At 73.5% G+C, this 56696-nt stretch carries 53 protein-coding genes and 1 pseudogene (1 of these 54 running past the window's edge); 32 read left to right on the forward strand and 22 right to left on the reverse strand.

What is annotated here, in order from left to right:
- Positions 1–154: 154 nt before the first annotated feature.
- A pseudogene (locus AB0M03_RS29470) lies at positions 155–562 on the forward strand (long-chain fatty acid--CoA ligase); the annotation flags it as partial.
- Between the two features lie 40 nt (positions 563–602).
- Here AB0M03_RS29470 and AB0M03_RS29475 read toward each other — a convergent pair.
- The 3 genes from AB0M03_RS29475 to AB0M03_RS29485 all read right to left on the reverse strand — a co-directional run bounded on the left by AB0M03_RS29475 (position 603) and on the right by AB0M03_RS29485 (position 5284).
- Entirely contained in the window at positions 603–2462 is a 1860-nt protein-coding gene (locus AB0M03_RS29475) for a BTAD domain-containing putative transcriptional regulator (RefSeq protein WP_363496608.1), read from the reverse strand.
- A 220-nt stretch (positions 2463–2682) separates the two neighbouring features.
- On the reverse strand, positions 2683–3705 hold the full coding sequence (locus tag AB0M03_RS29480) for a CHAP domain-containing protein (RefSeq protein WP_363496611.1): 1023 nt from the start codon (positions 3703–3705) through the stop codon (positions 2683–2685).
- Positions 3706–3910: 205 nt separating this feature from the next.
- The gene (locus tag AB0M03_RS29485; RefSeq protein ID WP_363496613.1) at positions 3911–5284 is read right to left on the reverse strand and encodes a helix-turn-helix transcriptional regulator; all 1374 of its coding nucleotides are present in this window, start codon (positions 5282–5284) and stop codon (positions 3911–3913) included.
- Positions 5285–5563: 279 nt separating this feature from the next.
- Between AB0M03_RS29485 and AB0M03_RS29490 the strand changes: the two genes are divergently transcribed.
- Together AB0M03_RS29490 and AB0M03_RS29495 are read left to right on the forward strand one after the other, a co-directional pair.
- Positions 5564–6601: a transposase domain-containing protein gene (locus tag AB0M03_RS29490; RefSeq protein WP_363496616.1), complete on the forward strand. Its 1038-nt coding sequence runs from the start codon at positions 5564–5566 to the stop codon at positions 6599–6601.
- 50 nt (positions 6602–6651) lie between these two features.
- A complete protein-coding gene (locus AB0M03_RS29495; RefSeq protein ID WP_363496619.1) occupies positions 6652–7059 on the forward strand; it encodes a hypothetical protein in 408 nt (135 codons plus the stop codon).
- Between the two features lie 18 nt (positions 7060–7077).
- On the opposite strand, the gene AB0M03_RS29500 is transcribed toward AB0M03_RS29495, so the two are convergent.
- Entirely contained in the window at positions 7078–7500 is a 423-nt protein-coding gene (locus AB0M03_RS29500) for a hypothetical protein (RefSeq protein ID WP_363496622.1), read from the reverse strand.
- A 124-nt stretch (positions 7501–7624) separates the two neighbouring features.
- On the opposite strand from AB0M03_RS29500, the gene AB0M03_RS29505 reads away from it, so the two are divergent.
- Positions 7625–8143 (forward strand): hypothetical protein, encoded by a 519-nt coding sequence (locus AB0M03_RS29505; RefSeq protein WP_363496624.1) that lies wholly within the window; start codon positions 7625–7627, stop codon positions 8141–8143.
- A gap of 4 nt (positions 8144–8147) precedes the next feature.
- On the opposite strand, the gene AB0M03_RS29510 is transcribed toward AB0M03_RS29505, so the two are convergent.
- Positions 8148–8738: a TIGR03086 family metal-binding protein gene (locus AB0M03_RS29510; RefSeq protein WP_363496627.1), complete on the reverse strand. Its 591-nt coding sequence runs from the start codon at positions 8736–8738 to the stop codon at positions 8148–8150.
- 80 nt (positions 8739–8818) lie between these two features.
- On the opposite strand from AB0M03_RS29510, the gene AB0M03_RS29515 reads away from it, so the two are divergent.
- Positions 8819–9631, forward strand: a complete 813-nt coding sequence (locus AB0M03_RS29515) for a helix-turn-helix domain-containing protein (RefSeq protein ID WP_363496630.1) — start codon at positions 8819–8821, stop codon at positions 9629–9631.
- Positions 9632–9757: 126 nt separating this feature from the next.
- Complete coding sequence (locus AB0M03_RS29520; RefSeq protein ID WP_363496633.1) at positions 9758–10675, forward strand: hypothetical protein; 918 nt, start codon at positions 9758–9760, stop codon at positions 10673–10675.
- 69 nt (positions 10676–10744) lie between these two features.
- On the opposite strand, the gene AB0M03_RS29525 is transcribed toward AB0M03_RS29520, so the two are convergent.
- A complete protein-coding gene (locus AB0M03_RS29525; protein WP_363496636.1) occupies positions 10745–12028 on the reverse strand; it encodes an MFS transporter in 1284 nt (427 codons plus the stop codon).
- 101 nt (positions 12029–12129) lie between these two features.
- On the opposite strand from AB0M03_RS29525, the gene AB0M03_RS29530 reads away from it, so the two are divergent.
- The 4 genes from AB0M03_RS29530 (at position 12130) to AB0M03_RS29545 (ending at position 16319) form a co-directional block, all read left to right on the forward strand.
- A complete protein-coding gene (locus AB0M03_RS29530; protein WP_363496638.1) occupies positions 12130–13230 on the forward strand; it encodes a DUF5937 family protein in 1101 nt (366 codons plus the stop codon).
- 75 nt (positions 13231–13305) lie between these two features.
- Positions 13306–13875, forward strand: a complete 570-nt coding sequence (locus AB0M03_RS29535; RefSeq protein ID WP_363496641.1) for a helix-turn-helix domain-containing protein — start codon at positions 13306–13308, stop codon at positions 13873–13875.
- A gap of 96 nt (positions 13876–13971) precedes the next feature.
- The gene (locus tag AB0M03_RS29540; protein ID WP_363496644.1) at positions 13972–14859 is read left to right on the forward strand and encodes a MoxR family ATPase; all 888 of its coding nucleotides are present in this window, start codon (positions 13972–13974) and stop codon (positions 14857–14859) included.
- Complete coding sequence (locus tag AB0M03_RS29545) at positions 14856–16319, forward strand: VWA domain-containing protein (protein ID WP_363496647.1); 1464 nt, start codon at positions 14856–14858, stop codon at positions 16317–16319. Before AB0M03_RS29540 ends, AB0M03_RS29545 begins: the two co-directional genes overlap by 4 nt.
- A gap of 17 nt (positions 16320–16336) precedes the next feature.
- On the opposite strand, the gene AB0M03_RS29550 is transcribed toward AB0M03_RS29545, so the two are convergent.
- Positions 16337–17038, reverse strand: coding sequence for an SDR family oxidoreductase (locus tag AB0M03_RS29550; protein WP_363496650.1), 702 nt, complete (start codon positions 17036–17038; stop codon positions 16337–16339).
- 132 nt (positions 17039–17170) lie between these two features.
- Here AB0M03_RS29550 and AB0M03_RS29555 point away from each other — a divergent pair, with 132 nt between their 5' ends.
- On the forward strand, positions 17171–17479 hold the full coding sequence (locus AB0M03_RS29555) for an antibiotic biosynthesis monooxygenase family protein (protein WP_363496653.1): 309 nt from the start codon (positions 17171–17173) through the stop codon (positions 17477–17479).
- A 47-nt stretch (positions 17480–17526) separates the two neighbouring features.
- On the opposite strand, the gene AB0M03_RS29560 is transcribed toward AB0M03_RS29555, so the two are convergent.
- Both AB0M03_RS29560 and AB0M03_RS29565 read right to left on the reverse strand, forming a co-directional pair.
- Positions 17527–18798, reverse strand: a complete 1272-nt coding sequence (locus tag AB0M03_RS29560) for an ArgE/DapE family deacylase (RefSeq protein WP_363496656.1) — start codon at positions 18796–18798, stop codon at positions 17527–17529.
- Positions 18799–18863: 65 nt separating this feature from the next.
- Positions 18864–19403, reverse strand: a complete 540-nt coding sequence (locus tag AB0M03_RS29565; RefSeq protein WP_363496659.1) for a DM13 domain-containing protein — start codon at positions 19401–19403, stop codon at positions 18864–18866.
- Positions 19404–19795: 392 nt separating this feature from the next.
- On the opposite strand from AB0M03_RS29565, the gene AB0M03_RS29570 reads away from it, so the two are divergent.
- Positions 19796–21670: a protein kinase gene (locus AB0M03_RS29570; RefSeq protein ID WP_363496662.1), complete on the forward strand. Its 1875-nt coding sequence runs from the start codon at positions 19796–19798 to the stop codon at positions 21668–21670.
- A 72-nt stretch (positions 21671–21742) separates the two neighbouring features.
- On the opposite strand, the gene AB0M03_RS29575 is transcribed toward AB0M03_RS29570, so the two are convergent.
- Positions 21743–23455 carry a proline--tRNA ligase gene (locus AB0M03_RS29575; RefSeq protein WP_363496665.1) on the reverse strand — a complete coding sequence of 571 codons (1713 nt, stop codon included), beginning with the start codon at positions 23453–23455 and terminating at the stop codon, positions 21743–21745.
- A 544-nt stretch (positions 23456–23999) separates the two neighbouring features.
- Between AB0M03_RS29575 and AB0M03_RS29580 the strand changes: the two genes are divergently transcribed.
- The 3 genes from AB0M03_RS29580 (at position 24000) to AB0M03_RS29590 (ending at position 27137) form a co-directional block, all read left to right on the forward strand.
- Entirely contained in the window at positions 24000–24209 is a 210-nt protein-coding gene (locus tag AB0M03_RS29580) for a hypothetical protein (RefSeq protein WP_363496668.1), read from the forward strand.
- A 219-nt stretch (positions 24210–24428) separates the two neighbouring features.
- The gene (locus AB0M03_RS29585; RefSeq protein WP_363496671.1) at positions 24429–26414 is read left to right on the forward strand and encodes a hypothetical protein; all 1986 of its coding nucleotides are present in this window, start codon (positions 24429–24431) and stop codon (positions 26412–26414) included.
- A gap of 21 nt (positions 26415–26435) precedes the next feature.
- On the forward strand, positions 26436–27137 hold the full coding sequence (locus AB0M03_RS29590) for a hypothetical protein (RefSeq protein ID WP_363496674.1): 702 nt from the start codon (positions 26436–26438) through the stop codon (positions 27135–27137).
- A 75-nt stretch (positions 27138–27212) separates the two neighbouring features.
- On the opposite strand, the gene AB0M03_RS29595 is transcribed toward AB0M03_RS29590, so the two are convergent.
- Positions 27213–27839, reverse strand: a complete 627-nt coding sequence (locus AB0M03_RS29595; RefSeq protein ID WP_363496677.1) for a LacI family DNA-binding transcriptional regulator — start codon at positions 27837–27839, stop codon at positions 27213–27215.
- 95 nt (positions 27840–27934) lie between these two features.
- Positions 27935–28783 (reverse strand): LysR family transcriptional regulator substrate-binding protein, encoded by an 849-nt coding sequence (locus tag AB0M03_RS29600; RefSeq protein WP_363496679.1) that lies wholly within the window; start codon positions 28781–28783, stop codon positions 27935–27937.
- Between the two features lie 58 nt (positions 28784–28841).
- Here AB0M03_RS29600 and AB0M03_RS29605 point away from each other — a divergent pair, with 58 nt between their 5' ends.
- Positions 28842–29246, forward strand: coding sequence for a DUF5997 family protein (locus tag AB0M03_RS29605; protein ID WP_363496682.1), 405 nt, complete (start codon positions 28842–28844; stop codon positions 29244–29246).
- Between the two features lie 143 nt (positions 29247–29389).
- Here the strand turns inward: AB0M03_RS29605 and AB0M03_RS29610 are convergent, their stop codons facing one another.
- The gene (locus AB0M03_RS29610; protein ID WP_363496686.1) at positions 29390–30286 is read right to left on the reverse strand and encodes a cysteine/serine endopeptidase inhibitor; all 897 of its coding nucleotides are present in this window, start codon (positions 30284–30286) and stop codon (positions 29390–29392) included.
- A 739-nt stretch (positions 30287–31025) separates the two neighbouring features.
- Between AB0M03_RS29610 and AB0M03_RS29615 the strand changes: the two genes are divergently transcribed.
- The 3 genes from AB0M03_RS29615 (at position 31026) to AB0M03_RS29625 (ending at position 35907) form a co-directional block, all read left to right on the forward strand.
- On the forward strand, positions 31026–32012 hold the full coding sequence (locus AB0M03_RS29615; RefSeq protein ID WP_363496688.1) for a heparin lyase I family protein: 987 nt from the start codon (positions 31026–31028) through the stop codon (positions 32010–32012).
- A 26-nt stretch (positions 32013–32038) separates the two neighbouring features.
- Complete coding sequence (locus AB0M03_RS29620; protein ID WP_363496691.1) at positions 32039–32920, forward strand: carbohydrate-binding protein; 882 nt, start codon at positions 32039–32041, stop codon at positions 32918–32920.
- Between the two features lie 107 nt (positions 32921–33027).
- Entirely contained in the window at positions 33028–35907 is a 2880-nt protein-coding gene (locus AB0M03_RS29625) for a BTAD domain-containing putative transcriptional regulator (RefSeq protein WP_363496694.1), read from the forward strand.
- A gap of 235 nt (positions 35908–36142) precedes the next feature.
- Here AB0M03_RS29625 and AB0M03_RS29630 read toward each other — a convergent pair whose 3' ends face one another.
- From AB0M03_RS29630 to AB0M03_RS29640, 3 genes are all read right to left on the reverse strand, one after another.
- Positions 36143–37588 (reverse strand): glyceraldehyde-3-phosphate dehydrogenase, encoded by a 1446-nt coding sequence (locus tag AB0M03_RS29630; protein ID WP_363496697.1) that lies wholly within the window; start codon positions 37586–37588, stop codon positions 36143–36145.
- Between the two features lie 453 nt (positions 37589–38041).
- Complete coding sequence (locus AB0M03_RS29635) at positions 38042–39028, reverse strand: hypothetical protein (protein WP_363496700.1); 987 nt, start codon at positions 39026–39028, stop codon at positions 38042–38044.
- Positions 39029–39176: 148 nt separating this feature from the next.
- Positions 39177–39593 (reverse strand): hypothetical protein, encoded by a 417-nt coding sequence (locus AB0M03_RS29640; RefSeq protein ID WP_363496703.1) that lies wholly within the window; start codon positions 39591–39593, stop codon positions 39177–39179.
- A 311-nt stretch (positions 39594–39904) separates the two neighbouring features.
- On the opposite strand from AB0M03_RS29640, the gene AB0M03_RS29645 reads away from it, so the two are divergent.
- A complete protein-coding gene (locus AB0M03_RS29645; protein ID WP_363496706.1) occupies positions 39905–40315 on the forward strand; it encodes a spore-associated protein A in 411 nt (136 codons plus the stop codon).
- A 240-nt stretch (positions 40316–40555) separates the two neighbouring features.
- Here the strand turns inward: AB0M03_RS29645 and AB0M03_RS29650 are convergent, their stop codons facing one another.
- Together AB0M03_RS29650 and AB0M03_RS29655 are read right to left on the reverse strand one after the other, a co-directional pair.
- Positions 40556–40801 carry an NlpC/P60 family protein gene (locus AB0M03_RS29650; protein ID WP_363496770.1) on the reverse strand — a complete coding sequence of 82 codons (246 nt, stop codon included), beginning with the start codon at positions 40799–40801 and terminating at the stop codon, positions 40556–40558.
- Positions 40708–41487 (reverse strand): hypothetical protein, encoded by a 780-nt coding sequence (locus AB0M03_RS29655; protein WP_363496709.1) that lies wholly within the window; start codon positions 41485–41487, stop codon positions 40708–40710. The genes AB0M03_RS29650 and AB0M03_RS29655 overlap by 94 nt, the downstream gene beginning before the upstream one ends.
- A gap of 357 nt (positions 41488–41844) precedes the next feature.
- Between AB0M03_RS29655 and AB0M03_RS29660 the strand changes: the two genes are divergently transcribed.
- The 3 genes from AB0M03_RS29660 (at position 41845) to AB0M03_RS29670 (ending at position 44692) form a co-directional block, all read left to right on the forward strand.
- On the forward strand, positions 41845–42735 hold the full coding sequence (locus AB0M03_RS29660) for a peptidoglycan-binding domain-containing protein (RefSeq protein WP_363496712.1): 891 nt from the start codon (positions 41845–41847) through the stop codon (positions 42733–42735).
- A gap of 69 nt (positions 42736–42804) precedes the next feature.
- Entirely contained in the window at positions 42805–43632 is an 828-nt protein-coding gene (locus AB0M03_RS29665) for a CHAP domain-containing protein (RefSeq protein ID WP_363496715.1), read from the forward strand.
- A 589-nt stretch (positions 43633–44221) separates the two neighbouring features.
- Positions 44222–44692 (forward strand): hypothetical protein, encoded by a 471-nt coding sequence (locus AB0M03_RS29670; RefSeq protein ID WP_363496718.1) that lies wholly within the window; start codon positions 44222–44224, stop codon positions 44690–44692.
- 51 nt (positions 44693–44743) lie between these two features.
- Here the strand turns inward: AB0M03_RS29670 and AB0M03_RS29675 are convergent, their stop codons facing one another.
- The 4 genes from AB0M03_RS29675 to AB0M03_RS29690 all read right to left on the reverse strand — a co-directional run bounded on the left by AB0M03_RS29675 (position 44744) and on the right by AB0M03_RS29690 (position 49135).
- Positions 44744–45367, reverse strand: coding sequence for a TetR family transcriptional regulator (locus AB0M03_RS29675; protein WP_363496721.1), 624 nt, complete (start codon positions 45365–45367; stop codon positions 44744–44746).
- Positions 45360–46145, reverse strand: a complete 786-nt coding sequence (locus tag AB0M03_RS29680; protein ID WP_363496724.1) for a fatty acid desaturase — start codon at positions 46143–46145, stop codon at positions 45360–45362. Before AB0M03_RS29680 ends, AB0M03_RS29675 begins: the two co-directional genes overlap by 8 nt.
- Positions 46142–47659 (reverse strand): NAD(P)/FAD-dependent oxidoreductase, encoded by a 1518-nt coding sequence (locus AB0M03_RS29685; RefSeq protein ID WP_363496727.1) that lies wholly within the window; start codon positions 47657–47659, stop codon positions 46142–46144. Before AB0M03_RS29685 ends, AB0M03_RS29680 begins: the two co-directional genes overlap by 4 nt.
- A gap of 261 nt (positions 47660–47920) precedes the next feature.
- Positions 47921–49135: a helix-turn-helix domain-containing protein gene (locus tag AB0M03_RS29690; protein WP_363496730.1), complete on the reverse strand. Its 1215-nt coding sequence runs from the start codon at positions 49133–49135 to the stop codon at positions 47921–47923.
- Positions 49136–49282: 147 nt separating this feature from the next.
- Between AB0M03_RS29690 and AB0M03_RS29695 the strand changes: the two genes are divergently transcribed.
- The 9 genes from AB0M03_RS29695 to AB0M03_RS29735 form a co-directional block, all read left to right on the forward strand.
- Positions 49283–49486, forward strand: coding sequence for a hypothetical protein (locus AB0M03_RS29695; protein WP_363496733.1), 204 nt, complete (start codon positions 49283–49285; stop codon positions 49484–49486).
- Positions 49487–49993: 507 nt separating this feature from the next.
- Positions 49994–51322, forward strand: coding sequence for a Rieske 2Fe-2S domain-containing protein (locus AB0M03_RS29700; RefSeq protein ID WP_363496736.1), 1329 nt, complete (start codon positions 49994–49996; stop codon positions 51320–51322).
- 57 nt (positions 51323–51379) lie between these two features.
- On the forward strand, positions 51380–52615 hold the full coding sequence (locus AB0M03_RS29705) for an ATP-grasp domain-containing protein (RefSeq protein ID WP_363496739.1): 1236 nt from the start codon (positions 51380–51382) through the stop codon (positions 52613–52615).
- 35 nt (positions 52616–52650) lie between these two features.
- Positions 52651–53910, forward strand: a complete 1260-nt coding sequence (locus AB0M03_RS29710; protein ID WP_363496742.1) for an ATP-grasp domain-containing protein — start codon at positions 52651–52653, stop codon at positions 53908–53910.
- Positions 53911–53944: 34 nt separating this feature from the next.
- Complete coding sequence (locus tag AB0M03_RS29715) at positions 53945–54625, forward strand: 7-cyano-7-deazaguanine synthase (RefSeq protein ID WP_363496745.1); 681 nt, start codon at positions 53945–53947, stop codon at positions 54623–54625.
- A complete protein-coding gene (locus AB0M03_RS29720; RefSeq protein ID WP_363496748.1) occupies positions 54622–54987 on the forward strand; it encodes a 6-carboxytetrahydropterin synthase in 366 nt (121 codons plus the stop codon). The genes AB0M03_RS29715 and AB0M03_RS29720 overlap by 4 nt, the downstream gene beginning before the upstream one ends.
- A gap of 51 nt (positions 54988–55038) precedes the next feature.
- Positions 55039–55767 carry a 7-carboxy-7-deazaguanine synthase QueE gene (locus AB0M03_RS29725; RefSeq protein ID WP_363496751.1) on the forward strand — a complete coding sequence of 243 codons (729 nt, stop codon included), beginning with the start codon at positions 55039–55041 and terminating at the stop codon, positions 55765–55767.
- A gap of 3 nt (positions 55768–55770) precedes the next feature.
- Positions 55771–56364: a GTP cyclohydrolase I gene (gene folE / locus AB0M03_RS29730; RefSeq protein WP_363496754.1), complete on the forward strand. Its 594-nt coding sequence runs from the start codon at positions 55771–55773 to the stop codon at positions 56362–56364.
- 14 nt (positions 56365–56378) lie between these two features.
- Positions 56379–56696, forward strand: partial view of a 2-oxoglutarate and iron-dependent oxygenase domain-containing protein gene (locus AB0M03_RS29735; RefSeq protein WP_363496757.1) — the 5' portion only. The gene runs 696 nt beyond the window's last position; the window shows 318 of its 1014 coding nt (coding positions 1–318); its start codon is at positions 56379–56381; the stop codon falls past the right edge of the window.

The raw sequence follows: 56696 nt of genomic DNA on the forward strand, positions 1-56696 counted from the left end.
GGGGGGGCCCCCCCCCCCGCCCCCCCGGGCCGCCCCGCCCCCCCCCTCCCCGCCCCCCCGGGGCCGCGCGGCGGGGGGGCGCGCCCCCGCCCCCCCCCCCCCCCCGACTCCGACGAAAGAGCCCGCACGTGTCGCTCTCCCTCGCCTGCGTCCCGCCGAGGCGACGGTCGACGGCTGGTTCCGCACCGGCGACCTCGGCACCCTCGACGAGGGCGGCTTCCTCACCGTCGTCGACCGCACCAAGGACATGGTCATCCGCGGCGGCTCCAACGCCTACCCCAGCGAGGTCGAGGACGTGCTGATGCGGCACCCGGCCGTCGCCCGGGTCGCGGTGATCGGGCTGCCGCACCCGCTGCACGGCGAGGAGGTCTGTGCGGTGGTCGTCCCGGCGGACCCGGCTGCGCCGCCCTCCCCGGAGGAGATCGTCGCGTGGGCGGCGGAGCGGCTCGGCCGCCACAAGTACCCGCGCCAGGTCGAGATCGTCGCCGAACTCCCCCTCGGCCCCGGCATGAAGGTCCTCAAGCGCGAACTCCGCCGGGCCTTCGCCCCGGCCGCACGCTGAAGGCAAGCCGATAGGGGCGCCCCCAGTGCGAGCAGTGCCGTCAGCCGACCAGGGCGGCTCGGCGGTTCGTGTGGGCGGCGGGGTGGTGGAAGGCGGCCGGTGCGGTGGGGAGGGGCGGGCGGCACTGGGCGAGTTCCCGGGCCCAGGCCCGCAGGAGCGGCTCGTAGCGGTAGCGGCCGGGCTCACGCGCCGTCAGCAGTCCTGCGTCGGCGAGGCGTTCGAGGGTCCGTTCGGTGCAGGCCGGGGGCTCGCCCAGCATCCGGGACGCGACGGCGAGCCCGACGGTCGGGCTCGGGGCGAGTGCGAGCAGCCGGAAGGCGCGGGCGGCGGGTGCGTCGAGCGTCTCGATGCCGGCGGCGAAGGCGGCCCGTACGTCGAGGCTGCCGAGGCTGAGCTCGTCGAGGGCGCGTTCCTCGTCGGCGAGCCGGTCGGCGAGGTGTCCGACCGTCCAGGAGGGCCGGGCGGCGAGCCGGACCCCGCAGATCCGCAGGGCCAGCGGCAGCCCCCCGCAGGCGGCGGCGAGTTCGGCGAGGGCCTGTGGTTCGGTGGCCGCCCTGGCCGGGCCCACGAGCCTGGCGAGGAACTGCCGGGCCTCGTCCTCGGGCAGCGGCCCGAGGTGGACGGGGTGCGCGCCGTCCAGGTCGGGGAGGCGGTTGCGTGCGGTGACCAGGGCGGCGTTCTGCGGGTCGGCCGGCAGCAGCGGGCGGACCTGGAGGCTGTCCCGGGCGTCGTCCAGGACCACGAGCATCCGGCGGCCGGCGAGCAGCGAGCGGTAGAGCGCGGTCCGCTCCTCGGTGCCGGCCGGGACGGCCGCGGCCGGGACGCCCAGGGTGAGCAGGAAGCTGCCCAGGACGGCGCGCGGGTCGGCGGGCCGGTGCCGGCCGCCCCGCAGGTCGGCGTAGAGGGTGCCGTCCGGGTGGGCACCGCGGGCGGCGTGCGCGGTGTGCTGGACGAGGGCGCTCTTGCCCACGCCGGGCTGCCCGGACACCACTGCGATCAGCGGCGAGTGCCGGTGGGCGGAGAGCCGTCCGGCGAGGTCGGCGGTGTGCGCGGCGCGTCCGGTGAAGTCGGTCAGGCCGGGCGGAAGTTGGAAGGGCGTCACCAGGGCGGTGCGGGCCGCCATCACCGTACGGGTCCGGGCGGGCCGCTCGGGCCCGTCCAGGGCCGGGTCGGCGCGCAGGATGCTGCGGTGCACGGTGCGCAGTTCGGCGCCCGGGTCGATGCCGAGTTCGGCGGCGAGGATGCGGCGGACCTCGCCGTAGACGGCGAGCGCCTCGGACTGTCGGCCGCCGCGGTACAGGGCGGTCATCAACTGGGCCCAGAACCGTTCGCGTTCGGGGTGGGCAGCGGTCAGCCTGCGCAGTTCCCCCAGGAGTTCGGTGTGCCGGCCGAGGGCGAGCCCGGCGTCGAGCCGGGCCTCCAGGACGTCCAGCCGGGCCTCGGCGAGCCGGTCGGACTCCGCGCGCCGCAGGACGTCGGAGGGAACGTCGACCAGGGCCGGGCCGCGCCACAGGCTCAGTGCCTCGTCGTACCGGGCGGCGGCCTCCTCGGCCTCGCCCCGGCGCAGGGCCTGGTGTCCGAGGTCGCGCAGCGCGGTGAAGCGGTCGGCGTCGAACTCCTCGGCGGCCACGTCGATGCAGTAGCCGCCGGCCTCGGTGCCGATCCGCGGCCCGGCCTCGCCGAGCGCCTTGCGCAGGCGCATCACGTAGGTGCGCAGGGTGGTGGGCGCGGAGCGCGGCGGCCGGCCGTCCCAGACGGTGTCCGCCAGCACCTCGGCCGGCACCACCTGCCCCCGCCGGACGAGCAGTGCCGCCAGCAGGACGCGCTGCTTGGCTGCCGGGACGGTGCGGTTGCCCGCACCGTCCCGCACCGTCAGCGGCCCCAGGATCCCGAACTCCATCGCCCACTCCCCACACCACGGCGTTGCGGCGCCCCCCGGCGCCGCACTCCGATTTCTATGCGGGAAGCGGTTGGCCGGGGAGTCCGTTCGGTGACGGCCAATCAACTCCGTTCACCGGCTGCTCCTCCGCTGTTCGGGCGGCGGGCTGCGGGGGAATTGACCGGAGCGTTGTCCGGGTTCGTCCGGGGCGGCGGTCAATCAATTCCGGTGACGGCGGCGGTCAGCCGCAGTGGCTCCAACCGCTGGTCCAGGCGGTGCCGTTGTACGAGCCGCCCCAGTCGACGCAGCTCGCGGCCGCCGGGAGGGTCACCGGCCCGGCGTAGTAGGTGAAGTCGCCCGGATTGGACGCCGAGCTCCCGCCCTGCACCTTGAGGGTGGCGTTCATCGGCACCGCCCCGGTGGGGGAGGTCGCCAGGGTCACCACGCAGTTGCGGCCGCTCGCGGCCTCGTACAGCAGGTAGGCGGTCGCGCCGCCGAGCGAGTGCGAATCGATCACGCCGAAGCCCGGGCCGCAGACCTGGGTCGGGGTGTACGGGTTGGCCGTGGACGCCGCCACCGGGCTGATGTAGCCGTCGATCCGGTAGCCGCCGGCGGGGTCGACCGTGCTCGGCACGCTGCCGACCGCCCGCTGGGCGGCCGGGATCGTCACCGGGACCACGGAGGAGCTCTTCGCGAACGCCACCTCGCCGACCGCGTTCGGGTCGCCGTTCCAGTCGCCGTTGGCGGTCACCACCGAACCGTCCGCACCGACCGAAGTCACGATCGCGACGTGGTGGATGACGGTGCCCGAGCCGCTGCCCGTGCCGTAGATGACGGCGTCGCCCGGCTGCGGGACGTACGAGGCCGCGGTGTGCAGGGTGCCGTGGTCCTGGCCGTACGTGCGGAAGCTCACCGCCGAGGCGTCCAGACCGGCCACCGACAGGCCCGAGTTGCGCCAGGCCCAGATCGCGAAGTCGGCGCACCAGTACTCCGGCACACCCGCGTAGCCGACACAGCTGTGCTCGAACTGGTCACCGCCCAGGGTGTTCCTGGTCGGGGTGTCGGCACAGGTGCCGGCCGTACGGCCGACGTTGGCGGCCGCCAGCCCGGCCGCGTCGGAGGCTGCGGCGGACGCTGTCGCGACGGCCTTCGGGGCGGTGGCGGAGGCGGAGGCCTGCGGCGCCGGGGCGAAGGCCGCCAGGCCGAGAGCGAGGGCTGCGGCGGCGACGGGGGCTATCCGGCGCAGAACGGGCGTGGGTTTCACCGGGCTCCTCGTGAGGCGGAGGTACGGGCGGAAGCGGCCCCGGCCGCGGGGAGTCCCCGCCCGCCTGCGCCTCCCGCATCCTCCGGAACCCCCGTAGCGTCCCCGTCGCGCCGCCACCGATACCGCAGGTGCACCAGGGCAACCGGTCGGCCCCGATCGACCACCGGCGTGCGTTCACCGGGCGAACGCGCCCCTGCGGGACCGGTCAGCCCTTCCCGTCGGGGTAGCGGCAGGCGGCCTTGCGGGCGCGGGTCAGCTCCGTCTCGGAGAGTTCCGACCCCGTCATCGCGGTGGCGGTGCCGTTGCGGCCGACGAGGCGCGAGTCGGCGACGGCGGTCGGCCCGTCGCCGCCGAGGCAGGCGACGGCCACCACGGGAGTGCCGGCTCCCCCGCCCTCGGCGGGGGAGCCGGGCTTCCAGGCCACGGTGAAGCCGGCGGCCGACTCGGAGGTGATGCCGAGTTGCTGCCACTGCGGGGTGGAGCTGCCCGCGCGGGGGAGGTAGGCGGCGTAGCCGACGATCGCCACGTGGTTGCCGGTGGCACGGAGTTCGAGGGTGCCGGGTTCGCCGGTCCGGACGCCGGCGGTGAGGGTGATCGAGGAGGGCGGGGCGATGCCGTCCGGGCAGTCGACGGGCTGGGTGCCGGCCGGCGGATTGCCGTGGACGACGGCGGAGGAGACGTAGCCGCCGGTCGCGATGCGGAACCACCGGATGTCGGGCGAGCCGGAGGTGACGTCGACGACGACGTCCCCCAGGCAGTAGCCGGTGAAGGCGAGTTTGCAGCCGGAGGGCACCTGGGCGACCACGTCCGCGGCGAGGCTGGCACCGGCGCGGAGGCGGGTGACGACGTTGTAGGTCTCGCCGCCGAAGAGGCCGGGCGATGCGGCGGGGGCCGGACAGCCGACGCCGGTCGGCCCCGTCGCGGCCGTACGGGCGTTGCCGTGCTCCGAGGAGGTCGACCGCAGGGCGACCAGGACGATGACGGCGGTGAGGGCCAGTAGGGCCACGGTGCCGGCCGTTGTCCAGCGGGCCGGCCAGCGGCGGGTGAGCAGGGTTGCGGGCGGCTCCACGAGATCGACGGAGGCGTCGACCGCCACCCCTGCGGCATCGCCCAAGTCGTTCCCGGGGCGGGCCTCGTACGGCCCGCTGCCTGCGGGTGCGCCGACCGCCTTCTCCGTACGGGCGGGCGCGGCAACGGTTCCGACCGCCCCGGGCCGGACGGCGGACTCCACGGCACCGATCTCCGCCGCACCGGGCTCGGCAGCAGCGGGCTCGGCGGCAGCGGGCTCGGCGGCCGGGGCCGGGGCCGGGGTAGCCAGCTTCCGGTCCGCCTCGTGCCAGCGCCGCGTCCACTCCTCGACGTCACCGCCGCAGGCACCGACGTACGCCTGGGTGACCTCCAGGCTGGGCAGCCGGACGCCGCCCGCCGCGTCGCTGAGCGTGGTGGCGCCGAAGCCCGCGCGCTCGGCCAGGACGCGGTACGTGGGGTTGCCGGCCCGCTCCCTGACGATGCGCAGGTCGTGGGCGAAGGCCTGTATGGGGCCGTCCGCCGGATCGACGGGGCGCGGTTTGCGGGCCACAAGGTCTCCTCAGCTGACGGGTCGACAGTCGTTCGAGAAACTTCCGGGTCACGCCCGGTGTTCCTTCACCTCATGAACAGATCGCGTGAATCTGATCACTCGGACGTACAAAACATACATGACATGGACATATCCACAGTATGCCGGGAGGCCTGTTGTGCACACGCTACCCCGGCGCTACGCCGGAGCTACGCCCGGAGGTGAGGCTTCGTCAGGGGCCGCGTCCGACGCCGCACCGGGCGCGGCCCCGACCAGACCGCCTCACCACCGGGGAAGCCCTTGTCCGACGACACCACCGGGAGCACCCGTGCTGCCGACGCCGCCGCGGTGGACCTGCTGGTCCGCACCTACCCGCCGGAACTCGTCGACGCAGTGATCGCCTCCTGCGGCCGCACCGAACGCCGGCGCCGACTGCTCCCGGCCCGGCGGATGGTCTACTTCGTCCTCGGCATGGCGCTGTTCTCGCCCGACCCGTACCTGGACGTGATGCGCCGCCTCGAAGGCGGCCTGCGGCGGGCCGGACTGAGCCAGCCCGGACCGGCCGCAGGAAAGGCCGCCATCTTCCAGGCCAGGGAACGCCTCGGCAGCGGCCCCCTCGAGGAGCTGTTCAGGACCGCCCCGCGGCCGAGCACCGCCGTCCCGCGCGCCGCCGACCCGCAGTGGCGGGGCCGCCCGCTGCGGCTGCTGACCGAGCACCGCACGGCGCCGACCGAACGCACCGGCCCCGCACCCCGCCTGCCCGTCACCGGGCTGGTGGACTGCGCCACCGGTGGGATCCTCGACGCGCTCTGGGACGAAGCCGGCGCACCGGCAACGCTGTTGCGCTCCGTCGAGCCCGGCACGCTGCTGGTCTCGGACGGCCCCGCGCCGGACCGCGGGATGGCCGCGGCGGCCGCCGCCCGCGGCCTGGGCACCGTCTGGCGGCTGCCGACCGCACGGCTGCCGCTGCAGCCCGAACGGCGGCTGACGGACGGCACGTTCCTCGTCCGGCCGCGCGGGCTGCCGCTGCGGGTGATCGGGCCCGGCACGGTGACCAACCTGCTCGACCCGGCCCGGGCGCCCGCCGACGAGCTCCTCGCCGCCGTCGCCGCCGCCACCCCGCACAGCCCCGCGCTGGGCAGGGCGCTGCTCGCCTCCGGGCCCGCGGCTGCGCCGCTCACCAGCCGCACCCCCGACGGCGTCGACCAGGAGCTGTACGGACGCCTGCTCGTGCACAACTCCAACCACACCGGTGCCTCCGACCGGCTCGCCCCGGGCACCGGCCGGGCGCGCCTCGTCGACACCTACGACGAGAACGTCTCGCTGCGGTTCGGCTGATCGCCACCGGCCGGCCGGGCCCGCTCCCGGCCGGCGGCTGCACGGGCGAGATGAACAAGAAGCTGTCCGGCCGTGCCCCCTTCCTCGGCGAGGCGGCGCTGGTGCACGAGATCGACGCCAGGAGCTTCGACGAGTCCCGGAAGGCCCCGGCCGTGCAGGAGGCCTTCCGCGGCTGGTCCGCGTGCATGCTCGGCAAGGGGTTCCGCTACGCGACCCCGATGGACGCCGTCAACGATCCGGCCTTCGCGGGGGAGAGCCCGGGTCGCGACGAGCAGAAGACCGCCGAGGCCGACGTCGCCTGCAAGCAGCAGGGCAACGTGGTGGGCATCTGGTTCGCCGCCGAGGTGGACCGCCAGCACGCCATGATGGCCGACCACAGGAACGAACTGAAGACCATCAGGACCCAGATGGACGAGCAGTCCGCCGCCGTCAGCGAGACCCTCAGCACCGCAGGCTGACGCCCGGCCGCCCCGGAATCAGGACTTGGTCTCGTTGCTGCAGTACCAGTCGCCGTAGCGGGTGCCGCCGCTGTAGCGGGTCTCGCACACGCGCACGGTGACGTTCTCGGTGATGTCGTAGTTGCACTGGCGGATCTCGGTGCCGTTGTCGCCGATGCTGGTGGTGTCGTAGCAACCGGTGCGGATGTCCCGCCAGACGAGCCCGTCACAGGCGACGTTGGCACAGCCCAGCTGCTGGATCTTGGCGTGCACCGAGTAGCCGTCGGCGGAGGTGTCGGTGATGTAGAGCCAGTCGCCGTCCGGGTAGAACGTCGAAGTGCCCCAGCTCTTGCTGACGGTCACGTTGAGCCCGCTCGCGGAGGCGGAACCCTCCGTCCCGGCAACCATGATCGCGCTTGCAGCCAGGGCCAGACCCACCCGTGCCAGTCTCTTGAGCTTCATGAAGAGTCCCCGTTCGCGCCGGCGCTCGATTTGAGGTGACATGACACATCACGCGTGATCGCATGTCAACTTCCTTCGCACGGTGACGATGTGGCGCTCAGGCGCGCGGGACTAGAGTGCCCGCATGGAGAAGTGGGGAGCGGCTCTGTACGGGGACCCGTGCGGCGCGTGCGGGTTCGGGTGGGCGGCGACGGGTGCGGAGGCGGTGGTGGTCGTCGGCGGGCTGCCGGCCCGTTTCCGGGCGCTGCTGGACGGGCGGACGGGGCGGGAACACCACCCCGAGCTGGCGTGGACGCCCGCGGCGTACGTCAGCCACGTCGCCGACAACCTGCGGATCTGGGCCGAGCGCCTCGCCGGGGCCCGGCTGGCCGGGGCGGTCGAGGTGGGCGGCTACGACCCGGACCTGGTCGCGCAGGGCCGCCGCTACCCGGAGATCGCACCCGCCGCCGCCCTCTGGTCGCTGGACCACGCGGTCGGGGCGTGGACGGCGTCGGTGACCGCCGCGCTCGCCGAGGGCACCGTCCTGCAGCACGCCACCCGCGGGGAGCAGCGCGCCGAGGACATCGCCCGCAACAACGCGCACGACGGCCACCACCACGTCCACGACGTCGCCCGCATCCTTCGGCACGCGGACGCGGGCTGAGCCTTCAGGACTTCGGGGCCCAGTGCGGGTCGCGGCCGGAGGCGGCGAGCGCGCGGTGCAGGGCGGGGGCGTCGGCCGGGACGGGCACCGGGTCGGCGAAGCCGCCGTACTGCCGGTAGAGCTCGGCGTTCTCCTCGACCACGGTGAGGACGAACTCGGCGAGGTCGTCCGGGACGTCGACCTCGCCGCCGGTGGCGCGGGCGACGTCCCAGCCGTGCACCACCATCTCCTTGACGATCATCCCGGCGATGGAGACGGCCGGCACGGGCGTGCCGCCGAGGTCGACGTCGCCCTCCCAGGCGGCCGGGTCGGCCCAGGCCCGTACGGCCCGGTCCAGCTGCTCGGCGTAGGCCTCGGCCCAGGCGGTGTCGGCGGTGAAGTCCCGGGCGACGAGATCCTGCGGCAGTTCGGTGCGGTGGGCACGGTGCTCCAGGCCGTGGGAGGTGTACAGCACCCAGTGGTTGACCAGCGCCCGGGTGTCGAACTCGGCGCAGGGCGTGGGCCCGTCCAGCTGCTCGGGGCGGACGCCGCGGGCGATCCTGGCGGCCTCGGCGGCGGCACGGACCATCCGGGGGTGGAAGTGGTGAGCGTTCATGCACCGATCCTCTGCGGCCGCCGGGGCGGCCGTCTTGAAGAAACGCGACGGCCCGCCCGGCCGCGGCTACCCTGACCGCCATGACCGAACCGGACCTCGGACGCGGGGTGCTGCACCCCGACCGGGCCGCCTCGCTGATCCGGGTGGACCGGCGGGAGCCCGCGCCCGGCCCGGCCCGCTTCGTCGAGTTCTACTGGGTGGTCCGCTGGGACTGCCGCGGCCGGCCCCCGCACGAGCAGAAGGTGCTCTCGCACCCCCATGTGCACCTGGTCTTCGAGGAGCCGCGGGCCCTGGTGTACGGCGTCGACCGCACGCTCTTCGTACGCCGCCTGGAGGGTGCCGGGCACGTGCTCGGGGTGAAGTTCCGGCCGGGCGCCTTCCGTCCGTTCGCCGGCCGCCCGGTGTCCGCGCTCGCCGACCGTTCGCTCCCCGCCGCGGACTTCTTCGGCGCCGGGGCCGACCGCATGAACGAGGAGGTGCTCCGCACCCCGGCCGACCCGGACCGCCTCGCCGCCCTCGCCGACGCCTTCCTGACGCCCCGTCTGCCCGAGCCCGACCCGGCGGCCGACCGGGCCGCCGCCGTCGTCGACCGGATCACCTCCTCCCCCGGGCTGCACCGGGTCGACCAGGTGGCGGCGGAGTTCGGCATCGGCGTCCGGCAGTTGCAGCGGCTGTTCGCCGAGTACGTGGGCGCATCCCCGAAGTGGGTGCTGCGGCGGGCCCGGCTGCACGAGGCCGCCCGCCACGCGGACAGCGGCGCGGACATCGACTGGGCGGCCCTCGCCGCCGACCTCGGCTACGCCGACCAGGCCCACCTCACCCGCGACTTCACCGCCGCGACCGGCACCCCGCCCGCCCGCTACGCCCAGCGCGACGGAGCGTCAGAACACTGACGGGCGAGCTTCCGTGACCGACCGTGCGAGAATCCGTCACCCCGTGCTACCGTCCGGCTACAGAAAACAGTTGACCCCGGCGGTGCTGGAACACCCCGGGGCACGGCACGGGAGCGAAACCTCCGCATGCACGTCCAGTTTACCGCGCCCGCGCGCTATGTCCGGGCATCCCACGACATCGTCCGGCACCCGCGTCTGAGGGGCACCGCCAAGACCCTGCTGCTGTGGGCGCTGTCGCTGCCGCCCGGCAGCATCGACACCGTTCTGACGATCGGTCGGCGCATGCCGGAGGGGCGCACGGCCGTCTCCCGGGCCCGCACCCAGCTGATCGACGAGGGCTACCTGCACGTCCGCAGGAAGCAGCACCCCACCAAGGGCACCTGGTCCAGCGACGTGATGGTCACCTCCGTACCGCTCACCGACCCGGCGGAGATCGCCGCGGCCTGGCAGGGCGCCGCCCCCGCCGACCGCACCGCCGCCGGGGATCCTGCCGGCGCCGCAGGGGAGACCGCACGTCGAAACCCGGCACTCGGTGCGCAGGGCAGTCGGCGGCTCGGCACTTCAACCCCTACCAAGACCAAGGCGAACACCTCACCCCCCGCCGCACCGGCCGCGTCCGACGATCCGCCGGACGAGGCCACCGGGCGGGCCGCCCGGCTGATCTTCGAACTCGCCGAGCGCGACCCGCGGCTGCGGCTCGGCGTCCGCGAGGCCCTCGGCCTCGCACCGCTCGCCGCCGAATGGCTGGCCCGCGACGCCAGGCCGCACCAACTCCGGCACACGCTCCTCGCCGACCTCCCCGACCCCGTCCGCTCCCCGCAGGGCCTGCTGCGCGACCGCCTCCAGCGCACCATGCCCCAGGAGCCCGCCGCCGCTCCCGCTCCCGCTCCCGCTCCCGAGCAGCGGACGCCCCCGGAGCCCCCGCCCGCCACGCCCGCAGCCCTCCCCGACGAGGCCGCCCTGGAACGCAACCGCCGCGGCGTCGCGCGCGCCCGCGACCTGCTCCGCGCCACCCGCCGCACCTGCCCGGCCGGCGCCGGCTGAACGGAACCGGTGGCCGACGGCACCGGGGCAACCCGTCGCCCGTATCAGGCCGTCAGCGGACCCAGGCCGTCAGCGGTTCGGTGTCGAGCGTGACGGCCACCGGTTCACGTCCGGGGGGCCGTGGCGGAGGACGAGGGCGGCGCCGAGGGTGGTGGCGGTGGCGAGGGTGGCCCAGAGGGTGGCGGGGCCTGCGGTGAGGAGGGCGGTGAGGGCGGCGGGGGCGACGGCGCGACCGAGTCCGCTGGAGAGTTCCCAGCGGGCGAGGGCGCGGCCGAGCTGCCCGGGCGGTGCCGCGGCGACCACCAGGGCGGTCCCGGTGCCGGTGTAGAGGATCTCGCCGGCGGTGTAGAGCACGGCGACGGCGGCGATCCCGGCGGCGCCGGCCGCACCGCCCAGCGCGCCGGCCGCCCAGAAGCCCAGGTAGGAGAAGGCGAGGACCAGGCCGGAGGCGGCCAGTACGGACCGCCGGGAGCGGCGGCCGGCCCAGAGCACCACGGCGAGCTGGGTGGTGATGACCAGGACGGTGTTGCCGACGAAGATCCCGGAGGACCAGGCGGGCGAGACGTGCAGGGTGGTCACCAGCAGGGCGGGGAGGGCGACTTCCAGGACGTCGAAGCAGAAGGCGTACGGCAGGTTCGCCAGCCCGAGCAGGCCGGTACCGGTACCGGTGCCGGTGCCGGTGCCGTGCCCGGCACCCGTGCGACGGAGGATGCGGCGGCGGCCGGGCTCCGCGGCGGGGACGGAGAGCCGCAGCGACCACGCCAGGGCGGCCGCGGCCAGGCAGGCGACGGCGGTGAGCAGCGCGAGCGTCCGCAGGGCGCCGGTGCCGCCCGCCGTCGCCGCGGTGGCCACGAGTGCGCCGGCACCGAGGCCGGCGTTCCGCAGGGAGCGTCCGGCGGCGAGGGCGGCGTCCCGGGTGCGTCCTTCGGTGAGGGCGGCGACCACGGCGGCGTGCGCGGTGGGCCAGGTCTGGCTGCCGATGCCGAGCAGGACGGCTGCGGCGGTGTAGCCGACCGGACCGTCGGCGGCCAGCAGCACGCCGACGCCGGCCGCCCGGACGAGCAGGGTGGCCGCGACCGGCCGGCTGCGGGCGCCGCGGTCGATCCACCGGCCCGTCAGGGGTACGGCGGCCAGGCCGGCGAGCATGCCGGCGGAGAGGGCCAGGCCGGCGGTGCCGATGCCGATGCCGAGCACGCCGACGCCGTAGAGCAGCAGGAAGGGGCGGAGCAGTCCGGCGCCGAGTGCGTCGACGAGGACGGCGAGGGCGTAGCGGCCGCCGCCGGCGGTCCGCAGCAGCCGGGCGGTGGCCAGGGCACCGGTGGCGGGCGGGGCGGGCTTCTGGAGGAGTGCCATGGCGGCCACGCTGCGGCGCGGGGCAGGGGCGGGGCACGCGGATTGACGGTCCCCGTCAACCGTCGGCGGTCGGGCCGGGGCGGGGTGGCAGGATCGCGGCCATGAGCCTGACCATCGACGTCACCGGTCTGCCGGACGGGCGGCTGCTGTTCGCGCCGTCCCCGCTGGCGGAGTTGAACGCGATGCTGCACGCCCTCGCGGAGCCGGCGCACCATCCGGAGCTGCACGGCTGGGTCGCCGCGACGACGGGCGCGCTGCCGCCGGGGCTGGCGGACCGGCTGCTGGAGGCGGACTTCATGTGGCGGTCCTCGCGGGCGGACTTCCTGTTCCCGGCGCGGCCGGCCGCGACGCTGGCGGAGGAGCTGGACGCGGTGGACCTGCTGGAGGACGAGCAGTACGTGGCCGCGGCACTGGTGACCACCTGCGGTTCGTCCCGGCTGTCGCACCGGGCGGCGGGTTCGCCGCTGACCGATCCGGTGGCGGCGGAGCGGGCCCGGGATCTCGCGCTGGCCCGGGGGCCGGTGCAGGCGGCGTTCGCGGACCGGCTGCTGGCCGATCCGCCGGCCGTCCGGGTGCGGGTGCGCCGCCTGCTGGAGGACTGCGAGCGGGCGTTCTTCGCGGACGCCTGGCGGCGGGTGCTGCCGGCGCTGGCCGCGGACGCCCGGCAGAAGTCGGACCTGCTGGCCAGGTACGGTCTGGCGGAGACGCTGGCGGCGGTCTCCCCCGCCATCGCCGTGGACGGCTCCGAGCCCGGGCGGCGCCGGATCGTGGTCGACAAGCTGCAGGACAACGCGACGAGCGCGGTCGCGGCGGGCGGTGTCACGTTCATCCCGAGCGCCTTCGGGCGGCCGCACCTGCCGGCGGTGTACGCGCAGGGCTGGCGGCCGGTGCTGCAGTACCCGATCGCCGAGCCGGGCGGGACGGACCCGGTGTCGCTCGCGCTGGTGCAGCAGCGGCTGGAGGCGCTGGCCCACCCGGTGCGGCTGCGGCTGTCCCGGACGCTCGCCCGCGGCCCGCACACCACCGGCGAGCTGGCCGACGCCTGGCAGCTCACCGCGCCGGAGGTGTCCCGGCACCTGGCCGTGCTGCGGCGGGCCGGGCTGCTGACCACCCGCCGCCGCGGCCGCTACGTGCTGTACGAGCTCGACCTGGCGACCAGTGCCCGGCTGGGCGGGGACCTGCTGGAGGCCGTTCTGCGTTAGCGCCCCTGCGGTAGCCGCCCGCGCCCGGGACACCGATCGGTTTCCTCCGAGCGTCGCGGGCGGTAGCCTCGCAGCATGGACACCCAGGCGAAGGCCTCCCCGCGCGACCGGCTGCTCGACGCCGCCATCGAGCTCTTCTACCGGGAGGGCGTGGGCACCGGCGTCGAGGCCCTGTGCCGGGCCGCCGGGGTGTCCAAGCGCTCGATGTACCAGCTGTTCGAGAGCAAGGACGAGCTGCTGGCGGCCGGCCTGGAGCGCCGCGCGCCCGGGTACGCGGCCCTGCTGCTGCCCGCCGCGGACGACCCGCGGCCGCCGCGGGCGAGGGCGCTGCACGTCTTCGAGCGGCTGGAGGAGCTGTCCGCCGAGCCCGGGTACCGGGGCTGCCCGTACCTGGCGGTGCAGGTGGAGGTCAAGGACCGGGAACACCCGGCGAGCGCGGTGGCCGGCCGGGCCAAACAGGCGCTGACCGACTTCTTCCGCGCCGAGGCCGAGCGCGGCGGCGCCACCGACCCGGCGCTGCTGGCACGGCAGTTGACCCTGGTCTTCGACGGTGCCAGCGCCCGCGCCGGGGCGGGCGCGGAGACCCTGGCGGGTCTGGCGGCGCCGACCGCGGCCGCTCTGCTGGACGCGGCCGGAATGCACTGACCGGGCGCCGCGCATCCCGTCCTCCCGAGCCGTTCCCCCCGAAGTGACCCGCGGGTAACATGCCTCCCACGGCGCGGTACGGACGGGAGCGGACGGATGCAGCACGAGGACGGGCACACGGTCGGCACGGGCTTCTTCACCTCGGTGGACGACGTCCTCACCCGCCTCGCCGAGGCCGGCTACCTCGCCTCGACCGCGGTCGCCACCACCGTCTTCCTCGCCGACCGGCTCGGCAAGCCGCTGCTGGTCGAGGGCCCCGCGGGCGTCGGCAAGACCGAACTCGCCAAGGCCGTCGCCCGGGTCGGCGCCGCCCGCCTCGTCCGCCTCCAGTGCTACGAGGGCATCGACGAGTCCCGCGCCCTCTACGAGTGGAACCACGCCAAGCAGCTGCTGCGGATCACCGCCGGCCGCGACGAGCGCTGGGACGACGCCCGCACCGACATCTTCGGCGAGGAGTTCCTGCTCGCCCGGCCGCTGCTCACCGCGATCCGCGGCGAGGAGCCGACCGTCCTGCTGATCGACGAGACCGACAAGGCCGACGTCGAGATGGAGGGCCTGCTGCTGGAGGTGCTCAGCGACTTCCAGGTCACCGTGCCCGAACTCGGCACCGTCACCGCGAGCCGCCGCCCCTTCGTGCTGCTCACCTCGAACGCCGACCGCGAACTCTCCGAGGCGCTGCGCCGCCGCTGCCTCTTCCTCCACCTCGACTTCCCCGAAGCCGAGTTGGAGCAGCGGATCGTCCGCCTCCAGGTGCCCGGCCTGGACGCGGTGCTGGCCGAGTCGCTCGTCCGGGTGGTCGGCGCGCTGCGCGCCATGGAACTGCGCAAGCCGCCGTCGGTCGCGGAGACGGTCGACTGGGCGCGGACCCTGCTGGTGCTCGGCGCCGAGACCCTGGACGAGACCGTCGTGCAGGACACCCTCGGGGTGATCCTCAAGCACCAGGACGACGTGCTGAAGGCCGCCGCGAAGCTGGCCCCGGCGTGAGCGCCGGGCACGGCGGCACGGAGGACCTCGCCGCGCGCCTCACCGGGCTCGTCCAGGCGCTGCGCGGCCACGGGCTGAGGATCGGCACCGGCGAGACCGTCGACGCGGCGGCCGCCCTGCAGGTGCTCGGGCTGGCCGAACGGGAGTACGTGCGGGAGGGGCTGGCCGCGGCGCTGCTGCGCACCGACCGGCAGCGGGCGGTGTTCGACGCGGTCTTCGACCTGTACTTCCCGCTCGGCGTCGGCATCCCGCACGGCACCCGCCCGCTCGACGGGGAGCCGGCCGACCGCGCCGCCACCGTCGCCGACCTGCGCGAACGCCTCGCCCTGGCGCTGGCCGCCAACGACGCGGCCGCCACCGCCCGGCTCGCCGGCGAGGCCGTGGAGGCACTCGGCCGCTACGGCGCCGCGGCCGGCCCCGGCGCAGGGTGGGGGCCCGGCTCGGGGCAGGGCGGGCGCCCCGGCTCGGACGGCTGGTCCGCCTACCAGACCCTCGACCGGCTGCGGCCCGAGACTCTGCTGGCCCGGGTGCTGGCCGCGCTGCGGGCCGGCGGTGCCGGCCGGGGTGCGGACGGTGCGGACGGGTTCACCGACCGGCTGACCGAGGACGAGATCCGCCGCCGCATCCGGGCGTTCCGCGCCCAGGTCGGCACCGAGGCCCGCCGCCGGGTCGCCGAGGTGCGCGGCACCGAGCGGATCGCCGAACGCGCCGTCGCCCCCACCCCCGACCGGGTGGACTTCCTCGCCGCCGGCGCCGATCAGCTCGCCGAACTGCGGCGCACCGTAAGGCCGCTGGCCCGCAAGCTGGCCACCCGGCTGGCCGCGCGCCGGCGCCGGGCGGCCCGCGGCCGGATCGACCTGCGCCGCACCCTGCGCCGCTCGCTCTCCACCGGGGGCGTGCCGCTGCGGCCCGCGTACCGGCGGCGCCGCCCGGCCCGCCCGGAGATCGTGCTGCTCTGCGACGTGTCCGGCTCGGTGGCCGGCTTCGCCAACTTCACCATGCTGCTGGTCCGGGCGATGCGCGACCAGTTCACCAAGGTGCGGGTGTTCGCCTTCGTCAACCGCACCGACGAGGTGACCCGGCTGGTCGCCGGCGACACCGACCCGGCCGGGCTCGGCCGGCGCATCCTCACCGAGGCCGCCGTGGCCGGCTGGCACGGCAGCAGCGACTACGGCGCCGCACTCGGCGAGTTCGCCGAGCGGTACCCGGACGCGGTCGGGCCGCGCACCGCCGTCCTGGTGCTCGGCGACGCCCGCACCAACGGCTGGGACCCCAACCTGCCCGCCCTGCAGCGGATCGCCGACCGGGCCCGCCGGGTGATCTGGCTCAACCCGGAGCAGGCCTCGCTCTGGGGCACCGGCGACTCCGCCGCCCTCGCCTACGCGGGCGTGGTCGACATGCACGCCTGCCGCAACGCCCGCCGCCTCGGCGAACTGGTCGGCCGGCTGCTGCCGGTCTGACCACCGGATCCGCCTCCTCAGGCGGCGAGTTGCGGGTAGAGCCCGGCGAGGTCGCCGGCCAGCCCGGCCTTGACCCGGCGCGACAGGTCGTCGGCCAGCACCTCGTACGCGTCGGCCTCGATCCCGTCCAGCGCCTGCGCGGCGACGTCGGCGGGGTTCGCCTTCGGCCCGGCGACCGCCGCCGTCATGTCGGTGTCCACATAACCGACGTGCAGGCCGGTCACGTTGATCCCGCGCGGCTTCAACTCCAGCCGCAGCGAGTTGGTCTGCGACCACAGCGCCGCCTTGGACGCGCTGTACGAGCCGGCCAGGCCCAGCCAGGAAAGCACCGAGTGCACGTTGAGGAGGTGGCCCCCGCCGTTGCGCTCGATCACCGGCACGAAGGCGCGGGCGGTGAGCAGCGGTCCGTAGAAGTTGGTCTCGAACTCCCGGCGCACGTCCTCCACCGGAGCATCGAGGAAGGAGGCGCTGACGGCCGCACCCGCGTTGTTGATCAGGACGGTGACGTCCTGCGCCTGTGCGGCGGCCGCCGCGACCGAGGCCGGGTCGGTGACCTCCAGCGCCAGCGGCACGGCCTCCGGGTGGGTGACCGTCCGCGGGTCGCGGGCGGTCGCGTAGACCTTGCGCGCACCGCGCTCGTACAGGGCGTCGACCATCGCGCGGCCGATGCCGCGGCTGCCGCCGGTGACGAGGACGACGGAGTCCTTGATCGCGGTCATGAAAAAGCTCCCCTCGGAGGAAACCGATCGGTTTCCACAAAAGGTAAACCGATCGGTTTTCGTACGCAAGGAGGCCGTGGCACAACCCGCCTAGGCTGGAAGGAGACCGGTAGCAGAGCGAGGTGTTGCACGATGCTGCAGGAGAACGAGCACTGGTCGTCCGCGTACTGGGAGGTCTCCGAGGGCCGGGCGGAGGAGTTCGTCGAGCGCTGGCAGGAGTTCCTCACCTGGACGAAGGCCGAGGCCGAGGGCTTCTTCGGCGCCCGCCTGATCCGCTCCCTCGGCGACCCGTACCACTTCGTGTCCTTCGCCGCCTGGCGCGACGTCGACGCCATGCGCAGCTGGCAGAGCCGCCCCGAATTCGCCGAACGCTTCGGCGCCTGCCACGCCCTGTGCAAGAACGTCAGGAGCGGCGGCTTCGAACTGGCCGTCTCGATCTGACCGGGCGCCGCTCCCCGGCACCGCCCGGCCGCGGGCGCGGCCGTGCCTCAGTGCGTCCCGGCCGTGCGCAGCACCGCCAGCACCAGCGTCCTCGCCACCTGCACCGTCTCCCGCACGGAGACCTGCTCCCGCGGGCTGTGCGCCAGCCGTACGTCGCCCGGGCCGAACTGCAGGGTCGGCACGCCCGCGGCCGCGTACAGCCGCAGGTCGCTGCCGTAGGGTGCGCCGCGTTCGGGCAGCCGCGGGCCGCCGACCGCATCGGCGTGCGCGTCCCGGACGAGGTCCCGCAGCGGGTGCCCCGCCGCCAGCCGCCCGCTCGCGAACTGCCCGCCCGACCACAGCACCGCAGCCGGGTGCTCCCGCAGCCAGGGGTCGGCCGCGCAGGCCTCAGCCACGCACCGCTCCAGGGCCGCCCGGGCCTCGGCCGGGTCCTCGCCGAGCCGCACCCCCAGCCTGCCCTCCGCCACCAGGAGGTCCGGCACACTGCTCGCCCAGTCCCCCGCGCGGAGCGTGCCGACCGACAGCGCGTACGGGATCGGGTGCTCCGCCATCACCGGGTCCGGATCGGCGTTGCGCACCGCCTCCAGCCGGGCCAGCGCGGCGTGGATCGGCAGATAGGCGTCGATCGCACTGGCCCCCTCGTCCCGGGTGCTCGCGTGCGCGGCCCGGCCGGACACCTCGATCCGGAAGGTCAGCGCACCCGCGTTGGCCGTCACCAGGGCGCCGCCGGTCGGCTCGGTGATCAGACAGGCGTCGCCGGAGTACCCGCGCTGCAGGGTGCCGAACGCGCCGAGCCCGCCGTCCTCCTCGCCGACCACGAAGTGCACCGCGACCCGGCCGCGGAGCCGCGACCCGCTCGCCCGGATCGCCTCCAGTGCCGCCAGGTGCGCCGCCAGCCCGGCCTTCATGTCGCAGGCCCCGCGGCCGTGCACGGTGTCGCCGACCGCCCGCGGCACGAACGGGTCGCCCACCCAGTGCGCGGGATCGCCCGGCGGGACGACGTCCACGTGCCCCTGCAGCACCACCGTCGGGCCGTCCGTCCCGCCCGTGGTGCCCACCAGCCCCCAGGCCTCCTCGCGCGGTGCCTCCGTGCCGGGGAAGTCCGGGTGCGCCCGCAGCGCCGGCAGGTCCATCGGCCACAGGTCGGTCTCCAGCCCCAACCGGTCGAGCCGGCCCGCCAGATGGTGCTGGATCTCCGACTCCGCGGCGCTCCCGGTCACGCTCGGGATCGCGATCAGCTCGAGGAGCGTGCGGGCGACGGACGCCTCGTCCACGGCCGCCAGGGCGGCGGCCTCCTCCGCGGTCAGGGCTGCAGTCATCGGCGGGCCTTCCGTCCGTACGGGATCGCGCGTGCCGGACAGCCTCTCACCCCGTCCGGCGGTCCTCACCCCGCGGCAGCACCCGCCGCCAGGTCGGCCGCACCGAAGCCGACCGAGAACCGGTGGCACCAGATCACCGCACTGCGGACCTTCGACAGGTCGGTGCCGGCCGGCACGGCGTAGTTCTGGTTGCCGATGTTCCCCTTCAGCCGGTCGAGTTCGACGGCGCCGTCGCCGAGCGAGTCCAGCCGCGACTCGGCGGCCGGACGGGTCGACAGGTACACCCGGACGTCCGGCCCCTCCGAGGTCCGCAGGTCCTCCAGCCGCAGCACCACTCCGCCGTCCGCCAACCGCACCAGCCGGGCCGTCCCCGTCGTGGTGTGCTCACCCGACACGAACCCGCCCCGCGCCAACTCCACCGGCCCCGCCACCGGACTCCCCGCCGCGGACGGCGCAGCGGCGACCGACGGCAGCACCTCGTCCACCGCCGTACTCGTGAACGCCTTCCACGGCGCGAACAGGTACACCCCGAACGCGACCCCCACCACCACGACCACCGCCACCAGCACGGCCACCCTGCGGCCCACCACACCCCGCCCCGACATCGTCACCCTCCCACCGAAACCCACTACGACACCCCATACCTACCGCCCGCCCCCGCCCCCGACCACCCCCACCCCCCACCGGTAAGACTCCCGTAACCCCCTCCGCCACGGTGCCCGCTCTCCTCGGACCCGCACCGTTCGACGGTGCCCGGCATCCCGGGCCGGCGGTGGCACGCCTGCACCGGACGGGCACACCTCCGCCGCACACTGCGCCGACTTCTGCTCAGCTCGCCCGAACCTCCTTCGGCTCGCCACGATCCGGGGGCGGTCGCGGGGTCTGACCTGCGGTCAGAGGGGCACCGGGTGCACCGGCCGGGCAGCGGGGGCGCTAGGTTGCTGACCGACCATCTGATGAGCCGTACGGCCGGAGTCGGGACGAAGGGACGGGTGCCATGGTGGAGGGTCTGCTGCTGGATGAGCGCTACGAGCTGCTGGAACGGCTGGGCAACGGCGGGCCGGGCGAGCGGTGGCGGGCGCACGACCGGCAGCTCGGCGCCTCCGTGGTGGTGACCGTGCTGGCGGAGGCCGGCGCCGATCCTGCGGACGCCGAGCGGCTGACCGCCGCCGCCCACGCCGCGAAGGAGCGGGCCGAGCACCCCAATCTGGCGGCCGTCCTGGACGGCGGGCGGGACGGGGCGACCGGCACCGTGTTCGCGGTCTCCGAGCAGGTCGAGGGCCGCACCCTGGACGAGGTGCTGGTCGCCGAGGGGGCGCCGAACCCGGGCCGGGCCGCGGACTGGGCCCGGCAGATCTGCGCCGCCCTGGCCGCCTCGCACGCCGTCGGCGCAGTCCACCGCGACCTGCGCCCCGGCCATCTCGTCCTCACCGCGGACGGCACGGTCAAGCTGCTCGGCCTCGGCATCGCAACGGCCGACCCCGGGCAGGCGGCCGGCGGGGCCGGAGCGCTGTCCGGGGTGCCGTGGATGTCGCCGGAGCTGGTGCGCGGCGCCGAGGAGATCGATCAGCGCAGCGACCTGTACGCGGCCGGCTGCCTGATGTACCAACTGTTCACCGGCAGAACGCCGTTCGGGCACCGCGAGCCCACCGTGCAGTTCGGCGCGCACCTGCGCGAGACTCCGGCGCCGCCGAGCCGGCACCGGCCCGGACTCCCGGCCGGGCTGGACGAGCTCGTCCTGCAGCTGCTCGCCAAGGCCCCGGAGGAGCGCCCGGCGGACGCCGGCGAGGTGCTGGCCCGGCTCGACTCCCTCGCACCGCAGCTCGCCGCCGCGGGCACCGACGCGGCCCTGTTCGGCCTCACCGCACCTGCACCCAACACACCTGCGGCACCGCCGGTTCCGGGATTCCCGGCCGCCTTCCCCGCTGCCGCCTTCCCCGCTGCCGCCGCAGCCGCTGCGCCGGTGCCGCCGGCCGCCCCGGTTGCGCAGCCCGCGTTCGACCCCTGGGAGGAGGACGAGCGCGGGTCGTGGTGGCGCGGTTCGCCGGGCCGCCGCGCGGGCCTGGTCGCCGGCAGTGCGGCGCTCGCGCTCGCCCTGGTGTCGGGCGTCACCTGGGCGGTGAGTTCGCAGGGCGGCACGGAGGGCGGAGCCAAGGCGGCAGCCTCGGCTGGTGCGTCCGGGGCAACCGGGACGACCGGGGACGACGCCGGCGCGACCGGGGAGGTCCCCGCGGCGGACGGCACGGCGGTGGACGGGACTTCGGCCGCCCCGTCGGGTGCGTCCACGTCCGCCGGTGCGACCGGAGCCTCGTCCCCGGGCGCCCCGGCCGACGGCACCGCGCCCGGCACGACGGGCGCACCGGGCACGTCCGGGCCGTCCGGCACCCGGCCCGGCACGACCCCGGCCCCGGGGACGACGCCGGGCACCGGCTCCACGCCCACCACGGCCGCCCCGGTCAAGGCTCCCCCGTCGCCCGCGACTTCGGCGGCGACGTACGGCTGCAGCGGCGGGCTGGTCGGCAGCTACCCGGTGACCACCCCGGCTGGGGTGATCTTCGGCTACTTCTACATCTGGTTCGACGCCTCCAGCGGCAAGAACTGCGCCGCCACCATCAAGACGGTCAACAGCGGCTACGGGACGGCGTCCGCGGTGAAGGCGAGCATCAGCCGGTGCACCCAGACCGCCCCGGCCGCGAACTGCACCAAGGTGGCCGGCACGACCGCCACCGACCAGGGCAGCTTCGCGAAGTTCGCCGGCCCGGTGCGGGTCGCCGCGGTGAAGATCTGCATCAACGGCTACGGCAGCATCACCTGGGCCGGCCAGACGGCCACCACGGCCTCGCTCGGCAACCGTGCGGTGCACTGCGGTTGAGCCCACCGATGGCCTGAACGCAGCCGCCCCCGGCACCCGACGGGTGCCGGGGGCGACGCGCGTGGAGCCGGGTCAGCCGCGGCGGGCGGCGGTGACCAGGGCGGCGACGTGGCCGACCGCGTCGGCGACCGGCACCCGGACGGTCTCGCCGGTGGCGCGCTCGACGACCTCGACCAGCCCCTCCTTCAGGCCGCGCGGGCCGACGGTGATCCGGTACGGGATGCCGATCAGCTCGGAGTCGGCGAACTTCACGCCGGGGCGCTCGTCCCGGTCGTCCAGCACGGTGTCCACCCCGGCGGCGCGCAGGTCGGCGTAGAGGCTCTCGACGACCTTGGTGGTCTCCTCGTCCGCCTTGCCGATCGGCACGACGACCACCTCGAACGGGGCGACGGAGACCGGCCAGACGATGCCCTTGTCGTCGTGGTGGGCCTCGACGACGGCGGCGATCGCCCGCTCGACACCGATGCCGTAGCTGCCCATGATGGGCTTGATCCGGCCGCCGTCCGGGCCCAGCACGGTGATGTCCAGCGCCTCGGTGTACTTGTAGCCGAGCTTGAAGATGTGGCCGACCTCGACGGTGCGGACCACCTGCAGCGGCTCGCCGCAGGTCGCGCAGGGCTCGCCGGCGGAGATCTCCCGGAAGTCCGCCCACGCGGTGGCGGTGATGTCCCGGTCGACGTCGACGCCGCTCAGGTGCACGCCGTCGCGGTTGGCGCCGGTGGTCATCGACCGGCGGCCGCGCAGCGCCTCGTCCACCAGGACGGGGACGCCCTCGACGCCGACGGCGCCCAGGCTGCCCGGGGAGGCGCCGAGCGCCTCCTTGATCTCCTCGGGGGTGGCGGGGCGCACCGCGCGGGCCGCGGTGGCGTCGATCAGCTTCTGCTCGACCAGGGCGTGGTCGCCGCGCATCAGCACCAGGGTGAGGCGGCCGTCCACGACGTACACCAGGGTCTTGATCTGGCCGGCGGCAGGCACGCCGTGACGGCTCGTCAACTCCTCGATGGTGCGCGCCTCGGGGGTGTCGAAGGGCTCCGGGGCTGCGGGGCCCTCCGGGTCCTCGACGGGCGGCAGGGCGGCGGCGGCCTTCTCCATGTTGGCGGCGTAGTGGCAGGCGGTGCAGTGCACGACCAGGTCCTCGCCGGCCCCGGTGGGCGACATGAACTCCACGGAGGCGGAGCCGCCCATGCTGCCGCTGGACGCCTGCACGGGGATGGCGGGCACGCCGAGCCGGGCGAAGATGCGGGTGTACGCCTCGTGGTGGAGGTCGAAGGAGCGGTCCAGCCCGGCCTGGTCGAGGTCGAAGCTGTAGGAGTCCTTCATGGTGAACTCGCGCACCCGCAGCAGACCGGACTTGGGCCGCGGCTCGTCGCGGAACTTGGTCTGGAACTGGTACCACATCTGCGGCAGTTGGCGGTACGAGGCGAGTTCGTCGGCGAGCGTGGTGAAGATCTCCTCGTGCGTCATGCCGAGGGCGATGTCGGCGCCCTTGCGGTCCTTGACGCGGAACATCTCGTCGCCCATCACCTCCCAGCGGCCGGAGCGCTGCCAGATCTCGGCGGGGTGCATCGCCGGGAGCAGCCACTCCTGCGAGCCGATCCGGTCCATCTCCTCGCGCACGATCCCGACGACCTTCGACCGCACCCGGACGGCGAGCGGCAGCAACGAGTAGTGCCCGGCCATCAACTGGCGGACGAATCCGGCCCGGACGAGCAGCCGGTGGCTGGCCGCGTCCGCGTCGGCCGGGTCCTCGCGCAGCGTGGGTGTGTACATCTGGGACCAGCGCATATCTGTCTTTCCTGTCCGGTTGTCAGAACTGTCCGGTGGGCGGCGGATCGGCACCCGGGCCGGCGTCCGCCCTGCCGCGAGCCGGCGGCGGGCGAAGTGAACGCTAGCGGATGCCGCCGGGCGGGCGGGGGGGCGGACGCCGGGCGCCGGCCGGGCGGCCGGGGCGTGGGCCGGTGCGCGGGCGTTCAGCGCCGGCGACCGCGGACGGGGGCGGGCAGCGGCGGCGCAGCGTCCCGACCACCCGAAGACATGATCGAACAACTGCGCCGACCGAGTGAAGTCGACACGCCCCGCGCGTCACCGAAAACCTCGGATACGAAGAATCCCGGAACCGCGCCGAATTCGGCGATGTTTTCGCTCCGCAGGCGACTGATCATTTCAACGGGAATGCAGGCGATATTCCGGCGAAACCGATCACCGAAAGTGCCCGGTTGCTTGCTCGGCGTCGTCGGGCCGCCGTAGTGTCCAGCTCCGTCGGACAACCGTCCGACGGGGCCGGCCGGCCACGGCCGGCCCGACCGAACCGTACGGAGAATGGATCCACATGATCGACATGTCCGCCCTGGAGACCGAGACCGCCGAGCTGCTCCCGAAGCGGGAGGCGCTGAGCCGCTTCACCCTCAACCTCCACAAGACCACGGTCATCAAGCACGCCGCCGTCTACGCGGAGAACACCTCGGTCGCGTACAACGACCACTCGTGGGACTCCCTGGCGGCGTCGGAGGCGAAGCAGTACATCAGCATCAACCAGTGACGGTGAGCCCGTCACCGACACCCTGCCGGCCCGACCCCACGGCCGGGACGGCATGAGCGGATCAGCGCACGCGGCAGGGCAGCCGCGCAGCGTCCGGCCCCCCGACCGGATTCTCTGACCCGTTCATGGAAAAACCTGCGGAAAGTGTTTCCGGTGGCGCCAGAATCGCCGCCGGAAACACTTTCCGCTCCTCTAACGACTGCCAGCTCGGAAGGTGACGTGACCGAGAGCGGAAAAGGTCTCGGCAGCCCGATCCCCACGGCGGCGGAACACATCGGCACCGTCGGCGACACCCGCCGCCGGGCCGAACCCGACCCGTGGGCGCGACCCGGCGCCGAACCTCCCACCGACCCGCCGCCCGGTGCCGGCCCGAGTCCCCGGTCCGGACCGCAGACCGCGGCCGTCCCCCCGCCGGCCCCCGGCGGACCCCCGCAGCCCGCCGCCGGTCTCGTCCTCCAGGGCGAGTACCAGGACTCGGGTTTCACCACCCCGCGGTACCTCGTCCGGCGGGCCGACGGACAGATGGTCCAGCTGACCCGGCTGCTCTACCTGGTGACCGGCGCCATGGACGGCACCCGATCCCATGCGGAGATCGCCCAGCTGGTCAGCGGCCCATCCGGTCTCGAGCTCGGGGCGGAACACATCGCCCACCTCGTCGAGCACAAGCTCCGCCCCATGGGCCTGGTCGCCGCGCCCGACGGCTCCGGCGCCAGGACGCCCCTCCCGGTCACCGACCTGCTGCTCGCCCTCCGGGCGCACAAGGTCCTGCTGCGGCCCCCGTCGGTGAACACCGTCGCCGCCGCCCTCGGCTGGCTCCACCGGCCGGCCGCCGTGGTGACCGTCCTGCTGCTGACCGCCGCAGCCGACGTCTGGCTGTTCGCCGCGCACGGCGCGATGACCCCCGTCCTGCACACCGTGCAGCAGCCCGCGCTGCTGCTCGCGGTCCTCGGCCTCACCCTCCTGTCCACCGTGTTCCACGAATTCGGGCACGCCTCGGGCTGCCGGTACGGCGGCGGCCGGCCGGGCTGCATCGGCTGCGGCATCTACCTGGTCTGGCCGGCCATGTACACCGACGTCACCGACGTCTACCGGCTGCGCAGGCCGGCCCGGCTGCGGACGGACCTCGGCGGCGTCTACTTCAACGTGGTGTTCATCGCCGCGCTGTTCGCCGCCTACGCCGCGACCGGGCAGGACTTCCTGCTCGCCGCCGTCTACCTGGCCCACTTCGAGATCGTCGAACAGCTGCTGCCGGTACTCCGCTTCGACGGCTACTACATCCTCGCCGACCTGGCCGGCGTCCCCGACCTGTTCGGGAAGGTCGGGCCGATCCTGCGCAGCATGATCCCCGGCCGCCCCGCCCCGCCCGAGGTGGCCGGGCTGAAACGGTCGTCGAGGATCACCGTCACGGCCTGGGTGGTGACCATGGTCCCACTGCTGACCGTCCAGATCGGCTACGTGCTGTGGAACCTGCCGCGGCTGGTGCGGACGGGCGTGCGCTCCTTCGGCGACCAGATCTCCGGCGCCGCCTCGGACCTCTCGGAGGGAGCCCTCGCCTCCGCGGCGCTCGGCGTGATCGGCGCCGTGATGCTGCTGCTGCCGACCGTCGGCCTGCTGTACCTGACGGTCAAGCTGGCCCGACGGGGCGGGCAGGCGCTGGCCCGGGCGCACCGCAGCAGGCGCGGCCGGGCGGTGCTCCTGCTGGTGGCGGCCGCCTGCACCGGCGCACTGCTGGCCCTCGCCTGGGGACAGCGGGCGACCCCGGCACCGCTCGCCCCCCGGCCACCGCCGGCCCCCGCCCCCGCCCCCGCGCCGACCGGCCGGACCGAGCTCTCGGTCACCCCGTCCGCAGCGCTCACCGACCCGCCGTCCGCCGCGGCTCCGACCGGTGCGGCCTCCACGACTCCCACCGCGGAGCGGAGTCCGGGCGCCGCCACCGCACGGCCGGGGGCGCGCCGAAGCACCCGGCCCGGCGCCACCCCGGCCGCCGCACCGCGCACCACGGCCTCCCCGGCCGTCACGCCGTCGACCACCACCACACCGTCGGCCACCACACCGTCGACAGCGACGCCTTCGGCCTCCGAGCCCTCCGCGACCGGATCCCCGGAGACCGGCGCCCCTGCCGGCTCGGCCACTCCGACCGCTCCGGCGGCCACCGCATCGACCGCCCCCGCCCCGACCGACCCCAGCACCGCAGCCACCCCCTGACACCTCTTCATGGAGCCTCTCGTGAACCGATCGCACCCCAAGTCCCCGTCCCACCGCCTCGCACGGCTGTTCCGCTCGGGACAGCTCGTCCCGGCCGCGGCCGCGGCGGTGCTGCTGGTCGGGCCGGCCGCCGGCACGGCGGACGCCTCACAGGTCCGCTGGGAGCGGACCCACGCGGTCAGCGTGGCCAACCCGCTGCGCACCGACGACACCGAGGTCGCCTTCGAGATCCGCCAGTTCGGTCGGACGGCCGGGATCTCCGTGGACAACCGCGCGCTGGCCACCGCCCGCTACTGCAGTGCCGAACAGCACTGCCGGTCCGTCGCGCTGTCCTTCCAGATCGTCACCGCCGGCGGCAGCCAGGTGAAGGTCGACGCGGACAACAGCAGCAAGGCCACCACCACGCACTGCACCGGCTGCGAGGCCGTCGCCGGCGCCTACCAGTTCGTCATCAACACCCCGCAGCCCGTCCGGCTCGGCCAGGACGCACTGCGCCAACTCGCCGCGGTGGAACGGACCGTGCGCTCGGCCGCCCGGACCCAGGACCCGGAGCAGCTGAAGGCCACCGTCGACGGCCAGGTCGCGAAGATCGAGGAGATCCTCGGGGCCGCCGTGTCCGCCCAGGCGTCCGAGCCGGCCGGCCCCTCCGCCAGGGGCTTCGCCCCGAACTCCGGGGTGACGGTGCACCGCATGCTCGACGGCTGGCCCGGCGCGAACGGCTGACGCCCCTGATCATGCGTGGGTACGCCCCGAGGGGCGCGGGGAACTGCGCAATCCGGATGCGGGACACCGCCCGGATCACGGCCGGCCCCTGGTCGCCGGCGGCGCCGCGGTCGAGCCGCGGACGACCAGCCCGGTCGGCAGCGTCCGGCGCTGCGGCTGCGCCTCGCCGTGCACCGCGGCGAGCAGCGCCTCGGCGGCCGTCCGGCCCTTGGTCTCCATGTCCTGCCGGACGGTCGTCAGGCCGGGGCGGGTGCGGGCGGCCTCCGGCAGGTCGTCGAAGCCGACGACCGACACCTCGCCGGGCACGTCCACCCCGAGGTCGCGGAGGCCCTCCAGGGCGCCGAAGGCCAGGATGTCGGAGAGCGCCAGGATCGCCGTCGGCCGGACCGCGCGGGCCATCCAGTCCCGGGCGGTGCGGTGGCCGTCGGCACGGCTGATCGGCACCTCGGCCAGTTCGACGTCGGCGAGGGTCAGGCCGGCCTCGGCGAGGCCGTCGGCGACCCCGGCGAGCCGCCGGGCGAGCGGGCTGGGCCGGTAGCCGAGTTCCTCGGCGACGGCCAGGATGCGCGCCCGGGTGGCCCGCGACAGCTGGTCCGGGCTGTTGAACGCGAACGAGACCGCGGTGCGGGACACCCCCGCCGCGGCCGCGACGTCGCCCGCCGTCGGCTTGCCCCGCCGCCGGACCGGCCCGCCGTCCGCCATCGCTCCCGCTCTCCTCTCCTCCGTCCGCCGGCTGCCCCGCGCGTCGGCGGGCGGAGGTCTACCCCCGACAGTGAGGGGGCCGCACCGGCGCCGCCTCAGGAGCGGCGGCGGGGCTTCCCGCGCTTGGCGCCGGACGCGCTTCCGGAGCCGGTGCGCGAGCGGCCGCCCGCCGCCTTGCCACCACCGGCGGACTTACCGGCGCCGCCCGTCCTGCTGCCGGCCTGCGCCTTGCCGCCGGCCTGGGCCTTGCCGCCGTTCTGCGTCCTGCCGCCCGCGGCGGGACGCTGCTGCCGGCCGGACGTGGCGTCCTTCGCCCGGTCGGCGGGCTGGGTGCGGCCGCGCGAACTGTTGACCGTCCGGCCCCGGACGATGCCGATGAACTCCTCCACCAGGTCCGTCGTCCGGTCCTGGGGCCAGGAGAGGGCGATCTGCGACTGCGGGGCGTCGGTGAGCGGCCGGTAGGTGAGGTCCCTGCGGTGGTGCAGGCGGGCGAGCGACTGCGGCACCACCAGGAGCCCGATCCCCGCGGCGACCAGCTCGATCGCGTCCGCCGTGGTGGCGGGACGCTCGAAGGCGGGCAGGCCCGGCAGGCCCTCCCAGGCCAGGGTGTCGTCCAGCGGGTGCAGCACGATGTCCTCGGCCAGCTCGCCCGTGGTCACCTCGTCGGCCGCGGCCAGCCAGTGGTCCTTGGGGAACACGACCACCGTGGTCTCGGTGTACAGCGGGATCGCGTTCAGCACCGCCTTGTCCACCGGCAGCCGGACGAGACCGGCGTCCGCGCCGCCGTCCTGCAGCACACCCGCGCCCTCGGCCGCGGCGACGGCCACCAGCGCCAGCGGGACGTCGGGCAGCCTCTCCCCCCAGACGCGCACCCACTTGGCCGGGGTCACACCCGGAACGTACGCCAGCCGGAAGGAGGAGGGGGCAGCCTGCATGTCAGTCACGCAGCCCAGGCTACCCACCGTGATCGGGGCGGGCACAAACTCGCTTACCCTTGTCACCATGACATCGCGCAAGCCCAAGACGATCCAGACGATGAAGCCCGCGACGGCGGCCAAGAAGCTGGGCGTCTACCTCGAGGCCACCCCTGCCGAGTTCCAGGAGGGCGTGGTCTCCCGTGACGAGCTGAACGCGCTGCAGGCCGAACCGCCCGTGTGGCTCCAGGAGCTGCGCCGCAACGGCCCGCACCCGCGCCAGGTCGTCGCGGACCGGCTCGGCGTCTCCGTCTCCGGCCTCGCCCGCGGCGGTGTCACCGAGGCGCTCACCACCGAGCAGATCGACGCCCTCAAGGCCGCCGAGCCCGAGTGGCTGCAGCGCGAGCGCGCCACCCAGGCCGAGGTCCGCCGCGAGACCGTGCGGATCAAGGAGAAGCAGAAGCAGCAGGCCGCCGCCCGCAACGGCCGCTGAGGCCGCGCGCCGCACTGCACGGCACCGCACGGGCCCGTCCGGCACCCGCCGGACGGGCCCCGCGCATGCCGGGGCCCAGCCCTTGAGCCGCGGGGCCCCCACCGCCCCGGACGGAGAGGGCGGGAGCCCCGCGGCACGTGCGGTCAGCAGGTGCCGTCGTCGCGCCAGACGGCCCAGGAACCGGGGTCGTTCGGTGCTGCACCGGTGGAGTAGTAGGTGGCGGTGTACTTGTGGCCCGCATAGGCGACGGTCTCGCCGGGGACGTAGGACCTGGTGGAGCTCCAGGGCGCCGGGCAGGCCGTCCCGCCGCCTCCGCCGCCGGTGGTGGCGGTGGTCGCGGTGACGGCGGCGGACTGGGTGCCCGCCTTGCCCGCGGAGTCGACCGCGGCGACCGTGTAGCGGTACCCGGTGGCGGCGGTGAGCCCGGTGTCGGTGTAGGAGGCGCCGGTGGCCGTGCCGACCTTGGTGCCGCCGCGGTAGACGCTGTACGAGGAGGCGCCGGAGACGGCCGTCCAGGCGAGCGAGACGCTGGTCGCGGTGGTGCCGGTGGCTTGCAGGCCGGTGGGGGCGGGCAGGGTGGTCGTACCGCCGCCACCGCCGGAGCCGCCGCCCGAGCCGACGAACTTCCAGGTGATCCCGGAGACCACGCCGAGGTTCAGGTCGGCGAGCTTCTGGAACGCGGTCTTGCTGAGGTCGATGTGCTCGGCGCTGCAGGACGGGCACTTGTCCTTGACCGGGACGGTGATCGTCCTGCCGTTGTAGGAGACCTCCACGGAGATGCCCTTGCAGAGGTCGTCGTTGTTCGGGTTGGCCGACGTCCACCAGGACGTGGAGACGGCGACCAGGTCCTCGGCGGCCGCGTTGATCGCCGTGCCGCAGGCTCCGTAGCCGGCGTCGTCGTACCAGGTCATCTTGCCGGTCCTGGACTCGCCGACCGGGATGGAGGCCAGCGCCGATCCGATGCCGAACACCGTGAGCATCAGGGCGCCGACCAGGGCGGCGATCCACCGCCGGCGTATCCGTTTGGGAGCGGAGTGCACGCGTCCTCCTGGAGGGATGGGGATGGCGTCTCGTCGTGCCGGCAGGTCCGCACACAGCCCCGACTGACTGACCATCATCAATAACGAACCCGGCCCGTCCGGTCAACGCCCCTCCGCTGCAGGCGGCTTGGGCGCGCCGGGCCTCCTCGGGGCCCGGCCTCCGATGTTTCCACAGGTCACGGCGGTCGGGGTGAGGGCGGGCCGGCGCCGCGGGTCCCACGCGGACGGAACAGCCTTATGCCGCCGTTAAGTTCGCCACAAGGTAGTGGTCTCGACCTCTCCCCGGCCCCCGCCCACTCGAATCACCCGGGTCCGGCCGGGCTGCGGGGCGGCCCCGAATGGAATCCGAATGGAATCCGGGCGGCCCGCGCCCGGCCTCGTACGGCACCCGAACAAGGCACGCCGTCCTGCAGCACACCCGGCCGCGGACGTGCGCCGACCTGCCCGTTCACCCGATCCCCCCTGCCCCGGGGCACGGTCACCGACCGCTTGCGGTGACGCCGGTCGCCTCCCGGGACGGGCGTGGTTGCGCGGCCCGAGCCTTGACGCCGGGATTGGTCCACACCATGTTGTGGCCCCGACCCGGCGCGGACGCCCCGCCTCCCCGGCCTCCGCCGGCTCCGCGCCGGTCGCCCCACCTCCCCCACCCCCCCGGAGGTCCCGTGTGCTTCCGAAACCGCCTGCCGGCCACGGCCGGCCTCCGGACAGGGCCCGGGCCGCCGAACCGAAAGGAGACGCCGTGCGCATCGGGAGGGCCAGAACCCTGCTGCTCGGCACGGTCACCGCCGCGGTGGTGCTCGTCGCGACGGCCGTACCCGGCCAGGCCTCGATCACCTTCCAGAACGCCGGCACCCTGGCCGGCTGGGACTCGGTCGGCCGCGAACACCTGGGCACCGTCGACCAGGTGGCCGCACCGGCCCTCGCCGGCAGCGAGGCACTGAAGTTCACCCAGACCTACGACCCGGCCTGGACGGGCCGCTACCACTCCGAGGTCACCAGGAAGGGTGTCGCACAGCGCGGCACGCACCGGTACTACTCGTACGCCTTCCGGCTCTCCGACGACTGGGAGTTCGCCTGGAACAGCGGCAGCGTGATGCAGATGATCACCGTCTTCAAGGGGTGCAGCAACTGGGTGCCGACCTTCATGGACGCGGTGGAGAACGACGACTTCCTGCTGCACCTGCGCACCGGTGACCTGTGCGCGCCCACGACCACCAAGTTCCGGGTCGCCAAGCTGGAACGCGGGAAGTGGTACCGGGTCGTCCACGACATCACCTTCGCCAGCGACAACACCGGCCGGTACCGCGTCTTCCTCAACGGCACCCAGGTCTTCAGCCGGACCGGCCGGCCCAACATGGTCGCCTCCGACAGCCCGATGGACTGGCGGGTCGGCCTCTACATGGGCAGTTGGGCCAAGGACGCGCGCGGCTTCCAGGGCACCCAGAAGACCAAGACCGCCTACATCGACCAGGCCCGGGTCTCCTCCACCTGGGCGGAGGCCAACGGCTGGTTCGGCAGCCCCACCACCCCGCCCACCAGCGCCCGGCCCACCACCGCCCCGCCCACCGGCGCTCCGACCGGGGCGTCCGCCTGGGCACCCGGCACCGCCTACCGGGCGGGCGACCAGGTGTCGTACGGCGGACAGCGCTACCGCTGCACCCAGGCCCACACCTCGCAGACCGGCTGGGAGCCGCCGAACGCCCCCGCGCTCTGGCAGCGCAGCTGAGCCCGGACCGACACTCAAGGAGTTCCGTGAAGAGAAGGACGTTCATCATCGGCAGCGCCGGCCTCGCCGGCGGAGCCGCCGCCGCCTCCTGGGCGGCCATGCCCGCCACGGCCGCGATCGGGTCGGGCTGGACGGAGGTCAGTGCGGACTACAAGGTCCACCAGCCGACCGGCCTGACCCGGCACACCGTCGACGGCACCGGGCTGCACCACTTCTGGCTCAACGACACCGACCCGGTGCTCTGGCCGGACAGCTCCTCCGGACCGCGCAGCGAGATCCGGTTCCTCGACGAGTACACCTCCGGCTCCGCCCAGTTCGAGGCCGACATCAAGGTCGGCACCGGCGCCCACCGGGTCTGCGTGATGCAGGTCTTCGGCGGGGCCACCGCCGCCACCGCCTTCATGGCACTCGCCATGAACTCCGACAGCATCAACTACTACGACTCCGCAACCAAGCTCCACTCCCCCGTGTACGAGCGGTGGACCCGCCTCAACGTCGTCCACGACGCCGACGCCGGCAAGGTCCACGTCTACGTCAACGGGCAGTTGAGGAACACCTTCAACGACCGCGGCAACAACACCCACTACTTCAAGTGCGGCATCTACGGCCGTACCGGGATGTCGCAGCGGACGGACGTCCAGATCAAGAACATCCGGCTCTACCGCAAGAACGGCGGAGCCGCCCCCACGACCGCACCCACCACGACCGTCTCACCCACCTCCTCCCCGACCCGGGGCACCACACCCCCGCCCACCTCGACGGCGGCCGCCGCCTGGACGGCCGGCCGCAGCTACGCCGTGGGCAACCGGGCGACCTACGGCGGCCTGCTCTACAGCTGCCTCCAGGCGCACACCGCGCAGACCGGCTGGGAGCCACCCTCGGCCCCGGCACTCTGGAAGTCGGTCTGACACTCCGGGCCGGCCCGCTCCCACCGGGCCGGCCCGGCCGGACGGGCATTTCCTCCTGCCGCTCCGAGGATCTAGGCTGCTCGCGCCGGGGGGCAGGATGCGAAGGGGTGGTTCACCCAACCATGCTGTTGACATATCAACTTCTCGGTCCCGTCCGGGTCTTCGACGGAGCCGTCGAGCTGGACGCCGGGCCGGCCAAGCAGCGCGCGGTCCTCGCCGTCCTGCTCACCGCCGACGGACGGTTCCTCTCCCGCCGCGAGATCGTCCGCGGCGTGTGGGGCGACCGGCCGCCAGCCACCGCTCCCCAGCTCGTCGCCACCTACGTGGCCCGGCTCCGCAAGACCCTGGAACCGGACCGCAGCCACCGGGCGGGCTCCACCGTGCTGCTCTCCCGCGGCGACTCCTACGCGCTGCCGGTGGACCCCGAACGCCTCGACGCGGCCGTCTTCGAGCAGACCCGGCAGGCCGCCCACCGCCACCACCGCGCCGGCGAAACCGGCCTCTGCGCAGCCGAGTTGGACCGCGCCCTGGCCCTCTGGCACGGCCGGGCCCTGGAAGGCGTCCCCGGCCCGCACGCCGAACTGCACCGCCGGCGGCTGGAGGACCTGCAACTGTCCACCCGGGAGGACCGGTTCGCCCTGCTGCTGGAACAGGGCCGGCACCACGAGACCGTCCCCGAACTCTCCGCCCTGGCCGCGGCCCATCCCTGCCGGGAACGCGTCCGCGCCCTACTCATGCTCGCCCTCTACCGTGCCGACCGGCAGGCCGAGGCACTCGCCGTCTTCCAGGACACCTGGCGGACCCTCGTCGAACAGGCCGGCATCGAACCCGGCACCGAGCTGCGGGACCTCCAGCGGCGCATCCTCGACGGCGACCCCGCACTGCGCCCCGCGCCGGCCGAACCCCCGACCGCAGCACGCCCCGCCCTGTGCCAGATCCCGCCCGACACCGCCGACTTCGTCGGCCGGCGCAGCGAGCTCGCCGCCCTCGGCAGACTCGCCTCGCCCCGCCCGGCGGACCGCACCGCACCGGGCACCCCCACCGCCCCCAGGGTCGCCGTGATCACCGGCCCCGGCGGGATCGGCAAGACGGCGCTCGCCGTCCACGCCGCCCACCGCCTGGGTCACCACTACCCCGACGGCCGGCTGCACGTCCGCCTCGACGGCAGCACCGACCGCCCCGCAGACAGCGCCGACGTCCTCGCCTGTCTGCTGGAGGACCTCGGCGTCCCGTACGACCGGATACCCGCCGACACCGGGCGCCGCATCTCCCTCTACCGCAGCGCCACGGCCGGCCGACGCCTGCTGCTCCTGCTCGACGACGCCGGGCACACCGCCCAGATCGAGCCGCTGCTGCCCGCCTCCGCCGACTGCCTCGTCCTGGTGACCGGCCGCAGCCGGCTCGCCGACGCCCCCGCCCGCACCGTGCTGCGGCTCGGCGCCCTCGACACCGCGGAGGCCCGCGGGCTGCTGCGCAAACAGGTCGGGGCCGACCGGGTCGACGGCGAGGCAGAGAGCGTCGAGGAGGTGCTGGACGTCTGCGCCGGCTACCCGCTCGCCCTGCGGGTGGTGGCGGCCCGGGTCGCCGGGCGCCCCGTCGGGGCCTTCGGCCTGATGGCCCGCCGACTGCGCGACGAGGAACGAAGACTCGGCGAGCTGACCGCCGGCGGCCTGGCCGTCTCGGCCACCCTCCGGGTCAGCTACGACAGCCTGCCCGACGGCGAGGCCGCCTCCGCCTTCCGGCTGCTCAGCGAACTGGAGGTGCCCGACCTCGGCGGCGCCACCGCCGCGGCGGCCCTCGGTGTCCCGGACGACCAGGCCGAGGAGCAGCTGGAGGCCCTCACCGACGCCCACCTCCTCGAGGCCTTCGCGCCCGACCGCGCCACCCGCTACCGCTACCGCTTCCACGACCTGCTGCGGGTCTTCGGCCGGAGCCTCAACAGCCCCGCCGAACGCCGGACTGCGCTCACCGCCGTGCTCGGCCGCCTCACCCGGGCCCACCTGGCCGCCGTCCATGCGGCCGACCTGCTGCTGCGCCCGGGCCACAGCGCCGGCAGCGCCTACCGCGGCCCGGAAACGCCGTACGCCGAGCACGCCTTCGCCGACGCCCACGAGGCACTGCGCTGGCTGGAGGCGGAACGCGGCGCCGTCGTCGCCGCCGCCCTGCAGGCCGCCGCCACCGGCACCGTCGAACCCGGCGTCCTGGCCGAACTGACCACCCGCCTGCGGGCGTTCCTCCAGCGGCGCGGCCACTGGCAGGACTGGGAGCGGCTCGCCCGGGCCAGCGTGCAGCTCGCCCAGGACGGGCCCGAGGCCGATCCCGCCGCCGAGGCCGTCGGGCGGCTCGAACTCGGCACCCTGGCCGCCGCCCGCCACCAGTACGACACCGCGGTGGACGAACTCCTCGCCTCCATCCGGCTGTTCGCCCGCTCCGGGGACACCGCACGGCAGGCCCGGGCCTACAACAACCTGGGCCTGGCCTACCTGGAACTCGGCCAGCACGGGCCGGCCACCGCCTGCCTGGCCCGCTCGCTCGCCATCCACCAGGCGGGCGACCAGCCGGTGGACGCCGCCATCGCCCTCGACAACCTGGCGCTGCTGCATCTCCGCCGCGGCGCGCTCGACCGCGCCGAGGAGTGCTGCCACCGCAGCATCGGCACCCACGAGGCGAACGGCACACCGGAGTTGGCGTCGGCCGCGCTCAACATCCTCGGCCTGGTCCGCGGCCGGCAGCAGCGGCACACCGAGGCCGTCGACTGCCAGCGCCGCAGCCTGGACCTCGCCCGCTCGCAGGGCAACCTCTACCGGGAGGCCTTCGCCCTGCTCGACCTGGCCGCCGAGCAGGGCCTCGTGCTGCGGCAACGCCTGGGCGACCCGCACGGCACCGCCGCCGCCTTCACCGAGCTCGCCGCCGCCCTGGACGCCGCCGGCCACCCCGACCGCGCCGAGGCCTGCCGCACCGAGGCCGCCACCCACCGGGCGGGCTGACCCGGGCCACCCGTCTGCGGCACTCTCACCGGCCTCCCGCTGCACACAGCAGCGCCGCCCGCAGGTCCGGGCGGGTCGGGCTGCGCCCGGTCAGTCGCCGCTGCGGCACACGTCCGCGGCCTTCATCACGGGCCCTACCCAGGGCCGCCGACGGCCGCGCACCAATGCCGGAAGGGCCGGAGGCTGCTGCCTCCGGCCCTTCCGTCCGTACGCGTTGCGCCGGGACCCTGCGGGATCAGACCGCCGGGGCCGGGTAGGTCGGGTACTCCACGCCGGAGACGTGCTGGACGACCCGGATCACCTGGCACGAGTAGCCGAACTCGTTGTCGTACCAGAGGTACAGGATCGCGTTGTCGCCCTCGACCTTGGTGGCGCCGGCGTCGACGATCGACGCGTGGCGCGAGCCGATGAAGTCGTTCGAGACCGCGTCGGGGGCGGTGGTGAAGTCGATCTGGCGCTTCAGCGGCGAGGTCAGCGACACCTCGCGGAGGTACTCGAGGACGTCCTCGCGAGTGGTCTCGCGGGCGAGCTGCAGGTTGAGGATCGCGATCGAGACGTCCGGCACCGGGACGCGGATCGAGCTGCCGGTGATCTTCGCCTTGAGGTCAGGCAGCGCCTTGGCGACGGCGGAGGCGGCACCGGTCTCGGTGATGACCATGTTCAGCGGCGCGGAGCGGCCGCGACGGTCCGCCTTGTGGTAGTTGTCCAGCAGGTTCTGGTCGTTGGTGAACGAGTGGACGGTCTCCACGTGGCCGCGGAGCACGCCGTACTTGTCCTCCATCGCCTTCAGCGGCGGGACGATCGCGTTGGTGGTGCAGGAGGCGCAGGAGAGGATCTGCTCCTCCGGCTTGATCGTGTCGTGGTTGACGCCGTGCACGATGTTCGGGACGTCGCCCTTGCCCGGCGCGGTGAGCACGACCTTGTCGATGCCGGGGCGGAGGTGCTTCGACAGGCCCTCGCGGTCGCGCCACTTGCCGGTGTTGTCGATCAGGATGGCGTCGTTGATGCCGTACGCCGTGTAGTCGATCTCGGACGGGTCGTTGGCGTAGATCACCTTGATCTCGTTGCCGTTGGCGACGATGGTGCTGTTCGCCTCGTCAACGGTGATGGTGCCCTGGAACTGGCCGTGGATGGAGTCGCGGCGCAGCAGCGAGGCGCGCTTCACGATGTCCTGGTCGCCGCCCTGGCGCACGACGATGGCGCGCAGCCGCAGGCCGTTGCCGGAGCCGGCCTTCTCGATCAGCAGGCGGGCGACGAGGCGGCCGATGCGGCCGAAGCCGTAGAGGACGACGTCGCGCGACCCGGAGCGCTCGATCTTGTTGGCACCAGTGGCACCGACGACCGCCTCGGCGGTGAACTCCTCCACCGACAGGCCGCGGCTGTCCGCCTTGTAGGTGGCGGCGAGCATGCCGATGTCGATCTGGGAGGGGCCCAGGTCGAGGGCGGTGAGGGCCTGCAGGAACGGCAGGGTCTCGGTGACCGAGAGCTCCTCGCCGGCGATCTGGCGGGCAAACCGGTGGGTCTTGAGGATGCTGACCACGGACTTGTTCACCAGGGAGCGGCTGTGAACCAGGACGGTGACGTCCCTCTCCCGGTGCAGTCGGCCGATGATCGGAATCATCGACTCCGCGATCTCCTCGCGGTTCATCCAGTCCGTGAACACGTCGTCGTTGACAGTCACAAGTCCATCTTTCGAGCTAGGAGGGTGCCCCCATGCTAGCTTTCGCCAGATTTGATCACGCGGCCGGTCCCGCTCCCCCGCCCTCCGGCCGACCCCTCCCGGGCCGGTCGCACACGGTGCGCCGTCGCCCGCCGGCCGGGGCGGAACCCGGTCCGGCAGGGGTCCGTCCGGGCCGCCCCCACCCGACACCCTTTGAACAGATGACCCACTCCAGCGCTCATCTCTGTTCAGATAGTGGCCATCGCAGCCGGACACCGCCGCCGGGCTTGCGGAACCGAACACTCCATGTGTTCACTTCACGGACGGACACCCTCGAAGCGCGGGACGACCACCAGCCGATCGGGGACGCTGTGCCGGCCCGTACCGGACCTGGCCGATGCCCGCGGACGCCGCCGGCCACCCGAGCCCGCGCGGCCGGGCAACGGGCTGACTCCGTGGCAAACCTCACAGGCCTCAGCCGGCCGTCACCACCTTGGTCGCCGCCCGCACCTGGGTCTCCACGGCGGCCTTGGCCCCGGCCATGGCGGCGGCGTTGGCGGCGATCGCCTGCTGCTGGTAGCCGGTGTCGACGGCGTACCAGACGCCGACCACGTTGTGGGTGTGGCGGCAGGCCGCGTCCGCCGTGGCCACCTTCACCTCCTCGGGCGTCGGCAGCGGCGTCTTCCGCCACTTCGGGTCGCCCAGCGCCGCGAGCGGGTCCGGGTAGCCGAAGCCGGCGTCCTTCATGCACTGCGACCACTTGCCGAACACCGCCTGCGTCCGCGGGTCGTTCCGCGACTGCTCCAGCGTCGTGAACTTGACGTCGTCGGCGAACTGCGGGTTGCCGATCTCGCCGTCCGCCGCCCCGGTCAGCTCCTTCACCGCTTCGCCGATGCAGCCGCGCTCCGGCACCTTCCGTCCGTTGACGGTCTGCCCGCCGGCGCCGGCCCGCGCCGCGCTGTCCGCGGTGCCCCGCAGCACGAGCTCCGTCTCGGGCGAGAACGACGGACCGCTCGGCCTGGCGGAGGCCCCGGCAGGGACGCCGCCCTCCGGATGGTAGCCCCAGACCGCCATCAGCGCGGCGCTCTGGTGGCCGTAGCGGGCGTCCACCCTGGTGGTGGGAGCGTCGCTGTCCCGGTGGCTCCTGCTCCCGGTCGGCGGGGTGTAGGTGAGGCCGAAGCCGGCCATGCAGTCGACGATCAGCTTCTGCTGGGCCTTCTCGACGGTGCCCAGCTGTGCCGGGGCGAGCAGGTACGGGTCGAGCGGCATCGGCTTCGCATTGGCCGAGTCCAGCTGCGGCGTCTCGGCGACGACGGGCGGCGCCGATGCGGTCTGCACGCTCGCCCTGGGGCTCGGCGGAGCGGCGTCGCCGGGGTTCGGGCCGGTGGCGCTCGCGCAGCCCGCCAGGACCAGCGGCAGCAGGGTGAGGATCACGGCGGAGCGGGACGAACGGCTGGACACAGTCGGAGTCTCTTTCGGAACGGCGCGGCCGGCCGGCCGGATGGACGGGTCGCCCCGGAGGTCGTCACGGGGCGGGTTGTCGTGGGACGGTCCCCGGCCGAGCGGGCGGCCGGGGACCGGTGGGTGTGTCGGTGCAGCGGGCGTCAGGTCACGGACCGACGAACTCGCCCGACGCGTTGTTGTTCTTCAGCTTGGAGTTGAGGTCCCGGCGGGTGTTCATCGGGATCGCCTGGCAGGCGACGCTGCAGTCCCAGCCGCTGTTGTAGAAGACGTTGAACGTGCCGTACCAGTGGTTGTCCACCGCGGCCGCGTGGTTCTTCACCGCGACGCCGGCGCCGGAGCTGCCGTTCTTGCCGGCCTTGAACGTCAGGCCCGCGTAGTTCTCGATGCTGGTGTTCTCGATGTACACCGCGCCGTAGCCGTAGTCGCTGGAGTTGTAGTACAGACAGACCTGGCCGCCCTTGCAGTCGGCCGTGAAGGCGGACGCCTCACCGGCGGTCGCAAGGCCCGCAGTCGCCACGGCACCGGCCACGACGACCGCCGAGATGAGCTTCCTGATAACCACGTTGATCCTTCCGTTCAGGGCACACCGGTACGTCCGGCGCCCTCCGCGGGGGACCCACCAGGTCCCGGCGCGCGGTGGTGTCGGCCCTGCGGTGATCGCGGGGGCCGATGGCGCATTCATGCTGGCGAAGCGCGGTATCGCGGCCGTATCGCTCCGATGGCGCGGGTTCCGGGCGCGGTCGCGCCGGCTGCAACCGGCGCGATACGGGCGCGCTATCAAGATCGCTTAGCGTCCCGGACGGAGCGCGCCCGGGCACGAGCACCGACGGCTCCGCCCTTCCGTGCAACGCCCGTTCAGAGGAGACCAGTCCGTTGCGAAAGCTCATGGGCCGCACCGCCAAGGCCGCCGTTCTGTCCCTGGCCGCCGCGGCCGGCGTGGTGCTCGCACCCGCGACAGCGGAGGCAGCCGACTACAACAGTGCCTGCGGCAGCGGCTACCGCGAGATCGACCACCTCACTCTCAGCGGCTACGGCACCGTGTTCCTGACCTACAACGGCTCGACCGGCAAGAACTGCGTCGTCACCGTCCGGGACAACCCGGGCGAGCGCCTCTACATGAACGCCCTCGTCCGGCTGGCCGGTTCGCAGCAGTGGATCGGCGACTACGGCGACTTCACCTCCTATGCGGGCCCGGTCTACGTCTCCGCGGCGGGCCGCTGCATCGACTGGGGCGGCGAGATCGAGACCGTCTACCTCTACCGCCAGAACGTCCACTGCGGCTGACCGTCACGGAGCCCGCACCCGTCGACGATCCCCGGCGCCCCTGCGAGCCCGGCCGGCCCCGCCCGGTCGGGCTCGCCGCGCTTCCGGCCGGTGGGCCTGCCACGGTGGGCCCGCACCGGCTCCCGACGCAGAAAGCCCGCGTACGGGGGCAGACCGCCGCCGGGCACGAGGCGGCTCGCACCCGGCGGCGACGGGAAGGCTGCCGGCCGGGGAGGTCGCCCCCGGCCGGCCGTGGACGGGTCAGCCGAAGATACGGATGGCGTAACTGCGGCTGCCGTACACGTTGGTGATGTGGACGCTGCTGGTACCGCGCGGCGGGGCGGCCTCGATGATCCGGCCGTTGCCGATGTACAGCGCGACGTGGTCGGTGTTGCCCGGGCTGCCCCAGAAGATCAGGTCGCCGGCCTTGACCGAGTTGTAGGGACCTGGGTGGCCTGGACGGACTCGTTGGTGTTCTGGCCGATCTCCTTGCCCGCGGCAGCCCAGAAGATGTACTCGGTGAACCCGGAGCAGTCGAACCCGAAGCGGTTGTAGTCGTCGTAGCCGCCCGGCGAGAGCGAGGCGATGCCGCAGCTCGGGCCGCCCCGGCCGCCGCCCCAGGCGTGGCCGAGGCCCCTGGTGGTCTGCGCCTTGGCAAGGGCGATGATGCGGTCGATCTTCTCGGCGCTGGTCCCCGCGGTGCTGCCCGCCGGGCCGCCGATCCGGCCGTGGCCGACCCTGTCCCAGTCGCCGTTGCCGGTGGTCGGGCCGGTGGGGCCGTCCGGCGGGCCGCCGGACGGCTGGTCGTTGTCACAGCGCGGCATGTTCGACAGGAAGCCGTCGGTGGTCTTGTCCCAGGTGTTGCTGCCGTAGGCGTTCTCGCCGATGGCCTGGCAGGTGATCCGGATGGTGCTGCCGACCGGGTAGACCTTCACCGCCGGAGCCGAAACCTGGCTGGTGGCCCGGCCGTTGAGGTCGGTCTTGGCCACGTACCCGGCCGAGGTCGGCGGGGTGGTCGAGGCGCACTTCGGCAGGTTGGGATTGAAGCCGCTGTAGCCGGTCTTGACGTACACGTCGGTGCCCCAGAGGCCGTCCGCGGTCTTGTCCCAGATGGTGCTGCCGTACGCCGATCCGCCGGTGGCCTGGCGGACGACCGGCACCGACTCGCCCTTGAGGTAGGCGTTGACGCACACGACGGCCGCGGACAGGCTCGGGCTCTGCCGGCCGTCGAGGTCGGCGGTGGCCGGGAACGACGTGGCGTCGAGCGAGGTGTCGCCGCAGCGGATTCATGATGGCGAAGCGCTGTATCGCGGCCGTATCCGCCCGATGGCGCGGCTAGCCCGGGCCCCGACTCCCGTACACGGGGCCGTCGTTGCTGCCCGGCGGGCCTGTCCGGGTGCGCCCCCGAGGCGATACGCACGCGCTATCGGCACCTCCTAGCGTCTCGAACGGATCACGGGTCCCGACGCGGGCCCGGAGACGCAACCCCCTTGCCCGACACCGGGACGGGGTCAGGGCCGATCCTCCACCGAACCGGAAGGAACCACCGCATGGCATCCGCCATCAAGACCCGGAACACCGCAACCCGACTGCTCGCGGCCGTCGCCGTCCTGAGCGGCCTGGTGCTGAGCGCCGCACAGGCCCACGCGGCGACCCCGCCGCCCCAGACCGGTGCATCGGCCGCCACCGCTGCCACGCTGCCCGTGGTGGACATGGAAGCCACCGTCAAGGCTGCCCAGATCGATCCCCGACGCGCCGACAGCACGCTGACCCCGGGGGCCAAGGACTCGGTCCTGGCCGTCGAGCGGGCTCTGCAGGCCCGTGGTCTCCTCGACGCCCGCTGGGTGGACGGGTACTTCGGCACCACCACCATCACCGCCTACTCCGCCTACCAGCGCTCCCTCGGCTACACCGGCCTGGACGCCAACGGACTGCCCGGCGCCTCCTCCCTCGCCGCACTCGGGCAGGGCCGATTCACCGTCAGCCACAAGATCGGACCCGGCGCGAAGCTGCAGCGCGACGGATACACCGTCAACACCCGCACCCAGAACATGCTCACCGAAGCCGAGCGCCTCCTGGGCTTCAAGCTCACCCTGTCCCAGGGCTCCTACAACCCCGGCGGCGACCCCACGTCCGCCGGAACCCACGACGGCGGTGGCGTCGTGGACATCAAGGTCGACGGCATGTCCAGCAGCACCCGCACCGCCGTCGCCAAGGCACTGCGCCAGGTCGGGTTCGCCGCCTGGGTCCGCAACCCCAACCAGGGCGACTGGCCGTGGCACATCCACGCCGCAGCGATCAGCGACACCGATCTGTCCACCCAGGCCCAGCACCAGACCGGTGACTACTACCTCGGCCTCAACGGCCTGGCCAACCAGGCCGCCGACGACGGCCCCCGCATCCCCATCCAGACCTGGGAGGAGTACCAGCGCACCCACTGACCGCGCACACGGCACCACCCGAGCACGACCGAAGCACCCGTCGATGACACGCCACGAATAGAGAAGACCATGAAGAAGATACGCACCACGCTCACCGTCGCCGGCACCGCACTGGCCATGGCCGTTCCCCTCATCGGAGCCACCTCCGCCCCCGCCTTCGCCGCCTCCCGCGACGGGGTCTGCGACTCCGGCGAGTTCTGCTACTACTACAACAGCAACCAGGCCGGCTCGATCTCCGACTTCACCGGCTCCCTCAGCGACTACGGAGCCACCCAGCCGTCCTGCTACGAGTTCAAGGGCGCCGGCAACGGCCAGGGCGTCTGCGTCAAGAACAACGCCGCGTCGGTGTGGAACCGCACCGGCAAGACCGTCCGCGTCTACTTCAACAGCGGCTACGGCGGCGCCAGCCAGGACTTCGCCCCCGGCGCCAAGGGCAACCTCAACACCACCCTGAAGAACAACAACGCCTCCCACAAGTTCCTCAGCAGCAACGACGACGACAGCAACCAGAGCCCCACCAACGACTTCGACCACGGCACCCGCGGCTTCGCCGCCGACAACTGCACCGCCTTCGCGGCGTACCGCATCGCCAGCCGTCTCGGCGTCCCGAACTTCAGCAACTCATGGGGCGGCACCACCTGGGGCAACGCCAACACCTGGGACGACGCCGCCCGCCGCGTCGGCGTCACCGTCAACACCACCCCCACCGTCGGCGCCATCGCCGTCAACGACACCCACGGGGCCTACGGCCACGTCGCCTACGTCAACGCGGTCCACGCCGACGGCTCCTTCGACGTCGAGGAGTACAACTGGAACAACCGCCTCGCCTACGGCACCCGCAAGAACCTCCGCGTCAGCAGCGCGGAGAACTCCTTCCAGCACATGCTCCACTTCTGAGCAACCACCAGCACGACACCGGCACACCCGCACCAAGGACAACCCCGCAGCCGGGGTGATCTCGCGAGCGTGCAGGTGACGGCGGCGTGACGATGTGCGCCGGAGCCGCAGCGATACGCATCGAAAGCCCCGTCGGGCAGGTGACCTCTCCAAGTCGCCTTCGCCCGACGGGGCTTCGACGTGCCGCTGGTGTGCCAACGCCCCCGTCGAGGTCGGCGGTGGCCGGGAAGGACGAGGAGTCCAGCGAGGTGTCGCCGCAGCGGGGCACGCCCGGTGCGACGGCCGTCATCGGTTTCGCGGGCGGTCCGGCACGGCCGGGGCGAGGGGAAGTCCGCCCGGCCGGCGCGTGATCCACGGGACCCTGCACCTGGTGCGTAGCGTCCCGGTCGCCTCCCGGTAGCTCCGCAGTCCGAAACTTTCGAACCGTCATGCTACCTGTACAGATAAGGAGTTGATTCAACAAGCCCGGCCCGGGCGACAGATCACTGCCCGCGACCGCCGCCACCTGAGCCGCTACGAGCCCGCTACCCCGCGGCGATAGAAGGTGCGTATTCGGACCGCACACCCCACAAACCCCGGAGGCACCACCATGCGCAGGACTCTCTCGGCACTGGCCGCCGCAGGCCTCGTGCTCCTCGGCGGCATCACCCTCGCCCCGGAGGCGAACGCCGCGACGACCTACGGCTGCAGCGGCACCCTGGTCGACACCTACGACCTCAAGACCAACGGCGGCACCGGCACCAAGTACGGCGAGATGTACCTCTACTACAGCAGCGCCGACGGCGGCACCAACTGTGCCGCCGCCGTCGACACGCACTTCGCCTCCGGCGTGACCAAGTACCAGGCCGTCTACATCTACCGGTGCGTGTCCGGCACCAAGCCCGGAGACTTCTGCGACTACGACCGGTCGGACCAGGACAGCGGCAACTTCACCTGGTACGCGGGCCCGGCGAAGATCACCGGCACGGCGAACCGGTGCATCATGCTCTACGGCCGGGTCGACGACCCGAGCAACCGCGCGGTCGCCGACAAGAGCACCCTGGCCACCCACTGCAGCTGACGGCACCCGGCGGGGCGGCGGGCTCCACAGCCGCCGCTCCGCGCCTCCCCCTCAGCCGCGGCGGCGCAGGCGGGGGATCCGGTCGAAGACGGCCGCGAGCCGGGCCGCCTGGTCGAAGAGCTGGGCGGGCCGGGAGCGGTCGCCGTCCAGGTGCGTCAGCGTCTCCATCCCGAGGTAGAACGCGACGGCGGCGCTCGCCACCACCTGGACCTTGACCAGGGAGGCCAGCGGCTTGCCGCGCAGCAGGGTGGTCAGTACCTCCTCGGCCAGTTCCTCCCAGCGGCGCGTCTCCGTCATCAGCCGGTCGGCCGCCCGGGAGCCCGGGCGGGCGCCCGCGTAGATCTCCTGGACGGCGGCGATGTGCCCGACCTCGGTGTCCTCCCGGTAGAGCTCGCGGAGCAGTTCGACCGCGCGCCCGGCCCGGTCGATCCCGGACAGCTCGGTGCGGTAGCGGCGGGCCCGCGCCTCGCAGGTGTGGGCCAGGGTCGCCACCAACAGGTCGTCCAGGTCGGCGAAGTGGTAGTAGATGACGCCGGGCGCGAAGCCGCCGAGCTGTGCGATCGCCCGGGCGGTGGTGCCGCCGTAGCCGTTGCGGACCAGGCTGGCGAGGGTGGCGTCCAGGATCCGGGTTCTGGTCTCGGCGCTCCGGCCGTCGGCGCCGCGGGTCTCAGACAACGCGCACCGGCTGCACGCCGTTGGCGGTGAAGTACGGCTCCAGCCGGCGCGCCAGCTCCGGCAGGTGGTGGCTGGGCACCTGGGGGTAGAGGTGGTGCTCCAGGTGGTAGGTGAGCTCGAGGAAGAGCGCCGGCACGATCCGCCCCCGCAGCGTCCTGGTCCTGGTCAGTGGGGTGTCGCCGTAGTCGTGGTGCGGCAGGTACACCGTCAGCAGCGGATACACCCAGCTTCCTACGATCACCATCACCGCGTACGTCAACACCCCAGGAGCATAAGGCCAGAGCAGTATCCCGCCCACCACCGCGGTGATCGGCGCGGAGGCTTCGGCCAGCAGCCAGCCGCGGTCCTTGCCGCGCCGGAACGACCACCACCAGAGGCGGACCAGGAAGACCGGGCCGTGCAGCACCGCGCCGAGGAACGACAGGTCGGCGGGGTGGCCCTCGGGGTCGTCGGGGTGCGGGAAGTACCGGTGGTGCTGGGTGTGGGTGGCCCGGTAGGCGTGGCCGCTCTCCAGCAGCACCAGGCCGGTTGCGAACAACGCCCACTCGGTGGCCCGTTCGGACAGTCCGATGGTGCGGTGCACCACGTCGTGGGTGACGTTGACGACCGCGACGAAGACCAGGAAGGCGACCAGCGGGGTGAGCCACCACCAGCCCGCCCAGGCCACGCCCGCGAAGAGCAGCACCCCGGCGAACGGGCGGGCCAGCGCCACCACCCTACGGCGGCGCGAGGTGACCAGCAGGTCGGTGCCGAGTTCGGCCAGGGTCGGTGCGTTCACCGGCGGTGTCCCTTCTCGCGGAGCATTCCCTCGGCGACGATCCGGCTGCCCAGCACGCAGGCCACCGTGCCCAGTCCGGGCCAGGTCGAGTCGCCCACCAGCCAGAGGCCCGGGCCGCCCAGGTCGTGCGGGACGGCGAACTGGTTGGTGTTGCGCAGCCGCTGGCGGGGGCCGCCGACCGCCCCGTCCGGACGGAAGCCGAACCGCTGGTAGCTGCGCGGTGTGCCGGTCTGCGCGAACACCGCCCGACGCGCCAGCTCCGGGTAGGCGCGGCGGGCGTGGCCGATCAGCCGCTCGCCGATCTCCTTCTTGCGCAGGGCGTACTCGCCGTCGTCGAGCCCGTTCCAGGCGGCGAGTTCGGTGTGGGTGGAGATCATCACGGCGCGGTGGCCGGGCGGGGCGCTCACCTCGTCGCCCGGCGCGGAGACGGAGACGAACATGTTGTTCCCGTCCCCGAGCGGTAGGTCGTAGGACTGCAGCAGCTGGTGGTGGGTGAGCTCCTGGCCGGCCACCTCGTCCTCCGGCACCCCGAGGAAGACCACGACGGCGCCGCCCATCTCCTTCTCGTCCCGCACCAGGTACGGCCGCAGCCGACGCGCGACCGGGAGCCCGGCGCATATCCGCGCCGTGGTCGCGGCCGGCACCGCAGAGACCAGGCGGCCCGCGGTGACCGTGCCCCGCCGCGTCTCCAGCCGGTACTCCCCCGGGCCGCCGTCCACCCGGGACACCTCGCAGCCGACCCGGAGCGAGCCGCCGAGCTCCCGGTAGCGCGCCACCAGCACCCGCCAGAAGCCGTGCATGCCGCCGGTGTGCCGGCTCAGCCCGGCACCCCGGATGGTGACGCCGAGCGCCGCGTTGATCAGCGGCGCGTCGTCGATCCCGGCATGGACGGTGTCCTCGACCAGCATGCTCAGCAGCCCGACCAGCGGCGCGTCGGAGCGAAGGCCGTGGCTGTGCAGGGCGTCCCCGAGCGTCCGGTTGAGATGGCGGGCGAGCGGCACCCCCGCGAGACCGATCGCCCGTAAGTCCTGCAGCGCGGTCGCGGGCGAGCGCACCGGCAGCCGTACACCGGCCCGGCTGGCCCGCCAGAACGTCTCCGCCAGGCGGTCCAGCAGCGCCCAGAAGCGGCGGTGCCGCTCGGTGTCGCCGAGCATCCGCAGCCGTTCCGCGCGCCAGGCGTCCGCATCGCGGTGCAGCACCACCTCGCGATCCGGCAGAAAAGCCCGGTATCCCGGCAGCGCCTGCGCCTCCAGCGGGCCGATGCCGACGCTCTCCAGCAGTTCGGCCCCGACCCCGCCGGCCTCGAAGTCCACCAGCGTGGTCGCCCCGACGTCGAAGGAGAAGCCCCGCTTGCGGTAGTACCCGGCGCAGCCACCGGCGTGCCCGTGCGCCTCCAGCACCACGGTGGAGAGCCCGGCCGCCTGCAGCCGCAGCGCGGTCGCCATGCCTGCCATGCCTCCGCCGATGACCGCCACATCGGCACGGGCGGATGTCTGAACGTCCGTTCTGAACATTCGTTCAGAATGAGGCGGTGCCTGAATGAACGTCAAGAGGTGGTGTGAACGACGCAGTTGATGGCAGGTGGAAGCGGCCGGCCGACCGCCTCACTACGGCGCCGGCACCCTCTCGAGGCCGTCGCGCCCGCGGTCGGAATGTTTCCGGAGCCGTTTTGTCACGCCACGATGCCCGGATTGATCGCAGTTGCGAGAACTGCCCGTATTGGGCGGCGGAGCCGTCGAAGCCGTTTCGTTCCGGCAGGCCGCTCGTTTCGTCGCCTATTCGGCGGCCGGGTTGTCCCGCTGCTGGGCCCGGTGGGCGCGGGAACGGCAGCGCGGCGAGCAGTAGCGGCGGGGGCGGCCGGTGCTGCTGGACGGCGGCAGTGCCCGCCCGCACTGGGCACAGCCGGCGGACCCCTCCAGCGGACTGCCGAGCTGCTGGTCACCGTCGGCGGACAGGACGCTGGTCAGGTTGAGGCGCTCGGCGATGGCACCGGCCTGGAAGCGGCTCTGGGCGCCGAGCGTCTCGAGGAGTTCGGAGACATGGCGCCGGCAGGTGCGCAGGGAGACGCCGAGACGCCGGGCGATGGCCTCGTCCTTGAGGCCGTTGGCGAGCAGGACCACGATGTTCTGCTTGAGGTCCTCCGAGATCTCACGCGCGGCCCGGGGGCCGATGCTGAAGGGGAAGGCCGTCTCCCAGTCGCGTTCGAAGGTCTTGATCAGGAAGGCCAGCAGGGACGGTTCCCTGATCAGCAGGGCACCGCCGGGGCCCGCGGGGAGGAAGGCCAGCTCCCGGTCGACGATGATCATCTGCGGGAGGGTGTCGGTGAGCGTGCGGATCTCGGCGCCGGCGGCGATGAGCTGCTCGGCGTTGGCGCGGGTGGCGGGATCGAAGCGGGTGGTGTGCTGGTAGAGGTTCCTCATCCGTACGCCGGAGCGCAGGAGTTCCAGGTCCCGGGGCAGGGCCTCGCGCATGGCTCCGGGCGGGAACGCGCCTCCGGGCTTGGAGACCAGGACCTCGGTGCGGCTGGCACCGACGGCGTCCACGAGCATCGCCCGGACGGCGAACTTGTCGGTGACCAGGTCGATGGTTCCGTGCGGGTGCGCATGCTGGCGCCCCTGCAGGTAGACCGGCACCAGGGCGGCGAACTCGTCGCGCAGGGACTGGAGTTGCTCCCGCTTCGAACGGAGCTCCTCCTCGCGGACGCGGAGGGCGGCCTCCTGGTCGGAGAGCAACTGGGCGCTGGCGGCCTGGGGGTTCTCCGCCTGCCACGCCGTTTCTGCCGCTGCCGCGGCATCGGCGGGCTTGAGGAGGCGGGCCGCGGTCAGGGTCTGGAGAGCGGCGAGGCAGGCGGCTTCCGTGAGCCCGGTCTCGCTCGCGGCCCGCGGCAGGAGGCGTTCGGTGAGGGGGCCGTTGACCAGGGTCCACTGGTACAGGGCGAGCGCCGCCTCGTCGATCGTCGGCCCTGCCGGGTCCAGCGGGTCCTTCACCACCGATTACCTCCTGAACGTGCATGGCGCGCAGATGAGACATTCACGGCCTCCCGTTCGCCACCCCGTGATGCGATCGTTCTTCCTGGGCGATGCACCACAAGTGCCCGCCTGCAGAGGTTGTCCAGACAGGATGAGGAGGGGAATCCCGTGAAGAAGAGGGTCGCACGCCTGATGGCGGTCACGGCGCTGGGGTTCGGGATCATCGGTGCGGTCGCGGTGAACACCGGGGCATCGGGCGCATGGACCGGCCCGGAGCGGACAACGGCCGGACAGAGCTGCCCGGTCACGACGGCCTGGGGGCCCGACGGCGGCAATCCTCATCTGTCCTGCGCACGGGCGCCACTCAGCTAGCGTTCCGGCCCCACCGGGGCCGAAGTCGCCGAATGCGACTGCACTGTTGTGCCCGGACGCGGTCACCGTGTCCGGGACGGCGGCCCGGCGATCCACAGGCGGAGCGTTCCGCCGGGCCGCAGCCGTAGAACCCCCCGAGGCTCCGCCCGGGTGCGGGGGCAGCGGAATCCATCCGCTGTCGGTTGGGTGGAAGTGGGCCCGCGCCCGAAAACGATCCTCGACCGCGGCACGAGCATCCACGTGATGCCGGAAGAGCCGACGTCCTGCCGAGAACCTGTTCTGACGGACATTCACTTCACGGCACTGCGCCGCCCGATGCAACGGGCCGTGGCGCCGCTGCGCGCCGGGCCTGCGATGCGCGCAGCGCGCTCGCGTGCCACGGGCATTCGAACCTTCACGCCGAACCTACCGGACGTCCGCCATGCCGCCGGTCGGTCCGCAGTGCTGGGCACCACCTGTCCCCGGCACACGTTCCCCACCACTCTCCATGCAACGAAAGGGATCACGATGCTGTCGGCAGAGAAGAACCGGACGCTGACGGAGGTGGGCGCCGGCACACCCATGGGTGAACTGCTGCGCAGGTACTGGCATCCGATCGCCCCCATCGCGGAGCTGCGCGAGCAGGGCGTCAAGCCCGTCAGGCTGCTGGGTGAGGATCTCGTGCTGTTCCGGAAGTCGGACGGAAGCCACGGTCTGATCTCCCGCGGGTGCCCGCACCGGGGCACCGACCTCGGCACCGGCTGGGTCGACGGCGACCGCATCCGGTGCGCCTATCACGGCTGGGCCTTCGACTCGGAGGGCCGGTGCGTCAACCAGCCCTTCGAGGAGGCGGGCCCGGCCGGGGGATTCCGTGACAAGGTCCGGGTGGCCTCCTATCCCACCGCGACCCTCGGCGGACTGGTCTGGGCCTACCTGGGGCCGGACCCGGCACCGCTGCTGCCGAATTTCGAGCCCTTCGGCTGGCGGCACGGATTCGTCGAGCTCATCCTGACCCGGCTCCCGTGCAACTGGTTCCAGTGCCACGAGAACGGGATGGACCCCGTTCACTTCGAATGGCTGCACCTGAACGGGAACGCCGTGCGGACCGCTCCGGACGCCCCCGTCTACGTCCCGAGCCACCTGTCGATCGACTTCCTGGAATTCGAGTTCGGATTCGTCAACGGCCGCGAGATCGAGACCCCCGCGGTCCCGCCGAAGGTCTCGTACGCGGGCACCAGCAGGGTGGAGGACGGCGGCATCCTCTGCCTGTGGCCCTACACCCTGGCATCGGGGAACACCATCGAGTTCCGCGTACCGGTGGACGACCACAACACCCTGAACATCACCTGGCAGTACTCGGTGCTGCCGGACGACGTCTCCACGGACGCCCAGGAGACCGGCGCCGTCCCCTACTGGTACGGCCCGCTGACCGACCCGGCAACCGGGCGGATGCTCATGTCGCACACCGGGAACCAGGACTTCGCGGCGTGGGTCGGGCAGGGCACGGTCGCCGACCGCAGCCGCGAGCAGCTCGGGCGCACCGACGCCGGAATCACCCTGCTCAGGCGCAGGTACTTCGAGGCGATCGAGACGGTGGCCCGCGGTGAGGACCCGCCGGGGACGGTGCGCGACCCCGGGGCCAATGTGCGCATTCCGCTTCCGCTCAGCGGAAAGTCCCTCTACACCGACGGAATGCCCCGCGCGGAGTTCGAGGAGAAGCTCGCCGCCAGGAAGCGGAGCGGGCTGTTCGGAATCGGCGGGTTCCTGGCCGTCCAGGCGGGGCGTCCCGAGCATCTCCAGGAGGCCTACGAAAAGCTCGCGGGAATCGTCGAGGAGCCGCCGGGTGAACTCGATTGAACCCGCCGTGCCGACCGGCACCGTTCACTTGATGTCTTGATGCTTTGGAGCCCCCCAGTGATCAGAGATTCCGTCGTCAAGAGCGTGCTCCTCATCGGAGGAAGGCGTACGGAGGCGCTCGAGGCGGCCCGCGAGGCCGGCTGCCGCGTCGTTTTCGCCGGGCCGAAATCGGCGATGACGGAACGGCACCGCGAACTGGCCGATGCCGTGTTCCTGCTGCCCGACCTGGCGCCCGAAACCGCGGTCGAACTCGCGCTCGCCGTGCACCGGGTGGTGCCGTTCGACCTGGCCCTCACGGTCGGCGACCAGTACTCCCTGGCCGCGGCGAGGATCAACCACGAACTCGGGCTCGGGTCCAACCCGCTGCGCACCGTGGCCGCGGTCAACGACAAGGCGCTCATGCGGGAGATCCTGCGCGACAAGGCCGTCGGCCGGGTCTCGGCGGCCGAGGTGCGGACCCCCGCAGACCTGCAGGAGTTCGTCGAGGCCGCCGGATTCCCGGTGATCGTCAAGCCCGCGCAGGGAAGCGCCAGCAAGGACGTCTTCGTCGTCACGGACCGGGCCGCTCTGGAGAGCACCACGTCACGGCTGGAGTTCCCCGGTGGCGACTCGGCGCCCTGGGTGGTCGAGGAGTTCCTCCAGGGCCGGGAGTTCAGCGTCGAGACGCACAGCACCGCCGGGGTGCACCATCTCCTCGCCGTCACCGAGAAGTTCACGACGGAGAACTTCGTCGAGATCGGCCACGTGGTGCCGGCCCGGATCAGCGCCGAGGAGCGCGACGCGATCGCGGACGAAGTGCGGGCGGTCCTGACCGCCCTCGGAGTGCAGGAGGGCCCCGGGCACACCGAGATCATGCTGACCGCCCGTGGGCCCCGGCTGATCGAGACCCACACCCGCCCGGGCGGCGACGCGATCGTGGAACTCCTCCGGCTCGCCACCGGCCACGACATCCACCGGCTCAACTTCGCCTGGCTGTCCGGGCAGCCGGTGGACCTGGCGGCCGAGCCCCTGGTCGGCGCCGCGGCCATCTGGTTCCTCACGCTTCCGCAGGGCCGGGTGACGGCCGCCGGTGGGCTGGCCGAGGCCGAAGCCGTCGAAGGGGTGACGGCGGCCGACCTCTCCGCCGCGGTCGGCGACGTCATCGCCCCGATCCGCAGCTCCGAGGACCGCTACGGCGAGGCGCTCGCGGTCGGCGACGACGCGGACGGCGCACTGCACCGGGCCCGGGAGGGCGTCGCCCGGCTCACCGTCGAGGTCGAGCCACTGGAACCCGCTGCACCCGCAGCGCGATGACCTCCGCCCATCACCTACCGAGAAACGGTGGCCGCATGACCACGACGACCGCCGGCCCGGACGGACCGGCCGCCGAACGACCGCACCTGCTGCTGGTGGGCAGCGGGGGACGGATCTGGCGCGAGTACCTCCTGCAGTCCATGAGTGCCCGGTACCGGCTGCACCTGCTCTGCCCCGCGCCTCCCACCTGGGAGCTGCCCCACCTCGACGCCTTCACCGTCGTGGACACCCTGGACGCCGAGGCCATGGCGGACGTCGCCCGTGGCCGCCGGGAGGGCTTCGCCGGCGTGGTGACGTACGAGGAGACCCGGGTGGAGGCGGCCGCCGCGCTGGCCACCGCGCTGGGTCTGCGCACCAGCCCGCCGGCCGCGGTGCACGCCTGCCGGGACAAGTACACCGGCCGCGAGGCACTCGCACGGGCCGGCGTCCCGCAGGCCGAATCGGTCGCCGTCGCGGACCTGGCCGAGGCCCGGGCCGCCGCGGCCCGGATCGGCTACCCGGTGGTGGTCAAACCGCGTGCGCTGTCCGCGAGTTGCGGAGTGACGCTGGTGGCAGGGCCGGAGCAGCTGGAGGAGGCCTATCTGGAGGCGGGCCGGATCTGGTTCGACGGGGTGCCGGCCTTCGAGCGCCCCGTCCTGATCGAGGAGTTCCTGGACGGCCCGGAGATCAGCGTCGAGTCGCTCTGCCGCGACGGGCAGGTCACCGCGCTGTTCGTGGCCCGCAAGGAGCTCGGCTACGCGCCCGGCTTCGAGGAGGTCGGCCACACCGTCCGGGCCGACGACGCGCTGCTGCACGACGAGGCCCTGCTGAAGGTGCTGCAGGACGCGCACACCGCCGTCGGACTGACCGACACGGTGACGCACACCGAGCTGCGGCTGACGGCCGCCGGGCCGCGGATCGTCGAGATCAACGCCCGGATCGGCGGGGACCGGATCCCCTACCTGGGCCGGCTCGCCACCGGCATCGAGACCGGGCTGGTGGCGGCGGACCTCGCATGCGGGGCCGTACCCGACACCACGCCGACGCGCTCGGCCACGGCCGCCGTCCGGTTCCTCTACCCCCACCACGACCTCACGGTCGAGTCCATCGAGATCGACCACGGCCGGCTGCCGTCCGGGATCCACGAGCTGCAGCCGCTGGTGGAACCCGGCACCCCGCTGAGGCTCCCCCCGGTCGACTACGCCCGGTGCCGCTACGCCCTCGTCATCGCGACGTCCGACAGCGAGAAGGCCTGCGCGGCGGCGCTGGAGCAGGCAGCCGCCGCGGTGACCGTGCACGGCACCCCGCTGTCCTGACCGCTGCCTCGAACTCCGAAGGAACACCACGCACATGTCCAAGATCATCGCCATCGTCTCGGGCGGCATGGACTCCGTCACCATGGCGCACCACCTCAAGGAGCAGGGCAACGAGCTCCACCTGCTGTCCGTCGACTACGGCCAGCGCCACCGCAAGGAGCACGACTACGCGGCCGAGGCGGCCGAACGGCTCGGCGCGGTGCACCAGGTCGCCGATCTGAGCGCCCTGGGCGCCATGTTCCACGGCTCCTCGCTCACCGACCCCTCGGTCGACGTGCCCGAGCAGACCTGGAACACCTACGGCGAGAGCCCCAACATCGTCCCCAACCGCAACGCCCTGCTGCTCGCCGCCGCCTACGCGATCGCCGTCGTGGAGCAGGCCGAGGCCGTCGCCATCGGCGTGATGGCCGGCGACGTCGCCTCGGTGCCCGACAGCACCCCCGCCTTCCTCGAGGCCTTCGACGCCATGGAGCGGATCGCCACCCGGGGATACGCACACCCCGACCTCACCCTGCTCGCCCCGCTGGCCGGCATGGACAAGAGCGGCGTGGTCCTGCTGGGCGAAGGGCTCGGCGTGGACTGGACCCGCACCTGGACCTGCTTCCGCGGCGGCGAGATCCACTGCGGGCGCTGCGCGTCCTGCTGGGAGCGGCAGGACGCCTTCGCCGGCGCCGCCGTCAACGACCCGACCACCTACCAGGAGAAGAAGTCATGACCCTGCGCATCACCAAGCAGTTCGCCTTCTCGGCGAGCCACCAGCTGCACGGCCTGCCCGAGGGGCACCAGTGCGGCCGGCTGCACGGCCACAACTACGCGGTGGAGCTCGAACTCAGCGCCGAACGCGACCGGCTCACCGCCCCCGGCTTCGTCCGCGACTACGGCGAGCTCGCCGGCTTCAAGGGCTGGATCGACGAGTGGCTCGACCACCGGCACCTCAACGACGTGCTCACGGAGCAGAACCCGTCGGCCGAGAACCTCGCCGTGTGGATCTACGACCAGTGGTCGAAGGAGTTCCCGGAGCTGACCGCCGTCCGCGTCTCCGAGACGCCGAAGACCTGGGCCGAGTACCGGCCCTGACCATCCGTTGCGGCGCACTGACGCCACAACCCGACAGACGGAAGTGAGGTGGTGCCCCGTGGAACCGGAACTCGTCGTCAACGAGATCTTCGGCCCCACCTAGCGGCCTTCCAGGGCGAAGGCAGATCGATCGGCCGCCGCTGCGCCTTCCTGCGGCTGGGCGGCTGCAACCTCGCGTGCCACTGGTGCGACACCCCGTACACCTGGGACTGGACGGGCCGGAGCGACGCGGGGGTGAAGTACGACCCCAAGGTCGAACTCCGGTCGATGACCGTCGGCGCGGTCGCGGAGAAGCTGCTCGACTACGGCGTCGACCTGGTGGTGATCTCCGGCGGAGAGCCGCTGAGCCAGCAGCAGCGGCTGGTGCCGCTGGTCGACCGGCTGACCGGCCGGGGCATCGAGATCGAGATCGAGACCAACGGCACGCGGGTGCCCGACGACCGCCTGATCGAGGCCGGCGTGCGCTTCAACGTCTCACCGAAGCTCTCGCACGCCGGAGACCCCGCGGCACGCCGGATCGTCCCGCGCGCACTCCGCAGGATGGCCGAACTGCCCTCCAGCACCTTCAAGTTCGTCTGCGAGAGCACGACGGACCTGGACGAGGTCGCCGAGCTCGTCCAGCAGTTCGGGATCACCTCGGTCTGGATCATGCCGGAGGGGCAGAGCCGCGGGGCGATCGACAAGCACATGGAAGATCTGGTCCCCGAGGTCATCGACCGGGGCTGGAACATCACGACCAGGCTGCACACCCTGGTCTGGGGACACAAGAGGGGTGTCTGAGCAATGTTCAACACACAGGTCGACGACCGGCTCCTGGACCTCGTCGACACGACCGGCACGGATCCCCTGGAGGATCTCGCACGCCTGCTGCTGACGGAGATCGGCGAGGACGTGACCCGCGACGGGCTCAAGGACACCCCGGCGCGCTACGCCCGCTGGTGGCGGGAGTTCACCGACTACGACCCCGGCACCGTCGAGACGCTGTTCGAGGCGACCTCCACCGGCCAGCTGGTGCTGGTCTCCGGCATCGAGGTGTGGTCGCTGTGCGAGCACCACCTGCTGCCGTTCAACTGCACGCTGTCCATCGCCTACCGGCCCGCGGGCAAGCTGCTCGGCCTGTCCAAGTTCGCCCGGATCGCACACCGGCACGCCCACAGGCTGCAGGTCCAGGAGCGCCTGGTCTCGGACATCGCCGGCGACATCATGCGGATCACCGGCGCGGAGGACGTCGCCGTCATCGGCAACGGCGAGCACCTGTGCATGACCATGCGCGGCATCAGGACCGCCGCCCGGATGACCTCCAGCTCCTTCAACGGAGCCTTCGCCGAGGAGGGTCCCGCCCGCTCCGAGCTGTTCACCTTCCTCCGCGGAGCCTGACCGAAAGGCACCCCATGTCCGACATGTTTCCCGTACTCGACCTCCGGGACACCGAACGGGGCCCGCAGGCGCGCGCCGAGTTCCTGGACCGGCTGCGCGCAGCCGCCCACGACATCGGCTTCTTCCAGCTGGTCGGCCACGGCGTCGACGGCGCGGCCGAACTGCTCGACCTGGCCCGCGAGTTCTTCGCCCTGCCGCAGGAGAGCCGCGAGGCCCTCGACATCCTGGACTCCCCGCACTTCCGCGGCTATTCGCAGCTCGGCCGGGAGCGCACCCGCGGCATCCCGGACCTGCGCCAGCAACTGGACGTCGGCCCCGAGCGGCCGGCCGGC

Source organism: Kitasatospora sp. NPDC051914 (assembly GCF_040680995.1).
In the GTDB taxonomy this organism is placed as follows: Bacteria; Actinomycetota; Actinomycetes; order Streptomycetales; family Streptomycetaceae; genus Kitasatospora.

Bases quoted from the DNA above. Each gene is read 5' to 3' on its own strand.
- AB0M03_RS29575 (WP_363496665.1), bottom strand. From the start codon at position 23,455: ATGCGCTGGTCCCAGATGTACACACCCACGCTGCGCGAGGACCCGGCC.
- AB0M03_RS29500 (WP_363496622.1), bottom strand. From the start codon at position 7,500: ATGAAGCTCAAGAGACTGGCACGGGTGGGTCTGGCCCTGGCTGCAAGC.
- AB0M03_RS29660 (WP_363496712.1), top strand. From the start codon at position 41,845: ATGGCATCCGCCATCAAGACCCGGAACACCGCAACCCGACTGCTCGCG.
- folE (WP_363496754.1), top strand. From the start codon at position 55,771: ATGTTCAACACACAGGTCGACGACCGGCTCCTGGACCTCGTCGACACG.
- AB0M03_RS29570 (WP_363496662.1), top strand. From the start codon at position 19,796: ATGGTGGAGGGTCTGCTGCTGGATGAGCGCTACGAGCTGCTGGAACGG.
- AB0M03_RS29540 (WP_363496644.1), top strand. From the start codon at position 13,972: ATGCAGCACGAGGACGGGCACACGGTCGGCACGGGCTTCTTCACCTCG.
- AB0M03_RS29505 (WP_363496624.1), top strand. From the start codon at position 7,625: ATGGAGAAGTGGGGAGCGGCTCTGTACGGGGACCCGTGCGGCGCGTGC.
- AB0M03_RS29580 (WP_363496668.1), top strand. From the start codon at position 24,000: ATGATCGACATGTCCGCCCTGGAGACCGAGACCGCCGAGCTGCTCCCG.
- AB0M03_RS29530 (WP_363496638.1), top strand. From the start codon at position 12,130: ATGAGCCTGACCATCGACGTCACCGGTCTGCCGGACGGGCGGCTGCTG.
- AB0M03_RS29710 (WP_363496742.1), top strand. From the start codon at position 52,651: ATGACCACGACGACCGCCGGCCCGGACGGACCGGCCGCCGAACGACCG.
- AB0M03_RS29715 (WP_363496745.1), top strand. From the start codon at position 53,945: ATGTCCAAGATCATCGCCATCGTCTCGGGCGGCATGGACTCCGTCACC.
- AB0M03_RS29665 (WP_363496715.1), top strand. From the start codon at position 42,805: ATGAAGAAGATACGCACCACGCTCACCGTCGCCGGCACCGCACTGGCC.
- AB0M03_RS29685 (WP_363496727.1), bottom strand. From the start codon at position 47,659: ATGTTCAGAACGGACGTTCAGACATCCGCCCGTGCCGATGTGGCGGTC.
- AB0M03_RS29670 (WP_363496718.1), top strand. From the start codon at position 44,222: ATGCGCAGGACTCTCTCGGCACTGGCCGCCGCAGGCCTCGTGCTCCTC.
- AB0M03_RS29700 (WP_363496736.1), top strand. From the start codon at position 49,994: ATGCTGTCGGCAGAGAAGAACCGGACGCTGACGGAGGTGGGCGCCGGC.
- AB0M03_RS29555 (WP_363496653.1), top strand. From the start codon at position 17,171: ATGCTGCAGGAGAACGAGCACTGGTCGTCCGCGTACTGGGAGGTCTCC.
- AB0M03_RS29595 (WP_363496677.1), bottom strand. From the start codon at position 27,839: ATGGCGGACGGCGGGCCGGTCCGGCGGCGGGGCAAGCCGACGGCGGGC.
- AB0M03_RS29560 (WP_363496656.1), bottom strand. From the start codon at position 18,798: ATGACTGCAGCCCTGACCGCGGAGGAGGCCGCCGCCCTGGCGGCCGTG.
- AB0M03_RS29720 (WP_363496748.1), top strand. From the start codon at position 54,622: ATGACCCTGCGCATCACCAAGCAGTTCGCCTTCTCGGCGAGCCACCAG.
- AB0M03_RS29495 (WP_363496619.1), top strand. From the start codon at position 6,652: ATGAACAAGAAGCTGTCCGGCCGTGCCCCCTTCCTCGGCGAGGCGGCG.
- AB0M03_RS29605 (WP_363496682.1), top strand. From the start codon at position 28,842: ATGACATCGCGCAAGCCCAAGACGATCCAGACGATGAAGCCCGCGACG.
- AB0M03_RS29520 (WP_363496633.1), top strand. From the start codon at position 9,758: ATGCACGTCCAGTTTACCGCGCCCGCGCGCTATGTCCGGGCATCCCAC.
- AB0M03_RS29535 (WP_363496641.1), top strand. From the start codon at position 13,306: ATGGACACCCAGGCGAAGGCCTCCCCGCGCGACCGGCTGCTCGACGCC.
- AB0M03_RS29475 (WP_363496608.1), bottom strand. From the start codon at position 2,462: ATGGAGTTCGGGATCCTGGGGCCGCTGACGGTGCGGGACGGTGCGGGC.
- AB0M03_RS29565 (WP_363496659.1), bottom strand. From the start codon at position 19,403: ATGTCGGGGCGGGGTGTGGTGGGCCGCAGGGTGGCCGTGCTGGTGGCG.
- AB0M03_RS29510 (WP_363496627.1), bottom strand. From the start codon at position 8,738: ATGAACGCTCACCACTTCCACCCCCGGATGGTCCGTGCCGCCGCCGAG.
- AB0M03_RS29515 (WP_363496630.1), top strand. From the start codon at position 8,819: ATGACCGAACCGGACCTCGGACGCGGGGTGCTGCACCCCGACCGGGCC.
- AB0M03_RS29525 (WP_363496636.1), bottom strand. From the start codon at position 12,028: ATGGCACTCCTCCAGAAGCCCGCCCCGCCCGCCACCGGTGCCCTGGCC.
- AB0M03_RS29550 (WP_363496650.1), bottom strand. From the start codon at position 17,038: ATGACCGCGATCAAGGACTCCGTCGTCCTCGTCACCGGCGGCAGCCGC.